This window comes from Pedobacter sp. GR22-10 (assembly GCF_026239715.1).
In the GTDB taxonomy this organism is placed as follows: domain Bacteria; phylum Bacteroidota; class Bacteroidia; order Sphingobacteriales; family Sphingobacteriaceae; genus Pedobacter.
This window is the reverse complement of sequence record NZ_JAPIVR010000003.1, coordinates 519,043-576,713: the sequence shown is the minus strand read 5'-3', so window position 1 is coordinate 576,713 and position 57,671 is coordinate 519,043. Positions and strand designations below refer to the sequence as shown.

Below are 57,671 nucleotides of genomic sequence, written 5' to 3'. Positions count from 1 at the left end.
CAAATAAACATAATTCGTATAAAAATCCCAGTTTTTATAACTTAATGTTCCAACAATTGGCCTTGGTGTATCATCTTGGCCATTGGAATGGTGCATAAAACCAGCGGTACCATATTTGTAATTAACTTCATCAGTATTTAACCGATAATATGCCGCAACACCAATCCGAAAATCCGGTGTGTAAACTGGACTTGATTTGATATTAAGCATTCTGATTGTAAAGTCTGGCACTATTGCGATGGCTAATCTTGATCCTTTTGTTCCTAACGCCATAAATGAAGTGGTTAACCTGGCTGTAAAAACATACTTATTTTTAGATCCTAACTCTCCTAGTGGCGCAAAATAAGATAATGGATGGTTTTGACGATAAAAGTCTATGAACCTAAGATTCAGATAGCGCGTGGAATCTTGTGCTTTAATTTGTATAAAACAAGATAGTGATAGAATAAGAAGCGTTATTTTTTTCATAACCGGATAAATAGTTTTCAATGGATTATTTCTGACTTTGTTCTCCAGCTACGGTTGGATTACCCTGGCCAAACAAGCTAAATCCAATGGCAAAACCTACCCATGGCTTTCCCTGGTATCCCCAGCTGACTGCAGTAGCAGATTTATCAATAAAGTCCACGCCTGTAAACAGCCCTATCTGGAACTTGTCATATTGATACATATATCCTGCGGAAAAAGACAGCGCAGAAGCAGAATTGTCTTTGTCAAGTTTAACACCACCTACTGATACGCCTCCTAGCAAATTGCTGGCAGAATATACCCTATTAACATGCTGCCATCTCATACCCGCAGATATTCCAAAATTTATCTTTTCTTCAAAAGTAAATGGTGCCTTCGAATTGCCAAATCTAGCCTTAATCGGTAATGTTAAAAAACCCCAGGTAAATCCTTTTTTATGCGGGTAGATAGATTCACATTTATCATTAAAGTCTTTAAGCGAAATAAAAAACTGCATGTTATTCCCCCAAGAATCAACATAGGCCAAATTTTTATATTTAAAATTATGTAAGGTCTTATTTTTTATTTGTGCCGTGTCAATTCCAATATCAGATTTGAATATTCTATAAGCCGAATCAACATTCTTGGAACCTCTTGTGTTATTTTTATTTCTATTAAACGATTTCGTCGCATTCCTGTCTTTTGATCTATTTTCAGTTAACTGATTATAGAATTTTACTTTGTTTGAATCAATACTATAATTCCACACTGATATTATATAACCATTTTCTACTATTTCGTATATATGAAATTTTGTGTCGTTTTTTAATAAAAAAGATAGGCTCGTATCAATTTTATTGTTTATCGGATCATAAACTTTTACTGAAATATTGGTTTTGGTTACAAAGGACTGTCCGATAATATCGGTGCTTTTGCCATTTGACTGGCCGAAAGACTGACCAATAAGCAGGCAATAAAACAATACGGTTAAGAGCTTTTTCATGATTTGCGTTTTTTAGATTGTTTGAGATTCAGTAAAAGTAATACCAAGCCATCCATCCCGCATATACCCGCTATCCGGTATATTCAAATATTCATAACCGATTTATATTTAAATGTTTAACACTTATATGAGGTTAGATATAAAATAAGGGAAACTTTATGCCTGATGAGCAAATGCATTTTTAATTTTATATTTTTACTAACAAACGCTCCAACGATGAATAAAAATTTATTCAATCTGATTTTACTTATTTTTCTTTCTCTACGCTTATGTTCTGCCCAAACAGGAAATCCAATTTTAATTGATACCGCCCTTAAGTACAGTATCAGCAAACATGGTTATTTTTATGAAGACAAGCATTTGAACCTGACCATTGATTCTATTGTGCGATACAAGAATGTCCGTAAGCTCACGCCACTTACTCCGGGAAAAGTTTTTAGCAAGGGCTATACCCAATCCTATTTCTGGATTGCTTTTGATGTCGAAAATACTTTAGATCAGGCCGTTCACCTGATGTTTAAAGAACACAGCTCAAGCGTCAACAGGTTACAACTTTATAAACAGGATGAAAGCGGGAAAATTCATCCTCTTGGCTTAACCGGAGATCATTTTCCGTTTAAAAAAAGACCTTACCAAAACCGCAGCTTCATTTATCCCATCATATTGACTGCACAAGAAAAAGCTACCTTTTTCTTGTGGGCAGATAAACGCGGGCAGAATATGTATATGCCCATGTCGATCGGCCGCGATATCAATATTATCCAGGCGGAAATCCCGCAACATACTTTATTTGGATTTTATACCGGGGTTTTCATTTTTGCTGTCATTTTTAACCTGTTATTATTTACCTCCGTCAGAGATCGCATTCATTTATATTATGCGCTATATATTTTTTGTACGTTGATTTTTATCCTGGAAGAAGAAGGACTGGCTTTTCAGTGGTTTTACCCCGATTTTCCTGGTCTGCAGGATTATATGCGCTTGATTATGGCTTCCCTGAGCTGTGGTTTATTAATCCAGGTGATGCAGCTTTTCATCAATCAGAACCAGTCCAACAGCCGCCTATTCAGGTTTACAAATCTCTATAAACGCTTCTGCTGGATGATGTCTGCCATCCCGGTGTTCATGCTGTTTAAATCGTTTATACTTCTTGAAAAAACGGTTTTTTACATCAACAACCTTTTGGCACTGCTCACCGTCATCATTATCGTCATCTGCGTAACAGAAAGAATTAAGGCCGGTTATACACTGGGCTGGTATTACCTCACTGCTACCATAATGCTTTTATTTGGGGTGTTTAACTATGTGTTTAACACTTTAGGCATTACCAATTTTAATCTTTTCAAGCCCAACGGACTTGTGGTGGGTTTAACGGCAGAGATTATTTTTTTATCCTTTGCCCTTACACAACGCTACAATTTTTTAAAAAAGGAAAAGGAGGTACTGCTGGAAGAAAAGAGCAAACACCAGATAGAACTTGCAGATGGTATTTTCAATGCGCAGGAGGATGAACGAAGCCGTTTGGCCAGAGATCTCCATGATGATCTGGGTGGCACGCTGTCCATCATCAAACTCAACATCACCGCTTTTCAGCGCAAAGCGCTTCAGCTCACTGAAGCAGAACGTTCCTTCTATGATCAAACTATTGGCATGATTGAAAAAGCCTGTATAGACCTCAGGGCCATTTCACATAACCTGATGCCTAAAAATTTTGAACATGCAGGCTTAATTGAAACCCTGAATGAACATTTCAAAAGTCTTAACCATTCTGGTAAAATAGTTTTTGATTTTATATTTCAGGTGGAGCATCCTATCCATAGTGCAATGGAAATTACCATTTACCGGATGGTAAATGAACTGATCAACAACATCATCAGGCATTCCTGTGCTTCCATGGCGACCATACAAATCTTATCATTTGATGACAGAATCAATATTATGGCAGAAGATAATGGCATCGGTTTTAATCCGGAAACCGATAAAAACGGCCTTGGTCTACAAAACATCCGCTCGCGGGTCAAATATCTGAATGGTAGAATACAGATTGACAGCAATCCAAACGGCACCACCACCAGCATTGATATTCCATTAAATTCCTAATAAGCATGGAAAAAGACCACATTACCATAATGATTGTCGATGATCATAAACTATTTGCCGAAGGATTATCGGCCATCCTTTCTACACAGGCTCAATTTAAAATCATCGGTACAGCTGCCAACGGCAAGGAAATGCTGCACCTGCTCAATCACCATTTGCCGGATATTTTAATCATCGATTTAAATATGCCGGTTATGGATGGCGAAACGGCTTCTGAAAAGATCAGGCAATTATTTCCAGCTGTTAAAATCATGGTACTCTCGATGTATCATACAACAAAACTGGCCACCAAGCTCGAAGAAATAGGCGTAAAGGCCTTTGTTCAGAAGGATACCGATGCCGAAACCTTATTCAAAATTCTTACGGGCATTCAGAATGGCGAAAAGCACTTTAATAAAGTAAAAACCATTGTACAATCCAACGCAGTTTATAACATTGATGATCAATTTCAAAAAAGGCATAACCTTACCTCCAGAGAAATGGAAATACTCCAGCTCATCCGTGAAGATTACACCTCCATGCAGATTGCCCAAAAATTATTTATCAGTTTAAATACTGTTGATACACACCGTAAAAATATGGCCCAGAAGTTAAATGTGACTGGTAAAAGCGGATTATTAAAGTTTGCACTCGAAAATAAGCAACGCTAAAAATTTATTTATTTTCCAAATTCGAATATAATTGATATTTTTATACTACATACCGTTTTAGTATGCGGTATTATAATTTATGAGCAAAGTAATAAATACAGTAATAACCGGTACGGGAAGTTATATTCCTGACCATATAATTTCTGGTAACGAATTCCTGAATTCGACTTTTTTTGAGAACGGAAATCGTATTGATAAAGATCCTGCAGAGATTATTCACAAGTTCTCTGAGATCACAGAAATCATAGAACGAAGATACGTTGGGGAAGAGCTGTTAAGCAATCATATTGGCGCAAAAGCTGCAGAAAAGGCCATTGAAAATGCAGGTATTGATAAGGAAACATTAGACTACATTATCTTTTGTCATAACTTCGGAGACATTCCATTAGGCAGCAACAGAACAGATATTTTGCCGTCACTCGCCGCAAAGGTAAAACAACAGCTGGGGATTTTAAATCCAGATTGTGTTGCTTATGACATCATCTTTGGCTGTCCGGGTTGGGTACAGGGTGCTATACAGGCCAATTATTTTATTAAAAGCGGAGATGCCAAAAAGGTAATGGTAATTGGTGCAGAAACGTTGAGCAGAATCATTGATCCACACGATCGTGATAGTATGATTTTTTCAGATGGTGCAGGTGCAGTCATTTTTGAAGGAAAAGAAGAAGAGACGCAAAAGAAAGGGATCATTGCACATAAAACAGAAACCCATGCTGTTAACTATGGTAATTTACTTACGATGGGCAAAGGCGCACATCCGGAAGAAACAAATGGCAATTACTATTTGAAGATGAATGGTCGTAAATTATATGAATTTGCTGTCGTTCAGGTTCCACAAGTCATCAAAAAGGCTATTGATAAGGCCGGATTAAGTGTAGAAGATGTAAACATTGTATTTGTTCACCAGGCAAATGGCAAAATGGATACCGCCATAATGAAACGTTTATTTAAACTTTATGGCAAAGATACCGTTCCTGAAAACCTGGTACCTATGACCATTTCGTGGTTAGGCAACAGTTCCGTTGCCACCGTGCCTACCTTGCTGGATCTGGTTTTAAAAGAGGAAGTTAAAGGATATAAAGTTAAAGCAGGAGACGTTGCCGTTTTCGCTTCAGTAGGTGCAGGAATGCACATTAATGCATTTGTATATCGGTTTTAATTAGCCAGCCTTTTTAAACCTGCTTTCGCCTGGCTTTCAATGCTGTTTTCATATTCGTGATTTTTCATGGCTATGGCCGTATTGAAAGCCTCTTTTGCTTTTACAGCATTCTTCTTTTTCTCATAAATTTTGCCCATTTGCACGGCAGAATTTGCCGCAAAATAATACTTTAAGCCTTTACCCTGGTTAATGGCGGATTGGTAATAAACCAATGCCTGATCATCTTTATTTAACCCATCATAAACCCTGCCTAATCGATAATTAAATTCAGCTTTGTCTTTTTCACTTGCATAATCTGCGGTTTGCCTGTCAGCCAGTACCTGCAGGGCTTTGGTTAAGTATCCTCCATCAAATAATAACCTGGTTTTCAGGAGATCGACAGGTGGCAAAGGTGCCGCTGCCTCATTTTTAGCTTGCTTATCTTTTTCCGTAAAGAGGTAACCGTTGTTTATAGCTTTAGCCACAAATGTATTATACCCGGCTTTATCACCTTTTAAAAGCGAAATCCATGCAAGATGAAGATTGGCATCTTTAATATAATTCACTCCCTTATTCGACTGTAAAAAGCGGTTAAAATAAATACCCGCATTAAGATCTAATTTATTGAGATGAGCGAGACCCTCCAGATAATCAAGATAAGGAAAGGGCTGATAAACCCCGCTTTCCGGCTTTTTAGCTAAAATTTGAATGGCTTCGTCGTTATGTGCATTTTTCAAACAAACATAACCTTGTAGATAGCTTTTTAAAAGACTGGTATCTGCGATGCGCTCCGTATATTTCATTGTTTTGGCATAAGCAGACGGACTATGGGCCACATCACTAAGTACGTAAGCATAATAAAAAACCACTTCATCATAAAATGGCTCATAGGTAGATTTAGGCAGGTTATCTGCAAGTTTTTCAAACATATTCAGCCCTGTTTCAAGGTTTCCTTTAATACCAAAAGCAGATAAGGCTGTCTTTAATGCACCATCAGGCAGATTTCCTAAAACGGCATTGATTAAACCGAGACCTTTAAAGTTGAGTTGAAAATCCGGGAATTTCCTGGCGTTTTCCTGAAGGTAGCTATTGGCTTTCTTCACTTCCATCGCCGCATTAAAAAACTCTCCAAAACGGCCCCGAATTAAAGCCCATTGTAAATTTATTTCAGCCTGTGCATAAAGATAATATGGTGATTTTTTGTCATCGTCACTAATTTGATCTAAACGTACGGATTTATTACCCTTAAGCCGATCAAAATCAGCTTTGCTTTCTGATGTAACCAGTGTAAAATAATCAACATAATTTTCCAGCAGTGGAATAATGGAATTATTGGGGTGCTGTTTTTTTTCGGTAGAGATGTAAGCCCTGGCATTACCCAGTTTTAGTTCAAAAATACTTTTATACGCCTTCAGACAATTGCTGTTAAAATCAAAGTTCGCAAATAGAGAGGTAGACGGAAATATTAACAGAGCAGAAAGAATAATGAAACGCTGTGTCTTAGTCATTTGATATGATATACGTTTGGATGAATTGATGTTTGGAGCGTGTAAACTTAAATAAGAACTAAACGTTGAAATGTTATTCTTGTTTTGCGTATAAAATAAAAAACGCCCCGATATTCTCGGGACGTTTTTATAATCTTTATTAAAGGTGCTGATTAGCCTTCTGCAACTTCATGTGTTAAAGCCTCATCAACCAATATACGGCCACAGTGCTCGCAAACGATAATTTTCTTACGTTGACGGATATCCAGCTGACGTTGAGGAGGAATCTGGTTAAAGCATCCTGAGCATGAATCACGATCGATGGTTACAACAGCCAAACCGTTAACTGCATTTTTGCGCAAACGTTTGTAAGCCACCAATAAACGCTCCTCAATTTGAGGCTCTGCCTTATCCGCTTTCTTTTGTAAATCTTGCTCTTCTTTTTCAGTTTCAGCAGTGATTACATCAAGTTCGCTCTTTTTAACCTCTAAATCTTTTTTCCTTCCTTCCAATTCTGCTTTTGCAGCTTCATAGATTTCTGTTTTAGAAGTAATTTCAAAACCGTGTTCCTTAATTTTTTTCTCAGAAACCTGAATATCTAAACCTTGAATCTCAATCTCTTTGGTTAAAGCATCGTATTCACGGTTGTTTTTAACTTCTTTTAATTGAGTATCGTATTTTTTGATGGCAGACTGGGCGTCTTTTATTGTGTTTTTACGCGTTACGATAGAATCTTCCAGGTCATCAAGTTCGGCCTTAATTTTTGAAATTCTGGTTTCTAATCCTAGAACATCATCTTCTAAGTCGGCAACTTCCATCGGTAACTCGCCACGTACCTGACGGATTTTATCAATTTTAGTGTGGATATTTTGTAATTCGTATAAAGCTTTTAGCTTTTGTTCTACGGTTTGTTCCATTAAAACAAGTAATTTATGGGGTTTGTATTTTGCTCCGTTAAACGGATTGCAAAGTTAGTAAATTTTTTCTGAATAATTTCAAGCAATAAATTGGATGTAAATTGTTCAGTTTCAAAGTGTCCGATGTCGGCAATGATGATTTTTTCTTCTGCATCAAAAAACTCATGATATTTAAAATCTGCAGTGATAAAAGCATCGGCCCCGGCAGCAATCGCCTCCTTTAAAAGGAAACTCCCCGAACCACCGCATACAGCCACTTTTTTAATTCTTTTTCCAATTACTTCCGTGTGCCTAACTACTTTAGCCTGCATACGATCCTTTACCAAATGCAAAAAATTATAGCCATCCATATCGTACTCCAGCCAGCCCATCATGCCAGAACCAACCAGTTGATGTTTGTTCTCAAGCTGGTAAATATCGTAAGCCACCTCTTCATAAGGGTGATTTTCAAATAACGCCACTAAAATTTTTCTTTCCGCTTGTGTGGGATAAACCATTTCAATCCGCACTTCCGGTTCGCGGTGACGAATACCTTTTTCTCCAACAAATGGATCGGCATCTTCATTTCCTTTGAATGTTCCGAAACCATCGGCATTAAAGCTGCACTCGCTATAGTTTCCAATGTTTCCCGCACCGGCATAAAACAATGCCGACCGCAATTGCTCTGCCTGTGCATGTGGACAATAAGTCACCAGTTTTTTTAATAAGCCTGTTTTAGGCGAAAGCACCTTCGTTCCCGTTAGGCCTAAACGTTCACAAATTCGGGCATTGACGCCGGTATGAATGCTGTCAAGATTGGTATGAATGGCATATAAGGCAATATTATTTTTGATGGCCTTAAGCACAACGCGTTCTACATAGTTTTTACCATTAAGTTTTTTCAGGCCTTTAAAAATGATGGGATGATGGGTAATGATCAGGTTACAGCCTGTAGAAATAGCTTCATCTACAATGGATTCGATGCAATCTAAAGCAACCAGGGCAGCACGAATCTCCATTTTAGGATCGCCAACAATTAATCCCGCATTATCATAGTCTTCCTGATAATTCAAAGGGGCAATGCTTTCCAGGTAATTCGTTATTTCTGATAATCTCATGGCATAAATATAGAAATTTTAGGGTTTCTGTTTGAAAGTAAAATATTTTAGAACCTGACAAAAAACGAAAAGTCCGCAAAACCGATTTTTCTTCGGATGCGGACTTTGAATTTCTGCCGGGATTTCTCGATGTTTATTGAAATCCGCCACCCATTCTTACCATTTGTAAACTTTCGAAAACCGCTTTCTGGTTGTATTCAAATGCCAGGCTTTTATGGTTAATTACATCAACAATGGTTCCAATCATACACAAACCACCAGTAAAGAAGTATAAAATACCCATTCCGATTTGTCCGATGACGAATCTGTGTATTCCGGCGAAGCCTACAAAACCAATTAAGGCCAGTAATAAAATTTCTGATGGTTGTTTTCTTCTGCTGCCGTAAATCATTAAAAAATTGCGGAGTTGTTGTTCATTTAAGCCTGTTGTGGCTTGTTGCAAATAGGCATATTCTTCTGGCGTTATACCTGGTAACGACATTAAAGGTGATTGAAATATATCCATGGTTTCTATGTATTTAAGGCTAAAGTTTTAAAGTTTCTCTTATTTCTGATTAATATATATATTCTATAAACTATAATTAAAAGTGCCGGAAATCCGAACCAGTGTTCAGCGAAACTTTCGGCAAAATTGCCATGAAAAATATGGCTGATTGACCTGCCCAATCCACATCCCGGACACCAGCCCTGGTAGCCTAAATTAGCCAACGGACAAAGTGTAAAGTGATGCTCATGACCATTTGCTGTTGCCAGTAACACTAAAGCCATCACCCAGAACATGAGTTCTAACGGGAAGTTTTTAATGTATTTCATGTTTTCAATTTATGTATTTTAGAGGATTTGAAACTTGCTTTGTTACACGGATGGGTGCCTATTCGACAAACTGCAGATATAATCCGACGAATCCGTACCTGCACCCGAACAAACTTGTACAAACTTAAAAAACCTTTAACAAAATTGCGGGTTAATATTAAAGATTAAGCTTATTTTTGTGCCTTGAACATTCGTGATTTAATAAACAGATATAAAACCGACGATCGGGTAACAGCGTTTACCAAAGCGTTAAATAGTACTAAAAGCCCGAAGATACAATTAAAGGGATTGGTAGGTTCTGCCGACGCCATTGTAGCACTTTCTTCTTACTTTTTACTTCATAAACCCATACTTTTTATTCTTCCGGATAGGGAGGAGGCAGCTTATTTTCAATCTGACCTGGAGAGCGTTTTGGATAAACAGGTTTTATTATTTCCTTCATCATACCGTAAATCTTTTGATTTTACCCAGGTAGATACCGCCAATGTATTGGCTCGTGCGGAAGTACTAAATGAACTTAACCACGATTCGGAGTATGGAAAAATTGTGGTTTCCTATCCAGAAGCCATCGCCGAAAAGGTAATTGATCGCTCTGCGTTAGAGAAAAACACATTGGAAATTAGCCTCGGTGCTAAACTGGGCATTGATTTTATTAATGAATTTTTAATCGATTATGATTTCGACAGGCGTGATTTTGTTTATGAGCCCGGGCAATTCTCTATCCGTGGTGGTATTGTAGATATCTTTTCTTTTTCTTCAGATTTACCTTTCCGGATTGAGTTTTTTGGCGATGAGGTAGAAAGTATCCGCAGCTTTGAAATTGAAAGTCAGCTTTCGGTAAATAGTGTTAAATCGCTTACCATTGTTCCAAATGTACAAGCTAAATTCTTAACCGAAAGTAACATCAGCATCCTCGATTATATCGATCGGGATACACAGCTTTGGCTTAAAGATGTAGAGTTTACCCTAGATATTGTAAAAGCCGGTTATAAAAAAGCCGTAGAACTTTGGAAGGCACTTCCACTGGCAGATAAAAATCAGAATCCCGAATGGATTGATCCAAAATTTGCTTTCAGTGATGAAAAACTTTTGGGCGATCATTTGCATGACTTTCCTTTAGTGGAATTTGGGAAGCAGTTTTTTTATAAAACAGACGATCGGTTTGAGTTTGAAACCAAACCGCAGCCATCATTTAATAAAGATTTTAACTTACTGATTCATAACCTCAAAGAAAATGAAAAAGAAGGGATTGTCAATTTTATTTTTACTGATTCTCCGAAACAAATTGAACGTTTATATGCCATTTTGGATGACATAGATAAATCAGCTAAATTCACACCGATTAACAGCATGTTGCGCGAAGGCTTTGTTGATCCTCAAATTCAAACGGCTTTTTATACCGATCATCAGATTTTTGACCGTTACTATAAATACAAGCTTAAAAAGGGTTATCAGAAAAGTCAGGCCATTACACTTAAAGATTTACGCGAGTTAAAATCTGGTGATTATGTTACCCATATTGATCATGGTATTGGAAAATATGCCGGATTAGAAAAGGTGGAAGTAAATGGCAAAACGCAGGAAATGATTCGTTTAATCTATGCCGATAATGATTTGCTTTATGTGAACATTAACTCACTCAACCGTATTGCCAAATACAGCGGAAAGGAGAGTGGTGTACCAAAAATGAATAAACTCGGTACTGACGCTTGGGACAAGCTCAAAAAAACCACAAAAAAAAAAGTTAAAGACATTGCCCGCGATCTGATTAAGCTTTATGCATTGCGAAAAACACAGGCCGGAACCGCTTTCTCTCCCGATGGTTATTTACAAACTGAACTAGAGGCTTCATTTATTTATGAAGATACGCCCGATCAGCTCAAAGCTACCCAGGATGTGAAAAAGGATATGGAAGCACCACATCCGATGGATCGTTTAGTTTGTGGTGATGTGGGTTTTGGAAAAACAGAAATTGCCGTGCGTGCAGCATTTAAAGCAGTTGCAGAAGGGAAACAGGCTGCTATTCTAGTTCCTACCACTATTTTAGCGTTGCAACATTTTAAAACTTTCTCTTCAAGGTTGAAGGATTTTCCGGTTACGGTAGATTATATTAACCGTTTTAAGACCAATAAACAGATCAAAGATACACTGGCAGAAGCCGCAGCCGGCAAGGTTGATATTCTGATTGGTACCCATCGTTTACTGAGTAAGGATGTGAAGTTCAAAGACCTGGGCATCATGATTATTGATGAAGAACAGAAATTTGGCGTAACTGCGAAAGAGCGTTTAAAAGCCGTTCGTGTAAATGTAGATACTTTAACGCTAACTGCTACACCAATTCCAAGAACACTACACTTTTCATTAATGGGCGCTAGGGATTTATCCATCATCAGCACGCCACCGCCAAACCGCCAACCGGTAAGTACCGAGCTTCATGTTTTTAATGATAAATTGATTCAGGAAGCTGTTCAGTTTGAATTAGACCGCGGCGGACAGGTTTTCTTCATTCACAATCGTGTAAATGATTTAATGCAACTGGGCGGAATGATTCAAAAACTTGTACCAAAAGCCAGAATTGGTATTGCCCATGGAAAATTAGATGGCGATGCGCTGGAAGATGTAATGCTTGATTTTATCAATGGTGAAAAAGATGTTTTGGTTGCAACCACAATTATTGAGGCAGGGTTGGACATTCCGAATGCCAATACCATCATCATCAATCATGCACACATGTTTGGCCTGAGCGATTTACACCAGATGCGTGGACGTGTAGGCAGGAGCAATAAAAAGGCTTTCTGCTACTTATTGTCACCACCGCTTTCTACCTTAACTTCTGAAGCCAGAAAACGCTTAAGCGCAATTGAAGAATTTTCTGACCTGGGGAGTGGATTTAATGTTGCCATGCGCGATTTGGATATTCGCGGTAGCGGAAACTTACTAGGGGCTGAACAAAGTGGTTTTATCGCCGAAATTGGTTTTGAAATGTACCATAAAATTTTAGATGAAGCTATTCAGGAACTGAAAGAAGCAGAATTTAAAGGTTTGTTTGAGAATGAGCCAGAACGGCCATTTGTAGGCTTTACGCAGGTAGATACAGATTTGGAGCTATATATCCCCGATGCCTATATCACCAATATTACCGAACGCTACAACCTGTATACAGAGCTTTCTAAATTAAGCAACGAAACGGAACTGGCCATTTTTGAAAAACATTTAGCCGATCGTTTTGGTCCGGTTCCGCCACAGGTAAAAACCATGTTAAGTGTGGTGCGTTTGCAATGGTTTGGAAAGAAACTTGGCTTTGAGAAAATTAGCTTTAAGAAAAATAGCCTGCGAGGGTATTTCTTAAGTGATAAACAATCGAAGTATTTTGACTCCAATACTTTTACCAGAATTTTAACTTTCGCTCAGAATCACCCAAGAATGTGCAACTTGAAAGAAGTTAAAAATACTTTGCGCATTGCATTTGATAACGTAAGTACGGTTGAAGAAGCCATTCAAACTTTAGAACTTATTGATTAAAAACGTTAATTCAGTCAGTCGGCTGACTGAATTAACGTTAATTAAGTCAGCCGACTGACTGAATTAACAAAATTTACCTATATTTGGATTATGCAAGGTCAAATTTCCAGATATTTAAAATCAACAATTCTCCATAAAATAGGAAAGAATAAAGTGATTTTACTTTTCGGAACAAGAAGGGTTGGCAAAACATGGCTGATTGAACAAATCACCGCTGAAGCAAATATTGAATATATTTTTTTAAACGGAGAGGATCAGGATATTCAAACCTTACTTGCTACCAGAACTACAGCTAACTATAAAAGAATTTTAGGAAATAGTAAATTATTGGTCATTGATGAAGCACAGGTGATTCCTGACATTGGCAAAATTTTAAAGTTGCTAATTGACAGCTTTAAAGATTTGACGATTATAGCGAGTGGTTCATCAGCATTTGACCTCTCTAATCAAACCGGTGAACCGCTTACAGGCAGAAGTATAACCTACTATTTGTATCCGATTGCGCAACTAGAATTAGCACCAGGTGAAAATGGCTTACAAACTGCTCAAAATCTGGAAGAGCGGTTGATTTTTGGTTCATATCCTGAAATATTTCAATTGGAAACGTTGGCAGAAAAATCTCAATACCTAACAGAATTAGTGAAATCATATTTGTTAAAGGATATTTTGATCTATGAAAACATTCAAAATAGTAGCAAACTATTTGATCTGTTAAAGCTTATTGCCCTGCAAATTGGTTCGGAGGTTTCAATAGATGAACTTTCCAGATCATTAGGAATCAGCAAAAATACTGTTGACCGTTATCTTGATTTGCTTTCGAAGGTATTTATTATTTATAAAATTGGCGGATATAGCAACAACCTCCGTAAAGAGGTTACCAAATCTTCGAAATGGTATTTTTATGATAACGGTATCCGGAATGCAATTATCAATGATTTTAGATTATTATCACTTCGGAATGATCAGGGTATTTTATGGGAAAACTATGGGTTTAGTGAACGGATTAAAAAAACCAACTACGAACAACAGGGTGCTCAGTATTATTTCTGGAGAACATATGACCAGCAGGAAATTGATTTAATTGAAACTAAAAATGGAGAGATGGTGGCAGTAGACTTTAAATGGAGTAATCAAAAAAAGAAAATACCTGGTTTTTTTGCTAAAAACTATCCACACGCCTCATTTTCTATCATTAACAAAGAAAACTATTTAGATTTTATACTTTAATGGATCCTACCTTATTACTCGATTTAGTCAAAATGCAAATGCCTTATGGCAAGTATAAAGGCTATCTAATCTGCAATATCCCCGAAAGCTACCTGCTCTGGTATAAAGACAAAGGCTTTCCTAAAGGCAAATTAGGCGATTTAATGGCTACCATGTTCGAAATACGGGTGAATGGCTTGGAATATCTGTTAACGCCTTTGAAAAATCAGCAGCGGTAAATTAAGCGTAATTACTTAATCAATCATCATCCTGAGCGTAATCTAATTTATTAATAGATGCTGAAGTAAATTCAACATGAAGAGGTTCATAATATTCCCGCAGATCAAAATGATTTACGCAGAAAAATCTACATTGATCAGTGTAATCTGCGGGAAACAAACCTATATTTCACATCCATTTTCATCGCAAATGGCATCATCATTTTTATTTAATGAAGTAAGCGTAGTTTTAGGCTGAGTGGCTTTCCATTCTGTAAAACTTTGGGTAAGTGCATCAGTAAAAGCTTCCACAGGTTGTGCTCCGGAAATCCCATATTTTCTATCCATCACAAAATAAGGAACACCACGAATGCCTAAATTCTGGCTTTCATAAATATCATAACGAACAGCTTCGCTAAATTGATCTCCTTTTAAAACCTCTTCTACCTCGGCCTTTTCTAAACCTATTTCCTCAGCAAGATCTATCAAAACTGATAAATCATCAATGTTCTGACTATTTATAAAATGAGCTTCAAACAATTTTTCTTCAGCCTGATCTTGCAAACCGTGTTTGGCGGCCAAATGAATTAGTCTGTGTGCATTAAAAGTATTAGCCGGAATATTTGCATCAAAATCGAGTTTTAAACCTGCATTTGCAGCCATATCAGCAACTTGTTTCGTCATTTGCTTTGCCTGTTCAATCGGCATTCCTTTACTTCTAGAAAGGTAATCGTACACCGTTTCATTGTTTGTATTGTGATATTCAGGATTTAGCTGATAACTTTTCCAATCTACCGTGATCTCATTTTTAAAAGGCAATTTTTCTATGGCCTGCTCAAAATGACGCTTACCAATATAGCAAAACGGACACATTACATCCGACCAGATTTCTACTTTCATGAAATAAAAATAACTACTTTATAAGAATGCTTAGTAAGCAGAAAGTAAAAAGGCCACAATATAAAGGATACCAATCTGCTCAATCAATTTTCTATTTATACAACTGATTAAAAATCAATTTAAAGGTTCCATGGGTTTGTGCCCTAAAGGCTATTTCCGGACCAAAAGCCAGTAACTTTCCTTTGCCAACATTAGCTTCGAAAGCTGTTACACCATCCTGCAAATAAGCCTGACCCCAGGCCCAACCGCTGCGCAAAGGTGCAGCAGATTTAAACCACATCAACGGTTTGATTTTTCCTGCGGTAATGGCATCTCCGGTTAATTTAAAAACCGGACTATTATCAAAATACACATCAGCATCATTTTCCATTCCCCAGTTAGCGGGTTGTTTGGTATCTAATTCAACTTGTAGAACACTTCCAGGTACATAATATTTCTCTGCCGGGAGTTTCTTTTCTTCGCCATTTACAATCTCCATTATGGCGTTGCGAACTGGTAAGTTTAAATGATAAGCCAGATTTGTACTGCTGCCAATGGTTACAATATTGCCCCCGTCTTCTAAAAATTGCTTTAATTGAGGTATAGATTTATCTGCGGTAATCCTACCTAAACGATTTCTGTATGCCAAAGGAATATCTTCTGCTTTAGGCCCGAAAGCTCTTGAGCCGAAGCCACCACCCTGTAGTGCCGGAATTGCGCCACCAACGAAAATAATTACATCATATTTAGATTTTAAACTTCCTGCATCAATATCCTGCGGATAAATAACGGTAGCATGGTAATGATACTGCTCCATAATAAAACGCATCCAACCGGATGCCATTGATCCACCATAATTATCCCATAAGGCAATTCTTGAAGCAGAAATTTTCGTTTTATCTTTTGGAATGGTCGCAGATTTTAATTTCACATTCGCCTTTTCCAAAACAGATTTTCCGGCAGAAGAAACATAAAAATCTCCGTTTTCCTTCGAACGGTAAACCTCTATTTTATTTTTCAATAGATCATTAACAGCGGTATAAGAATCATTTTGTGCAGCACTTAATATATAACTTTTTCCAGTGAGCTTATTTTCAGGAACCAGTAACTTACCATATGGATTTTTTTCAAATGGTCCGCTAAAATCATCCTGGATACGGTCGAATTTTACGTCCATTAAATAAGCCAATGTCCATCCGGCAGCATCATAGGGTGGTATAGGGGCACCACCTTCATATTTGAAATCATTCGGGTGATCTTGTGGCTCAAACATATCTAATACATGTGGCCTAAAAGCCTGGTCAGTTTTAACCACATAACTCCCGGTAGGATATTTTTTCCCGGCAACAGTAAATGGAGCAGTTGCTTTGTGCACAATAATTCCTGTTCTTATCAGCGCATTCAAAAATTTGATCGCCGTATTAAAATCAGCCTGATCAGCAGATAGGATATAACCTCTTGCATCTCTGTTTGCCGGTGCCTTCATCACGGTATCAAAATATTTTACACTCATCATTTGTCTGGAGCCGAAATCATAATCACCGCCATCTGCAGTATTCGATCCGCCTTTTTTTGCTGCCGCATTAATGGCTTCAATCTTTTTAGGTGAAAAAGACCAGGTATCCCTCTTACCTTTTTCAATTGAATTTCTGCCCATTTGATAAATATTAAAAAGCAATTCGTCTGCATGTCGCTGCGCATAATTTAATACAGCGTAATTTAGAGAAACAGAATAGTCAATGGAGTTTTTAAAAAACCATTTCCGGGGAGTAACCGGATTAGGTGAATCACTGTTTGGCAATAACCTGGAAGGTACTAATGGGATTTCTGATGGTGTCGGGCTACCAACAATCTCCGTCAGTAAACCAACCATATTATGAAAATAAGTGGTTGTCCTCAACCCACCATTATACCAGGTTGAAAACACTGAACCTCCACGTTGTGTATAACCAGGCTTTCCTTCTACATTTAATCTGGTATGCATGGCCGCCCCAACCGCATCTAAACTGGTTAAGAGTGTGGCATCGAAAACATAGTTGAAAGGATCGCGATAGGGTGGCCCAGCGACAACAGTTCCGGCAGGGCCTGCCTGATGATGATTATACATAATCTGAGGGATCCATTCCACAAAAAGTTGTCGCCCGATATTCTGACTTTCCTTTAAATTCAGCATAAAAAAATCCCGGTTATTATCGTGCCCGGCATATTTTTCATAAAGAACAGGTAAACCGGATAACACTCTCTTTGCAGGATCTTTTTCACGCATGTACCAGTTACTCACCAATTCCTGCCCATCAGGATTGGCATGGGTAAATAAAATAATTACATTTTCAAGAATTTTAATGGTTTCAGGATCCGTTTTAGAAGCAAATTCATAAGCAGTTTGAATCAACTGATGTGCACCAACGGTTTCAGTTGCATGTAAACCACCATCAATCCAAACCACTGCCTTTCCTTCCTGAGATAGTACTTTTGCCTGCTCAGTTGTAATTTCTGCATGGGCAAGCTGTTGCGAAATTTCTTTGTAACGATCCAGCTTTTGAAGATTTTCAGGTGAAGAAACAATCAGCATATACTGATTTCTTCCCTCTTCAGTTTTGCCAATATCAACCAGTTTCACACGCTTAGATGTTTCGGCTAATTTTTTAAAGTAAGCCTCGGTTTGCGTATAGGTAGCCAACTGGTAATTATCGCCGATATCAAAGCCAAAATGTGATTTTGGAGAAGGTACTTCCTGCGCAAAAGCACTGCCGTTTACGATTAGAAAAGCCAGGAATAGCTTTCTAAATTGCATTTTAATCATAGTTGAGGTTGGTTTGTTGGATGCTCAAATATAATAGCGAAAAGAATGTAAAAACAGAGTGCCGTAAATTTGTTACACGACATCTTTTACCAAAAAATAGCTAAGTTTTTTTGACTTTTATATTTTGAAAACAGAATAAAATTTGTTTCCTGTTACAATTACTGCGTGTTAATAAATACATTTGTATTGATGTAAGTTCTTAACTTTATTTTTCATCAACCGATATTGGTTTTACTTAGCTGTAGATTAAAAGGGAATCGTGTGCAAATCACGAGCTGTCGCGCAACTGTAAATTCTGTCTTTTAAAATAAAGACAACGGTTTTATCAATAATGCCACTGTTCTGTTTTTCGGGATGGGAAGGCGATAAAACCGGGAATAAGTCAGGAGACCTGCCAGATATCAAATTGACGGTGCTTTCGCGTAAAAAAGCAACAGGTCAGGTCTGATAGGTTCACAATAAAATTAACCATTTTATTAAAATTTGCTTTAAGCTTTTGGCTGATGAGTGGGTTTTATATGCCCCTGCCTTTCCTTTTCATTTTTTACAGAAATCATTATAGAATATTGCTTGAGGGCTTTTAAACGATTTATTTACTTAATCTTTAAAAGAAATGCTAACGCAAAATCTAGGCTATCCGCGAATTGGTAGCTACCGCGAATTAAAGAAAATCTGCGAAAATTACTGGGCAGGTAAAACGGGCTACAAAAATGTACTTCAGGTGGGAAAAAATATCCGCCACGAGAACTGGAAACTTCAGCAGGAAACCGGAATTAACCTCATTCCTTCGAATGATTTCTCTTTCTATGATCATGTGCTGGATCATTCGTTAACTTTTGGTGCCATTCCGAAAAGGTATAACGAACTGATTTTAAAAAAGGGAAACACTGAGCTGGATCTCTATTTCGCCATGGCCAGGGGCTATCAGAAAGATGGGCTGGATGTGGTTGCTATGGAAATGACCAAATGGTTCGACACCAACTACCATTATATTGTTCCTGAATTTCATAAAGAACAACCTTTCAAACTTTTCTCCACCAAAATAATTGATGAATTTTATGAGGCCAAGCAACTGGGGATCATCACAAAACCGGTTTTAATTGGCCCGGTTACTTACCTTTTGTTGGGTAAAGAAAAAGAAAGTGGTTTCGAAAAGATTGATTTAATTAAAAACCTGCTTCCTGTTTATCTGGAAATTTTAGCCCGTTTGGATGCTTTGGATGTTGAATATATTCAATTTGATGAACCTTTTCTGGCTTTAGATTTATCAGAAAAGGAACAGAAAGCATATGAATATGCCTATAAGGAAATTCGGAAAGCCTTTCCAAGAATCAAGCTGGTTCTTGCAACATACTTTGAAGGTCTTGGTAATAACCTGGCGTTAACCACATCACTTCCGGTAAATGTTTTACACATAGATTTGGTAAGGGCTGAAAATCAATTGGCTGATGTATTGCCTCAACTTAAAGAAAATACCATCCTTTCTTTAGGTGTTGTAGATGGTAGAAACATCTGGAAAAATGATTTCGAACATTCCATCGCTACGATTAATCAGGCTGTAGAAAAACTAGGTACAGAACGTGTTTGGATTGCACCATCTTGCTCTTTAATCCATTCGCCTGTTAACTTAGAAAACGAAACCAATGAAGAAAATCTGACTGCTGAGGTAAAACAATGGCTGGCTTTTGCTAAACAGAAAGTAACCGAAATTGTAACCCTGAAAAAGCTGATCTTGAACGAAGGCCCTGCATCTACCCTGCAAAAACTAGAGGAAAACAAAAAGGCTTTAAACAACAGAAAAACATCTACCTCTATCCACAATCCTATAGTAAAAGAACGCGTAGCCAATTTAAAGGCTGAAGATTCAGAACGTAAAAGTCATTTTTCTCTGAGAAAAATTAAGCAGCAACAACTTAATTTACCAAAGTATTCTACAACAACAATTGGTTCATTTCCGCAAACAGCAGAAGTAAGAAGCTGGAGGGCTAAGTTTAAAAATGGAACTTTTACGGAAGATGAATACAATACACTTATAGCCGAAGAAACTGCAAAGGCAGTAAAATGGCAGGAGGAAATAGACCTTGATGTTCTGGTACATGGTGAATTTGAACGCAATGATATGGTTGAATATTTTGGCGAGCAGCTGGAAGGTTTTGCCTTTTCGAAAAATGGCTGGGTACAAAGCTATGGCTCCCGTTGCGTAAAACCGCCCATCATATATGGTGATATTTCACGCCCGAAGCCTATGACAGTGAAATGGACATCGTATGCACAATCTTTAACATCCAAATACATGAAAGGGATGTTAACCGGACCAGTAACTATTTTACAATGGTCCTTTGTGCGTAATGATCAGCCACGGTCAGAAACCTGTACGCAAATTGCATTGGCCATCAGGGATGAGGTTGTCGACCTGGAAAATGCGGGAATTAAAATTATTCAGATTGACGAGCCCGCTATCAGGGAAGGTTTACCTTTAAGGAAGAAAGACTGGCAGACTTATTTGAACTGGGCTGTAAATGCCTTTAAAATTTCTGCAAGCGGTGTTAAGGATGAAACACAAATTCATACACACATGTGTTACTCTGAATTTAACGATATTATTCAAAACATAGCAGATATGGATGCTGATGTAATTACTATTGAAACTTCGAGATCCCAAATGGAGCTTTTAGATGCTTTTGCCACCTTTAAATATCCGAATGAAATTGGCCCAGGAGTTTATGATATTCACTCTCCACGCGTACCTAAAAGGGAAGAAATGGTTCATTTACTTAAAAAAGCGAAGGCTGTTATTCCTGGAGATCAGCTTTGGGTAAATCCAGATTGCGGATTAAAAACCCGTGGATGGGTTGAAACCAAAAAAGCCCTGATCGAAATGGTGGAAGCCGCTAAAGAAATGCGTAAAACTGAAGATGTTTTAAGCACAGCCGCACAAAACTAATTCATTTTTACCATGCCCGTGTGGTCGATCAGGCAAAGAAACACGATCGTTTTATCTAAAATAAAACCTTACTTTGACAACTTTTTAAGAAAGAAAGTTGTCAAAGCTTTCTACACCCTTTATATTTAACCCATGACCTTAGAAGAAAGAATCGAAAATTCAAAAACCAGTATTTTTAAAGCCGTTTTTCCAAATACAACAAACCATTATGATACCCTTTTTGGTGGTACCGCCATGCATTTAATGGACGAAGTGGCATTTATCACGGCTACAAGATTCAGCAGGCAAATAATGGTAACCGTAAGCAGCGACAGAATCGACTTTAAGAAACCAATTCCGGCAGGAACCATTATTGAATTGGTAGGAAAAGTAAATCATGTAGGCAATACCAGTTTAAAGGTGAATGTAGAAATTTACATTGAGCAAATGTATGCAGAAGGAAGAGAGTTGGCCGTACATGGCGATTTTACCTTTGTAGCGATTGATGAACACAAAAAACCAGTTCAGGTGATTAAATAAAGCTTTATTTTACCATATAAGTGCTATAGTAAAACCCATTAACCTTATATTTTTCTTATATGGTTTATACTATATAAAATCCAAATGGTTTAATACAAAATCAGGTACAAATAAGCATAAACCACTGGTGCGGCTAATAATAACCCATCAAAACGATCTAGCAAGCCGCCATGGCCGGGCAATAATCCACCACTATCTTTAGTATCTAGACTTCTCTTCAGCATAGATTCTACCAGGTCTCCGAGTGTGCCAAAGCTGGCTATTAATATGGCCATTCCAGCCCAAACCCATGATGGATTTTCGGTAAATAAAAATGACAAACCATACGCTACCAAAACGCTGGTAAACATTCCGCCAAAAAAACCTTCCCAACTCTTCTTTGGAGAATGACGTTCAAATAATTTGCGCTTACCATATTTTACACCAAAAAGATAGGCACCCGTATCATTAGCCCAAAGCATCAATAAAAAAGCCAGCGGAAAATGAAAATTGTATTCACTCCAGTTTTTTAAAAACCCTAAAGCGTGGAAAAAACAGAAAGGAATGGTTACATATACAAACCCTACAAATGTATAGGAGATATTGGCGAATGGAATTTTGTTCTTCTTGTAAAGTTCTGTGATAAAGACAGAAAAAACTAATGGAATACAAAGCAGAAGATATTTAACATCATATTTTAGATAATGCAAACCAGCAGCCATCAAAAATATCAATGCTCCGGCAATTAAACCAATATTACGGTGAGGCCGGATTCCTGAATTTTTAATTAGCTTATAAAACTCAAAAAGAGATAAAATACTTAATACTAAATAAAATATGGTGAAGGCATAACTTCCTAAAAAGATGGAGCCTAACATTACAATAGTAAAAAAGAAAGCGGTTATTGCCCTTGTTTTCATTTGTGATAGTGGGTAAAAGGTGTAGAACTTAAGGTCTTATTACTATTATTCAATTTCGTTTTCAACGATGTATTCAATGGCCTTGTTAAAATCGTCCTTACTCACCAACACATGGATTTCACCTAAATGGTAGGCAGATAATTGCTTATTTATCGTAACCGCCGGAATACCAGCCTCAGTTAATCCTTGTTTTAATACCTCTGCTGCAAATGCATCGGAAGTTGTATAAACTTTAATCCAGTTTTCGCTCACGTTCTGCTTTATTTTTAAAAAAGTTAAACAAAGCTATGGTAATTATTGCACTAATTAAGTAAGCATACCACGGAAATCCAATAGGTTCATCTGCTTTATCCAGTGGCATATTATGCTTTTGCATATAAAATGCAGTGCAAACAGCATATGCATTATTAATGAAATGCGCCAGCATAGCATACCAAAGGCTACCACTAAAATAGTATAAATAACCAAAGCCTGCGCCTAAAAGCATCCGTGGGATAAAGCCGTAAAACTGAACATGTATGGCACTGAAAATAATGGCTGATAACCAGATTGCAGTGTGCGGATTATTAAAAGCCCTGTTTAGTGATCTTTGCACACCTCCTCGAAACATCAGTTCTTCACCGATAGCAGGCAGAACTGCAATCATGATTAAATTAACTACAAAATCGAAATTGTTCCTTACGGTGAGAAGTTTAATTGTAATCCCCATCGCAGCATCTTCTTTCTCCTTCATCCATTGCTCAATTCCTTTTAAAAATTCAGGCAAGATCATCTTTTGGTTCCAGATTGCTGTCCATTCCATTAATGGCATACTGGCGATCATAATCAGGAAAACCAAAATAATCAGCGGAAATTTCGGTTTACCAAGTCCATAAAATTTAGCTACTTTTTGTTTCTCCGTGAGGGCCAGGGCTATTCCTGGCACAATAAAGGTTCCTATTGAGGAAAAAATTTGCATGACTTTCAACCCATTCAGATATGACGGTTCACCCGCTAAAAGTGCATCTACATTACTAATCAAGGTTGCACCATACATTAAGAAGGCAATCACTAATCCAATTAATGCAAAAACAAGTCCGCCAGCAATTCCGTAAAATAGAAGTAAAAGTAATTGTAAAAAGGGATTGATTTCTTCCTTATTAGGTGTTACAAAATTCATTATTTGTACTTTTGTATGTATTATTAATCGTTGAAGATAGAAAATGTCTGTTAAGATAGGAAATATAGATTTAGGTGAATTCCCATTATTGCTTGCCCCGATGGAGGATGTGAGCGATCCACCATTTCGTTATGTATGTAAAAAGAATGGTGCGGATTTAATGTACACTGAATTTATTTCTTCTGAAGGCTTAATTCGTGATGCGGCAAAAAGCAGGCAGAAATTAGACATTTTTGAGTATGAAAGGCCAATAGGTATCCAGATTTTTGGAGGTGACATTGACCACATGCGTGAAGCTTCGGAAATTGCGTCGGCTGCAGGACCAGATCTGGTCGATATTAACTATGGTTGCCCGGTTAAAAATGTGGTTTGCAAAGGCGCCGGATCGAGCTTGCTTCGGGATATTGATAAAATGGTTAAAATGACAGAAGCTGTTGTTAAGGCTTCACATTTACCAGTTACTGTGAAAACCCGCTTAGGTTGGGATGATGACAGTAAAAATGTTTATGAAGTGGCTGAGCGACTTCAGGACGTTGGTATTCAAGCTTTAACCATTCATGGAAGAACAAGAGCACAGCTTTACAAGGGCGAAGCAGACTGGTCATTAATCCGGGAAATTAAGCGTAATCCCAGAATTAAAATTCCGATTTTTGGTAATGGTGATGTGGATAGCCCTGAAAAGGCCGCTAACTGGCGTATGGAATATGAGGTAGATGGCATTATGATTGGCAGAGCTGCCATTGGTTATCCATGGATTTTCAGAGAGGTAAAGCACTTTTTTAAAACCGGAGAACATTTACCTGGCCCTACCATTGAGGAAAGAATTGAAGTATGCAGAACACATCTGGATAAATCTTTGGAATGGAAAGGTCCTAAAACCGGAATTTTTGAAATGCGCAGGCATTATGCTAATTATTTTAAAGGTTTGCCTGACTTTAAACCTTACCGCATGCGTTTAGTGGCAGAACCTGATATTCAAAACATTTATAGCATTTTGGAAGAAGTGGCAGAAAAATTTGCCAGTTATGATGCCACTAAAGTACTGGCCTGATTTTTGAAAAGTTTTTTATACATTCGTATATTACCATGGTTACAGCAATTACAGATGGAGTTAAAGTTTCAGTAGAAACGATTTACCAGCCAGAATATTCCAATCCGGCTAATGAACATTTTATGTTTGCTTATCGGGTAGAAATCGCCAATCTTTCTGATTATGCCGTTCAATTATTACGTCGACAATGGTTTATTTTTGATTCTAATAGTAGCCGAAGAGAAGTGGAAGGCGAGGGCGTTGTAGGTTTACAGCCTGTGATTCAGCCAGGGAATACCCACGTATATGTTTCAGGATGTAATTTAAAAACAGATATGGGTAGCATGAAGGGTGCCTATCTGATGAAACGAGATGTAGATGGTTCAGAGTTTGAAGTGAATATTCCTGAATTCCAGTTGGTTGCCCCTTACAAATTGAATTAATTCAATTTTCTACAGATAAAATATCATTATTTTTTATAGAAACGTTAAGGCTGTTCCCTTTGGTTCAGATCATTAAACAAAAACGGCCGGAATTGATTCCCGACCGTATGTACTTTTATAATCTGATATTTTAATCCCTGCTTCTTCCAAATAACATGGACGCATAATAAAGAAGGTTGGCTAAGGCACCAACTGCTGCCACTACATAAGTCATGGCTGCCCACCACAATGCATCTTTAGCCTGCCTGTTTTCTTCCTGCGTTTGCATAACACCCTGATTATTTTTTAACCAGGCCAATGCACGGTTACTGGCATCAAACTCTACCGGAAGGGTTATAATACTGAATACTGTAACCAAGGCCAGTCCTAAAACACCAATGGCCAAAACAATTGGTGTAACATTAACAACCAATAGCATAACACCAATTAATAAAACCCATTGCAACAGATTAGATGAAATGCTAACCAAAGGTACCATAGTACTTCTTAAGTTAAGCCAGGAGTAAGATTTGGCATGTTGTACCGCATGTCCGCATTCATGTGCGGCTACCGCGGCCGCGGCAACACTCCGGCTGTAATATACATCTGTACTAAGATTTACGGTTCTATCTGATGGATTATAATGATCGGTTAATTGTCCTTCGGTGCTCATCACTTTCACATCGTAAATTCCATTATCATGCAGCATTCTTTCTGCTACCTCCTTGCCCGATAAACCAGAGCTGATTTGCATTTCGGCATACTGAGAAAATTTATTTCTAAATCGCCATTGTACAAACATGCTCAGCAATAATACCGGGATGATTAATATTAAATAAACTCCCATTTTTTTGTATGTTTTTCATTTAACTGTATATCAAAAAGCGTTCCCCATTTATTTAATGCGATAAATACTAAATACATAGCTTATCAAGCATGCTTTTAATAACCCGAAAAATATTTCATTTTTAAATCAGATATGATTTTATTAAAGTCTTCCTGATGCGATTTGAAACAATGAATCTCAACCATTGATATTTTAGAAAATTGTAAATTTTATTCCATGCTAGTGACTAAAACATAGCTCTCCTGAATATAAAAGCACATTTATTCAATTAAAATAATTGAGAATATAGTTAATATACCCTTCAGGAAAATATTTTAAAAAAGCTTTTTCAATAAGCTAAACTACGAGAGAGATACAGTATGTTCATATTTACTTTTAAGTGATGATTATTCAGTGTTAACAGAATTAAGCCGTCGAAATTACCTGTATCAAAAATTGAACATCAAAAATCTATATCCTGCCCGATGTAAGCAAAGTTTAATCTACATAGCGCTATGATTAAATGAAGTTATTTGAAAACGACTGTTTTATTTCCGCTAACAAATACCCGGTTTTCAAAAATTAATTCTAATGCTTCAAGAAGTACCTTTTTTTCTATTTCTTTTCCTGCCCGAATCATTTCCTTTACACCAAAGTTATGGTCTACATGTGTAGTGTGCTGCGTAATAATGGGCCCTTCATCCAGATTATCCGTAACAAAATGAGCTGTTGCACCTATTATTTTCACACCACGTTCAAACGCTTGCCGATATGGATTTGCACCAATAAATGCAGGCAAAAATGAATGATGAATATTGATAATCTTACCCGCATGATCTTTTACAAAATCAGCAGAAAGAATACGCATAAATTTTGCAAGAACCAGATAATCAATATCAAATTGATTGATAATTTCCTTTATCTCTGATTCAAATTGTTTTTTATCTTTATTTTCATGCGATACATAGAAATAAGGAATACCCAGCTTTTCTGTAAAGTTTCGAAGTGTTTCATAATTACCAATCACGCATTGAACATTCGCACCCAATGTTTTAAATTGATTTTTAATCAGAATTTCAGATAAGCAATGATATTCTTTAGTGACTAAAACGGCTACCTGTTTTTCCTGCTCCGTAATTAAATTCACTTCAGCATCATTGGGCAGGTTTTCCAGTAGCTTTTCTTTTAATTTTACTGTCTCTTCAAAATTTCCTGTACACGCAATACGTGTAAAAAATGCTTTATTTGCCTCATCCACAAATTCACGCATGGCAACAATGTTAAGATGATGTGATGCCAATACACGGGTAATGTTGGTTACTAAACCTACCTGATCGGGACAAGAAATAAGTACTGTTAATTTGTTCATCTTAATAATTAATATTCAATATTAAGAAATTTGAAAGCAGATTCTTAATAAATATGTTTCTTAATCCTTTTTAACAGATGATAAGAGATCTTGTTTAGCAAATTATTTTGGTAAATAAATATAAAATATTCATTTTTACTAAAATTTTTATCATTATGGAATACGCTTCAATTGCCCTTCTACTCATTATCTTAATCGTAATGGTTGCCCTTTTCTTTAAAAACTCCAAATCATCTTTATCATTAATCTCTACTGATGATTATGAGAAAATAAAAGCGGAGAATGAGTCATTGAAAATTAGTCTGGCAAAAGCAGAGGAGCGGGTTTCCAATACCAGTTCCGAAAAGGAACACATCACAAATTTATTGAAAATGGAGCAACAGCGATTAATTGATGAATTGCAAAGTGAACGCGATCGCCTGGCTGATGCCAATAGAGAACTGGAAAGTACCCGGTCTTTTTACATTGCAGAAAAAGAAAAACTGGTAGAGCAAAAGGCAAGCTATGAACAATCTCAGCAGAAACTTAATAAGGATTTTGAACTCATTGCCAATAAAATTATGGAAGAGAAATCAACCCGGTTTGTAGAGCAAAATAAAATCAATTTAGATTTAATTCTTAATCCACTAAAAGAAAATATCAAGGCCTTTGAAGATAAAGTGGAAAAGGTGTATAAAGCGGAATCTGACGAAAGAAACATTCTGAAAGGTGTAATATCAGAATTGCAGATTCAAAGTAAAATGATTCAGGAAGATGCCAATAACTTAACCAAGGCCCTTAAAGGTGATAATAAAAAGCAAGGAAACTGGGGTGAAGTTATTTTGGAAAGGATATTGGAACGTTCGGGTTTAGTTCGTGATCAGGAATACCGTATTCAGGCTTCGCATACTTCTGCTGAAGGAGGCCGATACCAACCTGATGTGGTAATTGACCTTCCCGATAATAAACACCTTATTATTGATGCTAAGGTTAGCCTGATAGCTTATGAGCGTTCTGTATCTGCTGAGACGGATGAAGCGCGTGAAGGCTATGTAAAAGCACACCTGGGCTCTATTAAGAATCACATTCAGGAATTATCTTCTAAAAACTATCAGGATTTGTATCAAATTAATTCACCTGACTTTGTTTTGCTCTTTGTTCCGATTGAATCATCTTTTAGTATTGCCGTTCAAAAAGATGCCGAATTATTTAATTTTGCCTGGGATAGACGGGTGGTTATTGTAAGCCCTTCTACTTTACTGGCTACTTTACGCACCATTGCCAGTATCTGGAAGCAGGAAAGACAGAACCGAAATGTGATGGAAATTGCCCGTTTAAGCGGCGCCATGTATGATAAGTTTGTAGGCTTTATTGCTGACATGGAAAACATTGGTAAACACATTAAAAATGGGCAGGATGCTTACGAAAAGGCACTTAATAAACTTTCTGTGGGTTCAGGAAATCTGACAAACACTTCTGAAAAAATTAAGAAATTAGGTGCAAAGGCAACTAAGCAGATTGATATTAGGTACTTGGAGGAGGAATAAAAAATTACCTAATCGGGTAGCGTGATCGCAAACAAAGGCCAGAATTTTGTATTAAGGGGATGAAGCAATCTTTCATGTGAAAGACACTTTAAAAGATTGCTTCGTTATTCATCTTAAACAATGACAACCGTTTTTTCTACTTATTAAAAGCATTCCAGCCCTGCGCTTTCAGCTCGTGAACATTGTTCGATTTAGAAACCATTTTACATCCTGAATTTTTATCTGTTACGTGGCCAATTACAGTGATATCAACATCATGCTTTAATTTTTTATAATCTTCCTGACTAATCGTAAACAGCAATTCATAATCTTCACCGCCACTTAGCGCACAAACCGTTGGATCAATACCTAATTCGCGGGCTGTCTCATAAGTCATTGGATCTAGCGGAATTTTATCTTCATATATCGTAATTCCCTTATCACTTTCTGTAGCCAAATGCAAAATTTCAGAAGCTAAACCATCTGATATATCAATCATTGAAGTGGGTTTAATATTCATATCTTCCAAAAGTGCAACAATATCCATCCTGGCTTCAGGTTTCAGTTGTCTTTCAATGATATAATCTTTCCCTTCCAGATCAGGTTGAATTTGAGGATTCTCCAGGTAAATCAATTTTTCTCTTTCCAGTATTTGAAGTCCTACATAAGCTCCGCCTAAATCACCAGAAACACATAGCAAGTCATTTTCCTGCGCACCGTTTCTGTAAGTCACTTTATCCGCATCAGCATAGCCTATACTGGTAATGCTAATAACCAATCCTTGTTTACTTGAAGAAGTATCTCCACCAATTAAATCAATATTAAACTTATTGCAGGCCAGCTCAATTCCTTTATAAATTTCCTCTACGGCTTCCAATGGAAATTTGCTCGATAATCCCAGTGAAACTGTAATCTGACTGGCTTTACCATTCATGGCATAAATATCACTCAGGTTTACCTGAACAGCTTTATAACCTAAATGCATCAAAGGCACATAAGCTAAATCAAAATGAATTCCCTCTAAAAGTAAATCGGTAGAAACTAAAGTTTGTTTCCCTTTTGCATCTAATACAGCAGCATCATCACCAACACCTTTTACCGAATAATCATTTCTAATTTTAAAATTTGTAGTCAGGTGTTTAATTAAACCAAATTCACCTAATTCATTTATATCTGTGCGTTCTTTATTTTCAAACATATTTTTTTACCTAAAAATCTTTAATTTTAAAATGATGATTAACAGAGCCAAGCCCCGGGTTTTTATAAAATTCCTTCAACAAGCTCAGGATGACAATTGTTAAGTTATTTGCTTATGCTCCATCCAGTTCTTTCCTTCAGTAAACCGGGCAATTAACATAGCGGCAACATTATCTCCGGTAGCATTTAATAAAGTGGCCATAGGATCTACTAAAGTACCAATAATCATAGCAGGAGGAAGTGCTTCAGGTGGCAATTGATAAGCAGAAATCATTAATAGCTCACCAATATAGCCGCCATTTGGAATTCCACCTTCTACAATACTGACTAAAACAGTAATGCCCAATGCCATAATAATGGTATCAACATGAACCAGATCTTTACCAAAAATAGCAAAAACAACCGCTATTTTTATAATTGAACTGATACTGGAACCATCTTTATGTAAAGTTGATCCCAGTGGAATCGTCACATTGGCAATATAAGCCGGAACGCCCATTCCAAGTGAGCCTTTTAAATTTGCCGGGATGGTGGCAATGCTGCTGCAGGTACCAATTGAGGTTAATGAGGGTACAATATTATTTTTCCAGAATATTTTTATGGCTTTAAAACCCCCGGCTATAAAAGCATATAAAGTAAAAAATACAATGAAATAAAAAGTACCAACACCATAATATAAGCCCAAAGCTTTGGCATAAGTACCAAACAGCTGAGGTCCGAAGACACCAACCTGGTAAGCAAAATAAGCACCTAAACCAACCGGCCCTAATTTCATAATGAGGATGATCAGTTTTTTCATTACCTCATTACCTGATACTAAAAAAAATTTAAATCCATCACCTTCTTTACCAGAATAAAGGGTAGAAAATCCAACTAAAACTGAAAAAATAATCAGTGCCAGCATATTTTTCCGGCTTCCGATCTCGAAAAATTCGCCAACGGTTAGCAGCTGGGTCATTTGTTCACCAAAAGATTGAATTTTCTCCGTTTCTATTGGAATTGGGTTATTTCCAAAAGCCTGATTTATAGGAAAAATTCTGGTCGCTATCAGTGTCAACACCGCAGAAATTAAGATGGTAGATAAGAAAACCAACACCATAATAATGAGTAATTTTCCTAGTTTTTTACTTCGGTCGATATTTGCTATCGCTGATGATACGGCAAAAAATACCAGTGGAATTACCGCTGTAAACAACAGGTTCAGAAATATGTCACCTAAAGGTTTTATGCTTTCAACACCTTTCCCAAAAATTAAACCAACTATGCTTCCAACGGTAATCCCCGCCAAAAGCCATAATAAGTCAGAATAATTTTTAATAATGTTGTTTATTTTCATTGATACTCCTTTTAACAGCGGAAGCACAGAATGAATCAAATCAATTTCATCCGTGTTTCGGTAGCAATTTTTTTAAAGACCTAATTCTGCTGAAATATCCAACATTCTTTGAATCGGTTTACGCGCTTTTTCTATAATATGCGCTGGAACAGTTACTTCCGGAGAACCATTTTTTAAACATAAGTACAGTTTCTCTAAAGTATTTCTTTTCATGTATGGACAATCATTACAAGCACAGCTGTTATTTGGCGGTGCCGGAATGAATGTTTTGTCCGGACAAGCCTTTTCCATCTGGTGAATAATTCCACTCTCCGTAGCCACAATAAATTCTGTTGCCGGATTGGCAATGGCATATTTTAAAAGCCCTGTAGTAGATCCAATGTAATCAGCCATTCTTAAAACAGGCTCTTCACATTCAGGATGGGCAATAAATTTCGCATTTGGATGGCGCTCTTTTAATTTGGTAATTTTCTCCTGAGAAAAAATTTCATGAACCATACAGGCACCATTCCAGAGTACCAAATCCCTTCCAGTTTTCTTCGCTACATAGGCACCAAGATTACGATCGGGACCAAAAATGATTTTCTGATCTTTTGGTAAACTTTCTACAATCTGAACGGCGTTTGTAGAGGTACAAACAATATCACTTAGTGCCTTTAACTCTGCTGTGCAATTCACGTAGGTTATCACTAAATGATCTGGATATTTTTCCTTAAATTTTTTGAATAAATGGGGTGGGCAGCTGTCGGCCAGTGAGCAGCCTGCTTTAACATCAGGCAATAAAACTTTTTTTGATGGAGATAATATCTTGGCTGTTTCGGCCATAAAATGTACTCCGGCAAATACAATCACTTCTGCATCTGTTTTAGCAGCTTCCTGTGATAAACCTAAACTATCCCCAATATAATCCGCAATATCTTGTATATCAGGTTCTTGGTAATAATGCGCAAGGATAATGGCATTTTTTTCCTTCTTTAATTTTTCAATTTCAACAAAGAGATCTAGCGTTGGATCAATTTCTTCCTCTACAAAACCTTTTTTGTTGATTTCTTCTAAAACATCTATGCTCATCTTAAATTTTCCTTTTTTGTTGATTTCTTCTAAAACATCTATGCTCATCTTAAATTTTCCTTTTTTGAATTTTGACGTTGGTCAAAGATAAAGCTTTCCACGTCTCAATAATTAATAAGTTATTTTAAATAAATAAATCTTGTTTGTTTATTAGTGTGTTAGTATTGTTGGCAAGTTTAGAAAATTCATTCGTTTATCTAAGTTGTTAATCGTTTACTAACATTTAGATTACATATTTATAATATGATCAGATTGATTTTCAGCACTATCAAAAAACAACTTAAATCTTATCAATATTGGAATGTTAATTGTTTATAAGTGTGTGAAAAGTTAATTACTTGCTAAAAGATGCTCAAAAATTGGGTAAAAGATTGTGGCAAATTGCCTTTTTAGAGTAGCTTTAAACATTCAAATTTATTTGTTAGCATTATTTATACATAAAGCTAACAGTTGTTCTATAGTTATCAACACCGTTGATAAAGTAAATGTTTTTTAAATGAGAAAAGTAGATTTTCTGGTAATTGGTTCAGGCATAGCAGGTTTAAGTTTTGCACTTAAGGCTGCGAAATTTGGTAAGGTTTTAATTATTACCAAATCAAATGAGGATGAATCCAATACAAAATACGCTCAGGGTGGAGTAGCTGTAGTGGTAGATAAAGGTGATTCGTTTGATAAGCATATCCAGGATACACTCATTGCGGGTGATGGTTTATGTGATGAAAAAATTGTGGAAATCGTTGTAAAAGAGGGTCCTCAGCGAATTCAGGAGATCATCGACTATGGTATCAACTTTGATAAGGATAACTCCGGTTTTTATGATTTGGCTAAAGAGGGTGGGCACTCTGAACACCGTGTTTTGCACTATAAAGACATCACTGGTTATGAGATTGAGCGCGTGTTACTAAATGAAATACATGACAATTCCAACATAGAGATATTAACACATTACTTTGCATTGGAGTTAATTACCCAGCATCACTTAGGTGAGTTTGTGGATAAACGTACCGAAGATATTAACTGTTATGGTGTATATGCCTTTAACACAGAGCTTAACGATGTGGAAAAGATTGTGGCAAATGTAACTGTGATGGCATCCGGTGGTGCCGGTCATGTGTATTCGGCCACAACAAATCCAGTAATTGCAACTGGTGATGGTATGGCGATGGTTTACCGTGCAAAAGGAAAAGTGAGGAATATGGAGTTTATTCAATTCCATCCAACCGCTTTATACCATCCTGGGGAATATCCTTCATTTTTAATTTCTGAAGCTGTTCGGGGTTTTGGCGGTGTATTGCGACGTAAAAACGGTGAAGAATTTATGCATGAATATGATGAACGTAAATCACTGGCACCACGCGATATTGTGGCCAGAGCTGTAGATAATGAAATGAAAAAGTCTGGTGATGATTTTGTTTATCTGGACATTACCATGCGTAGCAAAGCTGATATTCTGAAGCATTTTCCAAATATATATGCCAAATGTTTATCTATTGGGATAGATATGACTAAAGATTATATTCCGGTTACACCAGCGTCGCATTATATGTGTGGTGGTATTCTGGTTGATGAATATGGAAGATCATCTATCAATAATCTTTATGCTTGTGGTGAATGTTCATCAACTGGTTTACATGGTGCCAACAGACTTGCTTCTAATTCTTTATTAGAAGCAACAGTATTTGCACACCGCATTTTCCAGGATGCCATAGAAAATTTTAAAAATAACGTTATCCCGGAGCATATTCCGGAATGGGATTCTAAAGGTGTGATTCAAATAGATGAAGATATTCTGGTAACACATAATTTAAGAGAGCTGCAAAAAATTATGGGTGATTACGTTGGTATTGTCCGTTCTGATTTTCGTTTGGAACGTGCACACCGTCGTTTATTCCTGATATATCAGGAAACAGAAGAATTTTATAAAAGAAATAAAGTTTCGGTTAAACTTTGCGAATTGAGAAATGTAATACAAACCGCTTATATCGTTATTAAGTCAGCTATGCAGCGCAAAGAGAGTAGGGGATTACATTTTACAACGGATTATCCAAACCATGCCACTGAATTAGTTGATACCGTTTTTTAAATAGTATCGTCATGCTGAACCAATTCAGCATCTGATATATTAAACAATGCTTAAATACCCTGAAATGAATTCAGGTGACTTAAAATCATGTTATGCCATTAATACTACCGGTAAAAGATAAATATCCGTTAATAGGAAAAGATAATTTCATTGCAGAAAATGCCACCATTGTTGGCGATGTAAGACTTGGGGATAATTGCTCTGTCTGGTTTAATGCGGTGATCAGGGGTGATGTAAATGCCATTACAATCGGAAATGAATCCAACATTCAGGATGGCGCGGTCATCCATGCCACTTATTTAAAAGCATCCACACATATTGGTAACAGGGTATCCGTAGGCCATAATGCCATTGTACATGGCTGTACCATTCAGGATCATGTTTTAATCGGAATGGGTGCTATTATAATGGATCATGCTGTGGTCGAATCGTATTGTATTATAGCAGCAGGTTCTGTTGTTTTAGAAAATACCATATGCGAAAGTGGTTACCTGTATGCAGGAACACCGGCTAAAAAAATAAAGCCTGTTACTGAAGAGCAAAAGGCTTTATTAAATAAATTACCAGATAATTATATCATGTATTCTAATTGGTTTGCCCATCCATAACTACTCTTTTGGAGGGGGTGGAATAGTTAAATTATCTACCCTTTCCCAATTTGCGCGGAGTGATTTTTCATCAGGAGAATACCAGATTTTTTCTGGTTGTGTACCTGCTTTTATATTTCCGGTATCCCAGATGCCATTTTTATTTTCATCATAAATTACCCGGATAAAGTATTTTCCGGCGGGATAATTGGCAAAATTGATGATACTGTTTTTAGACACCGTATATCCTTTAATCGGATTCTTTTTTTCATCAATAAATTCAACAATATAGCTTTTCGTAGTGTCAGGTACCGTGATATTTAAAGCTAGTGTGCCATAGCTGTCAATAGTCTCCAGCTTGAAGTTTTTATTGATTTCCTTATTTTTAGCATTAAATATGGCTGTAAAGGCGCCAGGTGCAAACTTAATATCATAGGTTCGCTTATTGCGCCAGCTATATTTGATATAATATTTTAAAAAGTCTACACTATCCTTAATGAGTTCAAAGTTGGTTCGTTTAACTGAATCTTCCAATAAGGTAATTTTAGAAGGGTCTGCACTATTAACAGGAAAGTTAAAGGTCAATGTGCATCGCTGATATGGATTAAGCTTTCCTGAGGTGATATTGTCAGTTATTGTTAGATCGCGTGTGTAGTTATCTTTCTTCCCGCGGTTAAAATTGACCGTTTGCAAAACCTTTCCCTGATCTTGAATGGCCAGTTTAACAGAATCGAAACTAAGATCAGTTAACCATACTTTTGCGGTATCATTCATTTTGCTAAAAAAGACTTTCTTTCCTACGTCAGCTGCCGGAGGTTCCATAACTGTTATTTTTGGAGCCTTTAATTGTTGATTAAAGATTAAAGATATACTTCCATCATTATTCAGTTTTCTATCCAATATTCTAAATTCAGGGGCCACTTCCTTAAATACCTGTAAATTTACATTTTCAATATTTTTATCAATAACCAGCGGTTCTTTAATATACCCAACTTCATCAGAAAGTTGCTGATATATTTTATCGCCTCCACTTTCACTTTCTTTTAAGGCATATACTTTATAAGTACCTTGACGTAAATTATTCAGTTTATAATTTCCGGAGCTGTCAGTTAGCGTATAAATAGGTGCACGTTTTTTTCCAAATAAGGTATCCCGTTCAATAGGTAAAATAAAAACAACGGCTTCTTTTTCTAATACACCTGTTAAGGCATTACCCACTTTTCCACTAATGGATAGTGAATCAATTTTAGAACCGGTTGAAAAAACATATGATAGATTTTTGATGATGTTATTTTCATTAATATCGGCCACTGATTTTCCAAAGTTCAATGTATAGGTTGTATTTTTCTCCAGTGAATCTTGTAACTCAATTTGAAGGATTCTCTTTCTCGCCTTTAAAATTGGCGGACGTTCCTGATCGGGAGAAATTGAAAATTCTTTAAACTCATTATTGAGTTTAATAAATTCATCAAATTCAATAACGATTTTTTTAGCATTGAAATTTCTGGTCAGATCTTTGGGCGTCATATTTAAAACCTTTGGAGGTTTTGTATCTTTAGGGCCACCCTGAGGAGTTTGAATACTTGCACAGCCAAATAATAGTAACATCCCTGCTACAAGTAATATATTTTTAACGTTCAAATATTGATCTTTTATATTTGGCATGTTTTAATCGATATAACGTATTTTCTATTGTTTTTGAATATTATCATTAAAAATATTTTTTATTGGCTTAAATCAATTAATATAAAGTCTGCTTTTTATTATTTAAAATATTGATTATCAACTACTTATTGATATAAACCATTAAAACAGATATATCCGACGGTGAAACACCTGAAATTCGGGATGCCTGACCTAAAGTACGTGGTTTAATCTTAAATAACTTTTCACGGGCTTCTTTTGAAATGGAAACTATTTTATTATAGTCGAAATCTGGTTTGATTTCTTTATCTTCCATCTTCAACATTTTAGCCACGATTTCATTTTCTTTTTCAAAATAGCTTTCATATTTAATTTTGATTTCAGCTTGTTCAATTGTTTCTTGATCTAAATCCTTTGTATTTTCTGCAAGTGGTTTACTAACCTTTATAATATCCTGTAAACCTACATGCGGTCTTCCAACCAAACTATGAATTTTTACATTTTGGTTAAGCAAACTAGATCCTAGTCTTTCAAGCATTGGATTAGCATCAATCATTTCTATACCCTGACTTTTCGTAAATTTGACCAATGCATCTGCAGCAGCAACTTTCTGATTAACTTTTTCTAAACGCTCATCTGAAATTAATCCCAACTGATGGCCAATAGGAGAGAGACGAATATCTGCATTATCTTGTCTTAATAGTAAACGATGTTCAGCTCTTGAAGTAAACATTCGATAAGGTTCTTCTGTTCCTTTAGTAACCAAGTCATCAATTAAAACACCAATATAACTATCTGATCTTTTCATGATCAATTCATGCTGATCGTTAATTTTCTGATGTGCATTAATCCCCGCCATGAAACCTTGGCAAGCTGCTTCCTCATAACCTGTAGTTCCATTAATCTGTCCGGCTAGAAATAAGTTATTAATCAATTTGGTTTCTAAGGTGAGTGATAATTGTGTAGGTGGAAAGAAATCATATTCTATCGCATAACCGGGTCTGAACATTTTAGCATTTTCAAATCCGGGAATTAATCTAAGTGCTCTTTGTTGAACATCTTCCGGAAGAGAGGTTGAAAAACCATTTACATAAATTTCACAAGTATTCCACCCTTCAGGTTCTACAAAAATCTGGTGTCTGTCACGTTCTGCAAAGCGGTTTATTTTATCTTCTATAGATGGACAATATCTTGGTCCTAAACCTTTGATTCTACCAGTAAACATAGGTGATTTTTCAAAACCTTCTTTTAAGGTTTCATGAACTTCACTATTGGTATAGGTAATCCAGCAACATCTTTGATCTTTTGAAACCTCCGTATCTGTGAAGGAAAATTTACCTGGATTTTCATCTCCCCATTGTTCTTCCATTTTGGTATAATCCAAACTTCTTCCATCAACACGGGGTGGAGTGCCGGTCTTCATTCTTCCGGATTCCATGCCCAGCTCTACCAATTGTTCTGTGATTCCGGTTGATGCTCTTTCTGCTGTTCTCCCTCCGCCAAATTTTTTCTCACCGATATGCATTACACCATTAAGAAATGTACCATTGGTTAATACAACTGCTTTGCTTTCTACTTCAATTCCTAAAGATGTTTTTATGCCATATACAGTATTATCTTTTACCAATAGACCAACTACATTGTCCTGCCACATATCAACATTTGGTGTGCTTTCTAATGCCAGACGCCATTCTTCAGCAAAGCGCATCCGATCTATCTGTGCTCTGGGGCTCCACATCGCCGGGCCTTTAGATTTATTTAGCATTCTGAATTGAATAGTAGATTTATCAGAGATTATACCTGAATATCCTCCTAATGCGTCTACCTCCCGAACAATCTGTCCTTTTGCTACACCGCCCATTGCAGGGTTACAACTCATTTGGGCAATAGTACCCATGTTCATTGTAATTAATAAAACTGATGATCCTAAGTTAGCAGCGGCAGCAGCAGCTTCACAACCCGCATGCCCTGCACCAACAACAATCAAATCATATTTTGAAAACATTTTAGTCTTTATTAAAATTGTTTCACGTGAAACAATTATGTTTTTAGTATTTATTTCAAATATGTTTCACGTGAAACATATTTGAAAATGACTTTTTACTCTGATAATTCTAACCAACGTAAGGTTAAATCATCTAATTTAATTTTTAAGGTTTCAATCTCTGAGGAAACTTCTTGAATTTTAACGTAATCGGATGAATCAATATTGTTGAGCATTTTGGTTAATTCAGTGATTTTATGTTCAGTTTCGTTCATTGCCTTTTCACTATCATCCAGTTCCTTTTGTTCTTTGAAACTTAATTTCTTTACAGCTTTGATTGGAGTAGATTCTGCTATCGGTACAATAACTTTTTTTGTTTCTCCTTTAACTTTTGGTTGATCTAAACTTAAACGATATTCAGAATAGTTGCCATTATATATTTTTACTACACCTTCGCCTTCCATAATAAATAACTGATCACTCATCTTATCGAGTAAGTACCTATCATGGGAAACAAGCATTAATATGCCCGGAAAGTTTTCTAAAAATTCTTCAAGTACATTTAAGGTGTCTATATCTAAATCATTTGTTGGCTCATCCAGAATTAAAAAATTAGGATTTTGCATCAACACTTTCATGAGGTTTAGTCGCTTTTTTTCACCACCACTTAATTTTTCTACCATGCCGTGTTGTTTCTTTGGCGGGAAGAGGAAAAGCGTCAATAGGGCAGAAGCTGTGATCACAGAACCATCTGCCATCTTAATATATTCGGCATCTGATTTAACGATATCAATTACCCGTTCTTTCGGATCGAAAGTTAAACCACCTTGTTTATAGTAACCGAAAACGGTAGTTTCACCAGTATCAACTTTTCCAGCATCAGGAGCTAATTGACTGGTAATAATATTTAAGAGGGTAGATTTTCCTGTACCATTTTTACCGGCTAAACCAATTCGATCTCCTTTTTTAAAGGTGTAACTAAAATCCTCTATAATTGAACGATCGTCGAAGGATTTTGCAATGTGTTCAACCTCAATAATCTTCCCACCCTGGCGAGACATCTTCATCTGAAGGTTAATACTCTGATTATCAGACTTTTTCTTAGATTTCTCTTCTAAATCATAAAAAGCATTGATTCTGGCATTGGATTTTGTTCCACGAGCCTGTGGCATGCGTCTCATCCACTCCAATTCTTTCTTTAATAGCTGCTGGTTCTTGTGTAATACAGTCGCATCTAAAGCTTCTCTTTCAGATTTTTTTTCTAAAAAGTACGCATAGTTTCCATTATAATTGAAAATCTTACCTCTGTCTAATTCGATGATGGTATTACAAACATTATCTAAAAAGTATCGATCGTGAGTAACTAATAAGATTGTTTTCTGACCAGTGGTCAATAGTTTCTCCAGCCATTCGATGGTGTCAATATCCAAATGGTTGGTTGGCTCATCTAAAACTAAAATCTCAGGATCTTCAATGAGTAACTTGGCTAAGGCCAATCGTTTCTTTTGTCCACCCGAAAGCGTAGCGATTTTTTGCTGCAAATGAGTAATGCCCATTCTATTTAAAATGGTTTTGATCTCATGCTCATACTCCCAGGCATTGTGCTCGCTGAGTTCTTCGTATAACCGATTCAGCGTTTTTTCGTCTGGATCCGGATTTTCAATTAATTCCTCATATTCTTTGATCAACTGTTGCTGCTTGTTTTCTAAAGAAAAAATATGATCGCTAATAGAATAACCTTCAGTAAACTGAGGCTCCTGATCTAAAAAGCCAATTTTAACAGCTTTGTTTTTTACAATTTTTCCTTCGAGCGGAGGGAATCTTTCTGCCAATAGTTTTAAAAGTGTACTCTTACCAGCGCCATTTATACCAACCAACGCTACACGCTGACCAGAGTTAATACCCAAGGTTAAATTTTTAAATAGCCATTCATCATGATAACCATGACCTAAGCCTTCTGCCGCAATTAGTGTGCTCAATTTTTTTGTATTTCGGATTTATAAAGGAAAATTAGTGCAAAAGTAAGGATAAAATAATTGGTAGGGTATATAGATGTTTCAAAGTAGCTATGTATCAGTTAAAAATGGCAAATTATTGATTGTTATTGGAATTAATTTGCCATAATGGTTCCAGTAATTTTTTCTAAAACGAAAACAGCGGCTGGACTCGCTCCGCCGCTGCTTCTATCATTAACTAAAACTAAACTATATTTTTATGATGATTGATTAGTATTTTCAAATCATCGGCATGTTTTCTATAAATAAGACTAACACATGCTTGAAAAGTTGCAGGCATGAACGTTCTATTATACAAGTGTATATTAATCATCGATGAACGCCGTCAAGTAATAGACGAACAGGTAAGAAAGAATAGATTGATTTAGCTGATAACTATAGTAGTTAACTATTGGATTTTAAAAAGAAAAAGTAGAAATTGATAGCTTCTAAAGCTAAATGATATGTCTGAATTTAAGCGACGTGATTTCCTGAAATTATCTACACTGTCTACATTGCCATTAATCGCATCATCAATACCTTTGAATGCATTCAGTAGAAAAAACGGTCAAGTCTCAAAAGACAGTGAGGCAGTATATTTCATTAATGATGGAATTTTTTATCGTCCTGAAGACTTTATTCAGAAACTTCAGGAAATCAATAGCTTAAATCCAATAGAGAGAGATAGTTATGGTGAAGGTGCTACTGTAGAAAAGCTATTAAATAAGTTTAAGGATATAACAGGGAAGGAGTCCGCCGTTTATCTTCCAAGCGGAACATTAGCGAATCAATTGGCTATAAGTGTTTTATGTGGAAATAATACGAAAGCTTTTGTTCAGGAAACAAGCCATGTGTACCGTGATGAGGCAGATGCAGCACAAACTTTATTTAATAAAAGATTAATTCCGCTTGCGACAGGCAAAACTTACTTTACTTTAGAAGAATTGAAGGAATCGGTTAGGTATCATAAAGAAAACGAAGCTTTTGTTGGTGCTATTGGAGCGGTTTCAATAGAAACACCAGTTAGAAGAACCTTTAATCAAGCTTTTCCCTTAAGTGAAATGAAGAGGATTTCAGCATGGTGTAAGGAGCAAGGCTATAAGATGCATTTAGATGGTGCCCGCTTGCATATGGCTACGGCTTTCACCCATTCCACAGTTAAAGAATACGCTTCTTATTTTGACACGGTTTACATGTGCTTATATAAATATCTGGGCGCTACAGGTGGCGCTGTTTTATGTGGCGATAAAGTGGTTATTGATCAAATGCACCATCTGATTAAAATACATGGAGGTGGGATTTTTACCAACTGGCCAAGTGCGGCAATGGCATTACATCATTTAAACAATATTGATGAAGTGATGAATAAGGTAATGACTAAAGCAAGTGATTTTATGTTACAAATGAAGCAACTGAAAGGGTTAACATTTATTCCGTTTGAAAATGGTACGAATCAGTTTAATGTTGCGGTAGACAAAACCATTGATGCTCAAAAACTTAATGGAAGGTTAAGAGCTGAACACAACATTATTTTTGGTCAGCCTCAAGAGGATGGTTTTGTGAAGGTAAAAATGAATCCCACATTGTTGCGAAGAGATAATAAGAAAATTTTCGATGCATTTAAAGAAGCCCTTGCATTTGCAAAAATTTAATTAGAGGATAATTCCGGATTTGCTTCTGTAACTAAGGTATTCATCTTCTTTTTGTGTCATTAAGGTTTTAGCAGCTTTACCTTTATCCTTATAGCCCAATAAATGCAATGTTCCGTGAATCATGATACGGCAAACCTCATCAAAATCGTTTGTTTTAAAGGTTTTGGCATTTTCTTTAACCCGTTCTATGCTGATAAAAATATCACTTATAATCAGTTTTTCTTCCTCTGAGTTATCAAAAGTGATAATATCTGTATAGGTATCATGATTGAGATATTGCTGATTAATACCCAGTAAGTATTCATCGCTACAAAAAATGAAATTGAGTTCCTGCAATTTAAAACCTTCTTTTTCAATAGTCTCTTTAACCCATTTTTTTACTTTAAGTTTTTGCGGTAAATTATAACGTATGGATTCTGTAAAGAATGAAATTGCAGGCATTTTGAATTATTTAAGACTGCAAATTTAAGAAAATATTGTAGGAGTGAGGGGACTAATATTAGCAGATTATTATCTGTTAAATTTCAATTTAGGATTTCGGGCCGTATGGAAAATGGCAAAGATTATGATTTCATCTTCCATTATTTCAAAAATGATAACATAAGGAAATTTATTGAGAACTAAATGCCGATATTCTTTTTCGATTTTTTGATAGTATTGAGGATTTTTTTCAATTTTCGTGTAACACCGACTTAATTCGGCAAGAAATAAATCTCCTAAACCTTTCTTTTGCTCTTCATACCAATCATATGCAGCCTTTGCCATTAAAATGGCCCTGGGTTTGATTTGAAGCCTAAGCATTATAATACTTTGATTCCCTTAATAATATCAAGGGCATCTTGTTTACTATAAGAATCTGTAACGCCATTTAAATGTAATTCTCTTTCTTTATCAAGTATTTCTAAATGGTCTTTTGTAAGCACAAAAGATTTTTCATTCTCAATCTCATTTTCAAGCAAAGTGTAAATAGCTTTTATCTTATTATCCTCTGCATCAGATAAATACGTAATTAATCTTTTTCTTATGGCTGTACTTGTCATTTAACAAATATAATAAAAAATAAGCTGCGAATTTGTGGCTAAATCTATTGTATCATATTTAAAGATTTTAAATATTCAGCGATTTTATTTCTATAGTAGTAGTTCAAGCTTGGTGGCAGTTTTTGCAACATATCGCTTCCGTTTTGTTGTTGCTTTTTATATTGATCGAACATTTTCTGGTAGGAAGGTGGAAACTCTTTTGCAGCTTTGCTTTCGCGTTTGGAATCCTCTTCTTGATCGCGTTCTGCTTTTTCTGCATTTAATAGCTTAGTTAACAGTTCTTTCTGCCTGTTCAGGGTTTCCTGTTGTAGACGTTTATTAACCAGATCGCTTTCCGTTTGTTTCATTTCCTTAATGGCTTCATTGAGATTACCCATTTTACCAGAACCATCCTTATTTTCTTCGCGATTAATCTTTTCCAGCGCTTGTCGAATCATCTGCTGTTGTTGGGCCATTTTTCCAAATTCCTGGCTCATCTGACCTTTACCAACTGTACCCTGGTTTCCGCCCGACTTTTGCATCTGTTCTCTGGCTTTCTGCATGCTTTTATTTAACTGTTCCTGCATCTGCGAAAGTTGTTTCATGCCTTGCTTTTGCTTTTTACCACTTCCACCTTTTGCGTTTTTCTGCATATTCTGTAACTGATTTAAAGCCTCGCTCAACATCAAACTTAAGTTATTGATGGAAGTCATGGTAAATTGTTGGTAGCGGTTGGCTTCTGGTGTACTTCGTTCACCCAGGCGATCTAAGCTTTTGTCCAGGTTAAAATTGATTTTATTCATTTCCTCATTCACTGTCGATTCAATTTGAGGAACACGTTTGCTTAGTGCATATAAACTATCTGCAATGGTCTTCAGGTTATCCTTAATATTTCGTTGTTTCTGAACATTGATTGTGTAAGCTGGATCCGCTGCAGTCATTTTCTTCAGTGTAAGCATCACTTTTTCCTGCTCGAAAGAAGTATGCAATAAATTTTCCAGTAAGCGGCGTAACTCTTTTGCATTCAGGTTATTTTCTTGTTCTTCTCCCTGCTGCTGCATGTCTTTCATTTTTTTAGAAAGTTTTTCCATCTGCTCACCGGCTTTTTGTTGCTTCTGACCGGCACTTTTTGAATCTTTCTTCTCTAAAGCATCCTTGCTGTCCTGCTGTTCTTTCTGAATCTCCTGTACATCTTTCTCCGGGTTTTCGAAAGGATTTGGCTTTTCTAAACTTTGATTTTTTTCTTCCAGTTTTTTCAAGTCATCCTTTAAATCCTTCATTTCCTTATTCAAGGCTTCCTGTTTTTGTTTAAGGGCTTCCTGGTCCTGTTTTTTATCTGCAGTTTGCTTCGCTAAATCTTTTTGCTCTTTAGCCAGTTCATTTAAACGGTCGATATCATTTTGAAGGTTTTGTTCAAATTCCAGTTGTTTATAGAGTTCCAGGATTCTGTCCAGTTCATTTTTAAGGGTTTTATTGTCCAGCTGCATTTTCGAAAGTTCGTTCTGCGTTTGGTCTTTATTTTTCTCATTCATCAGGTTTTGCAGTTTCTGCAAAAGTTCTTTGGTTTTATCATCAAGCACATTGTCAAACAGGTCTTTAATTTGTTTCTGCTTTTCCTGTAATTCTTCAGTTTGCTTTTGATCTTCCTGTTGCTGAATGTTTTGATCATTCTGGGCTTTAATCTCTTTTACAGCTTCATCCAGTTGTTTCTGTTTATCCAACAAAGCTTCAATTTGCTTTTTATCTTCAAAGGAAATCTGCTTTTTATCGATCAGGCTTTCCGCAACTTTTTTGCTTTCTTTTTCAATGGTGTTGGCTAAACGAATGGCCGATTGCATTTTTTGTTTCAGGGCCTGGTTGCTTGCATTAACCTGCTGTGCAGTTTCACCTTTTGTGGCTTGCCTAAAGGTTTTGATTTCAGAGCGGGTTATTTTTGAACCATTTACGCCGTCATTATCGGCAACTTCAAAATAATATTCAATTTGTTGTCCTGGCCTGGCAGCAACTGCTTTTAGATCCCAAAAATAGAAAAATGTATTTTCAGTGGTGTTCGCCTTTATCGCAATATCTTTGCTTTCGGTACTGATTATTTTATTGTTTTCTTTGATGTTGTATTTAAAACTTAAACGGCTAAATCCGTAATCATCAGTAACTTGTCCACTGAAATACAAAGCTTTATTACTAACCGAATCTTGTTTCTGTTCCACCTGAATAGCAGGTGATTGATCTTTCACCACGGTAACCTGATGGGAAAGGGAATCTCTTAAGGTAACAAATTCATTCTTCGGCGTAATGCTGTATCTGGCGTTATTTTTAAGGGTTGCCTGATAAGTGGACTGGTTATTTTCCACTTTTAAAACATGCTCTTGATCATTCAATTTAAATATTAGTGAATTGCTTTGTCCGGTTTTAAAGGTCCAGGTTACATGCGTGCCTTCGGGAAGAAGTAAATCACCAACATTGGAGGCCACCTCTGCTTTTTTGCCTAAATAGGATGGGAAATTTAAAGTGGCTGTTGCACCAAGGAGTTCAGGACGGGGTTTTACGGTAAGCGCAAATGTGGAGGAGCTAAAACCGCCACCTCTGAAAATTAGGCTTTTATCACTTTGTATATTTTTGATGCTGTATTTAAATCTGCTGATATTGTTTTTTTCCAGTTTATAAGTATTCTTGCCATCTTCCACATATACTTCAGCGGGTAACTCATCCCCATCCAATTTTAAATCCACGGTAATATCATCGCCCTGGGTAACGGTTAAATTGCGGTTTAGAATGGTAAAGGTGAAGGGCGCTTTTGGAGCAATATATTCATCATATTTAAAAAAACTATTCGTGCCTTCACGAAGAATTGCAGGTGCAAGAAGTCCAATCAGGAAGATGATAGACAGGGGTACAAAAAGATATTTTAAGTATTTCTTATTATCGTTTATGCGAACAGCTGTATAAAAGGGAACAGGTTTTAATTCCATTATTTTCTGATCAATACTGGCCAGAATCAATTGATTATTTTCCGGATGGCTGGCGGATAGCTGGTAAAGTTGAAGTGTATTTAAAAGTTTATCTTTAATATCGTGAAAATGATTTCCGATAACTACAGATGCCTCATCAAATGAAAGGTGCTTATTTAATTTAAGCATGGAAAGCAAAGGCCGGACGATTAGATAACCGATCAATATCATACCAATAAGCAAATAGCCAAAGAATGAAAAAGTTTTTAAGCCGACAGAGGGGTGGAAGTAATACAAACACAAAAATAACAGCAAATACAAGCCTAAGAGTATTGCAGCAGTATAGATGCTTCCCCTTAAAATCTTATTGAGATAAAACTTATGGATAAACTCTTCTATCTTTCTCAGTAAATCGCTGTAGTTATTGCTTACCATATCAACGTAAATGTAAAAAATTGTTCCCATCAATTTAATATAAACTTGCAAGGTTTTTAAGAATATTGAGGATTTTGATGCGGATAGTTAATATAAAATTTACATAAATTTTAAATGAGTGTACAGGTAAAAATCTACTTTTGGATTTTGTATATTAAGCCTGAATATGAAGCGAATCGTTATTTCAACAATTATGGTATTGGTATTTACCACCTCATTTGCACAAAAGTTTCATTGGAATAAAAACCAGGTCATTGCCCATCGTGGTGCCTGGAAAAAGAATAATTACCCTCAAAATTCAATAGCATCTTTAAATGAAGCGATTAAACTTGGCTGTTACGGTTCTGAGTTTGATGTATGGATGACAGCCGATAACATTTTAGTGATTAACCATGATCCTGAATTTCAAGGTTTAACCATCGAAAAAGTCAAATATGAAGACCTGCTGACTAAAACCATGAGCAATGGAGAAAAGATTCCAACGCTTGAAGATTATCTGAAAGTGGGGATGAAACAACGCAGAACCAAACTGATTCTCGAAATCAAACCTTCTTTAGTTAGCAAGGAACGCGGAATCGACGTAACCAGTCGATGTGTGGATATGGTGAAAAAAGTTGGTGCTGTAGCATGGACCGAGTACATCAGCTTCGATTATGATTATTGCAAACGTATTTTAGAACTGATGCCTGATGCAAAGGTGGCTTACCTGAAAGGTGATGTTAGTGCAGCACAAATGAAAACAGATCGTTTAACCGGTGTAGACTATTATTACAGCATTTACCAAAAAGAAGGCTGGATTGAAAATGCACACCAGCTAGGCCTGACTGTAAATGCCTGGACCGTAAATACTGTACCAGAAATTCAGTGGTTACTGGCCCATCAGGTCGATTATATCACCACTAACGAACCTGAATTAACTTTTGATGAACTGAAGAAAACACCATCTGCACTTGGATGGAAATTAAAATGGGCAGATGAGTTTTATGATACAGGCCTTCCGCTTAGCAAAAACTGGTCGTACGATGTAGGCGGAAAAGGCTGGGGTAATAATGAATTGCAATACTATACCGAAGCCGACTCAACAAATGCAAAGGTAAAAAAGGGAAACCTGAATATCACGGCTGTTAAAGCAGATAAAGATGGAAATCACTATACCTCTGCAAGGCTGGTGAGTAAAAATAAATTTGATTTTAAATACGGAAGGGTAGAAGTAAGGGCAATGTTACCCAAAGGCAGGGGCTTATGGCCGGCAATCTGGGCATTGCCTACCGACTGGAAATACGGTAACTGGCCTAAAAGCGGTGAAATTGATATCATGGAACATGTAGGCTATGAACCGGATAGTGTTTATGGAACCGTTCATACGGCAAAATTTAACCATACCATTCATACACAGGTAGGGAAAGGCGTTAAAATCAATCCTTATGATGCTTACCATGTTTATGCCATTGAATGGTACAAAGACAGAATTGATTTTTTTGTCGATGATCAAAAATACCTGACTTTTAAAAACACGGGTAAGGGTGCGCCTGAATGGCCGTTTGATCAGAATTTTCACCTCATCTTGAATATGGCTGTTGGCGGTAACTGGGGCGGTAAGAAGGGTGTTGATGATTCAATTTTCCCGGCAACGATGAAAGTGGATTATGTAAGGGTTTACCAGAAATAATGTTAAACCACAAATAGTGAACTGAATTTATGGATTCGAGGAGAGAATTTTTAAAAAAAGCAGCACTGTTAGCCGGCGCAACAGGTGCTGCTAATACCTTACCTGCCGCCGTTTTGAAGGCAATGGCTATTAATGCTGAACCTGGTACTACTTTTCAGGATGCGGAGCACATCGTATTCCTGATGCAGGAAAACCGTTCTTTCGACCATATGTTTGGCAAAATGAAGGGTGTTCGGGGCTTCAATGATCCACATCCGCATATTCAGCCAGATGGTAACAAAGTTTGGCTGCAAAAAGATGGGCAGGGTTATACTTATGCGCCTTTTCATGTTGATATAAACAAGACCAAAATTACCTGGCAGGGCGGATTGCCACATTCCTGGAACGACCAGGTTGCTGCCAGAAATGGAGGAAGATATGATAAATGGGTGCCCGTAAAATCAGCCATGTCATTAGCTTATTATGATCGGAATGATATTCCTTTCTATTATGCCTTGGCAGATGCCTTTACTGTTTGTGACCAGCATTTCTGCTCGTCATTAACCGGAACCACACCAAACAGGCTTTTCTTTTTCACCGGAACTGTGCGTGGTGAGAACAGCGCGAATGACATTGCGGTAGTTAATAATGACCAGGCAGAATCTCAAAACAATGTTTTCGTAGACTGGCCTACTTTTCAGGAAACTTTAGAAGATAACGGAATCGATTGGCGCATTTACCAGAATGAACTGTGGACATCAAAATTGCCTGAAGGCGAAATTGATGATTGGCTGGGAAATTATGGCGATAATCCGGTTGAATATGTTTCCCGGCATCAGGTTAAACTTTCAGCATATTTCAGAAAGAATGGTGATCATACTGTTAAACCGGCTTTAAGTGCAAAAGAAGTTCAGGAAAAGTATGATCGGTTATCCCAGCGGGAAAAAAATCTGATCAATAAGGCTTTTCAAACCAACATCAGTCAGAAAGATTATTTGGATCTCGCGCCTTTTACCTTTACTAATGATGAAGGAAAATCAGAAACCATCAATATCCCAAAAGGTGATATTTTCCATCAGTTCAGACAGGATGTAGACCAGGGGAAACTACCAACTGTTTCCTGGTTGGTGGCGCCGCAGCGATTTTCTGATCATACCAGTTCTCCACTTTACGGTACCTGGTATGTAAGCGAAGCTTTAAATATTCTGACGAAGAACCCTGATGTATGGAAGAAAACCATTTTCGTTTTAACTTATGATGAAAATGATGGTTATTTTGATCATCAGCCACCTTTTATCGTGCCAAATCCAAATGATACATCTTCAGGAAAAGTATCAGCAGGAATCGATTATGCTACAGATTTTGAAAGGAGAAAGGGAAGTCCGATTGGTTTAGGCTACCGTGTGCCTATGGTGATTGCATCGCCCTGGAGCAAAGGTGGTTTTGTAAATTCACAGGTATTTGATCATACATCTTCATTGATGTTTATGGAGAAATGGCTGAGCAAGAAAACAGGGAAGAAAGTTAAGAGCAATAACATCAGTGACTGGAGAAGAACGATCTGTGGCGACCTGACATCAGTATTCAGGCCTTATAACGGAGAAGACATAAAGTCGCCTTTACCTTTAAACAGGCAAACTGTTGTAACCAATATTGAAAACGCGAAAAACAAGCCTGCACAGGCTGGTCCGACGGCGTTAAATAAGGTTGAGGTTGATAAAATTAATAAGTTTGAAGCTTTCTCGCATCAAACATCTGTGCATGCCCCAAAACAGGAAAATGGGACCAAACCTGCCTGCGCATTACCTTATCACTTAATGGTTGATGCTTCTGTTATAAATAATGAAATACAGCTGCGTTTTCAATCTGCCAAAACACTGTTTGGAAGCGAAACCGAAACTGCCGGAGCACCTTTTATTATGAATACCATTGTCAAATTTAAAGGGGTGGTAGGGAAAACATGGGCTTATGCTGTAAAATCAGGTGATATTCTTACTGAAAAGATCAGCCTGGATGATTTCGATCAGGGTATTTACGACTTCAGTATTGCCGGACCAAATGGTTTTTTCAGGCATTTCACAGGAAGTAAAAATAATCCGCAAATTGTTATACAGGCAAAGCCGGAACAAAGTGGTTTGGTGAATAAAAAACTTACCGGCAATTTGATTTTTTCAATTGAAAACAAAGGTGTATCTGCGGTTAATATTCAAATTACAGATCAGAAATATGGTTCAGCAGCCCGAAACCTGCAAATCAAACCACACTCTTTTGTTACTGTCAATTTAGGTTTATCAAAATCCCAAAACTGGTATGATTTCAGCATTATCCAAACGGGGAATAGAATATTTAAACATCGTTATGCGGGGAAAATAGAAACAGGGGATGTAACAACTACTGATCCTTTTATGGGGAATGTGGTATAGAGAAATCGTAATTGCGGGAAGGTTATTTCAGCCGGCAAAGCTATCTCTGTAGCATTGCTTATTGCGTGAAAGATTGCTTCATGCCAAAATTTCACGACTTGGCTTTAGTTCGTCAGGAGAATCGGTGATTAATAGCACTTATTAAATAATCCGACTATCGGCACTTTCATCCGAAAGGGAAATCTTTGGGGAAGAGTTGTGAAAAATTGTTTTTTGTTTCTCCTGACAGTGCAGTTGCCTGCTAAATTAAAAAATTATAGGCAGTTCAACCTGCGTTTTATCCCAGGCTGCAAACAATGCAGCACCTTGCGGAAGTGGGTTAAACGTTAAGGAGAAATATTCGATTGGCTTGTTTAAGGTTTTAACAGGAACATCAACACGAACGATATCCATAGATTGATTATAGGTGAAAGCACCCCATTTATCAGTTTGTTTATTGATGATGATGGTCCATTTATCCTTATTTGGGATGGCAAATAAACTATAAGTACCAGCCTTAATTTTTTTACCACCAACAGTTACCTTCTTAAAGAAATGAATTTCTGTACTTTCATTCGCGCCGAAACGCCAAACTTTACCGTACTGTTCCAGCACGCCAAAAATATCCCGGCCTTTTTTCTGAGGACGCGAATAAATGATTTTAATAACCGGCTTTACGTTTTCAGCATCCTTTGCCTTTGGACTATTCAGGGGGAAATAAAGAATATCTGCAGGACTGGGATCCGCAATCGGAAACTTTATTTCTGCTGGTAAACTTTCCTGGGCTTTTACACTAAAGCACAACAAAGCGAAGGCGATAACAAAAATATTTCTCATCTGCTTTGAGTTCATTTTAATTCAAAAGGAAAGCAAAAGTTACCACTTAGTATTTTCTGCCTTTAACAATGGCATTCAAAAATAAGCCGGCAGTTAATAAACCCAGTACGCCACCCAGCAAAGCGAAAATATAATTTTGAGTGATAATTGCCCCGGTTAAAATCCCGAAGAATAATCCTAATGCATAATATAACCAGTTGAAATTATTGCTGCTGTTTTCTTGTAAGTTCATTTTTTAATTATTTGGTGGCAAAGTTAATATTTATTTTAAATTATAATTTGTGATCTGTACTCAATTTATTGCTAAATGTTAATTATGTAAAGCTTTTTAAAGCCCTTTAGTTTTTAATGATTGTAAAATTCGACAATGCAAATACAGATCAGTAGGGTTAAGCCTTATTTTGATCCTTTGTTTTATGTAAACATGCTGTCCTTTTTTATCCTTTTTGTCACAATTATCAGGCTAATGTAAAAGAACATTAGAAACATTTGGATATTAATCAAACGATTGATTAATTTTGTGCCATCAAAAAGAGATGAAGACAGAAAAAGTAGATAAAAAACAAGCCATTTTGGATGCAGCTGAAAAGTTGTTTTGCGAAACAGGTTATGAAGGTACTTCTACCCGGCAGATTTCGAAAGAATCGGGGGCCAATATGGCAATGATAAATTATTATTTTGGTTCAAAAGAAGGGGTTTTTATTGAGATTATGAACAACAGAATCGCTGGGTTTGCTTCTCAATTAAAAATCATTAATGAAGATAAAATTTCATCCCTCGAAAAATTGCACAAAGTAATTGAAGGTTATGCCAACAGGATATTTTCAAATATCGCCTTTCATAAAATGATGCATAGAGAGTTATCACTTACGCAAAGGCCGGAGATGTATGACAAAATTAAGAATGCCATGAGCCAAAACATGTTGCTTCTTGACAGGATAATTATTGATGGAATTGAAGACGGGAGTTTTAACAATGTTGATGTAAGGATGGTCATTTCAACCATTATGGGTACGCTAACAAATGTGGTTATTGCGCCGCACAAAATTGTTCAGGGTACTACAATCGATTTAAGTACGCCCAAGGACAACAAACTAATCAAGGAGCGAGCCATCGCTTATTTACAAAACCTAGTAACTGTTTATTTAACAACAAAAAAATGATACCCAAATCCATTAAATTATTGCTTATGGCATCATTAGTTCCTGCAGCTTTATTTGCACAAAGTACAAAGGAATTAAACATCAATCAGGCAATTGAACTTGGCATAGCCAATAGTAAAAACTTAAAATTATCACAAAATAAAATAGATCAGGCGGTAGCAAAGCTTGAAGTAGTTAAAGATAATGCGCTGCCATCGGCAAATGCAAACTTCATTTACAACCATGCTGAAATTCCGACAAGCACATTTACCTTACCTGGCGGCGGCTCTTCTCTGCAATTGCCAAAAAGAGCTGATGCTTTTGTAGGCACGGCAGCAGTGCAGGAATTGGTATATGGCGGAGGCAAGCTAAAATACGCAAAAGAGTCAACGAAATTATTGGCTGACGTGGCCCGGCTGGATGCTGATAAGAACAAAGAAGAAATTACCTATGCGGTGATTAACACTTATTATGCTTTGTACAAGGTGGCACAAAGTAAAAAAGTGGTTGATCAGAATCTGGAATCGATTGCTGCACAGATTAAACAAGCGCAACGTTTTTTTGAACAGGGTATCGTCACTAAAAATGATGTGTTGCGTTTCCAGTTACAACAGGCTAATGTAACCCTTAACCAAATGGATATTGAGAGCAACCGTAAAATCATTAACTATAATCTGGATATTCTGCTCGGTTTACCGGATGATACAGAGGTTAAGATTGCAGATCCGGACGCAAGCCCGAAATCTGTGGGTTCTCTAAATGAATATATAGCCCAGGCCATGACCAACCGCCAGGAGCTGAAACAACTTGATGTACAAAATAAAGTGGCTGATTACAATATCAAAACCATTAAAGCAAATACTTTGCCTACGGTAGCCGTTGGTGCCAATCTATATTACATTAACCCTAGTGGTAGTTTTATTCCGCCTGTAAATCAATATTTAATGCCGGTAACGGTTGGTGCAACTGTTTCATGGAATATTGGAAGTCTCTGGACAAACAGAAATAAAGTAAGTGAGGCTAAAATTGAACAAAGTGCCATCACTGTTCAAAAAGATATTTTAACTGATCAGGTTAAAACGGATATCAACAAAAACTTTCAGACCTATCAGGTAGCGGTAAACAAAATCCAGGTTCTGGAAACTTCCATTGCCCAAGCTACGGAAAATGATAAGTTACTGGCCTCGAAATACAAAAACAACGTAGCATCGGTTACCGATAGAATTGATGCCGAAACACTTTTATATCAGGCAAAGATCAATCTGGAAATCGCTAAAGCTGATGCAGGTTTGGCTTATTACACATTATTAAAATCAACAGGAAAAATAACGCAATAAATACAACAATGACAACTGAAAAGAAAAAAAAGAATATAGTAGTACCCATCATTTTAGGTGTTTTACTAGTAATAGGTATCGTTTTTGGTATCATAGAATGGAATTACTACAGCAAACACGTAGATACGGATGATGCGCAGATTGATGGGGATATCAGTCCTGTTGTAGCGAGGGTAGGTGGTTATGTGAAGGACATTAATTTTGAAGAAAACACACATGTAACCGAAGGACAGGTTTTAGTAAAACTTGATGATAATGATTATAAAGTAAAGTTGGAGCAGGCACAATCTGGTCAAAAAGGTGCGAGTGCAGGCGTTGGGGTTGCACAATCACAAATTGCAGCTACTCAGGCCAATACCAGTACGGCTAAAGCAAATGTAGCAGCAGCAAGAGTGAAGCTTAACCTGGCGAATAAGGATTATGCCCGTTATGCCAACCTGATCAAGGACGGTTCGATTACGCAGCAGGCATTTGATCAGGCAAAAGCATCGAAAGAATCAGCAGAAGCTGCTTTTCAAGCTGCTCAGGATCAGTATAATGCTGCCATTAAGCAAGTAGGTACAACCCAATCTCAACTGGCAGTAAGCAGTAACGTAATAAGCCAGCGCCAGAGCGATATCGATTTTGCCAAACTTCAGTTATCGTATACTGATATTAAGGCACCTGCAACAGGTATCGTCTCTAAAAAGAATGTTCAAAAAGGACAACTGGTTCAACCAGGTCAGTCGTTATTTTCTATAGTAAACGATGGTAGTATTTACGTAACAGCGAACTTTAAAGAAACGCAGTTAGAAAAAATTCAGTCAGGTTCTAAAGTAGAAATTGAAGTGGATGCCTATCCTGATGAAAAAATTCAGGGTGAAGTATATAACTTCTCACCGATAACTGGTGCCAAAGGTTCTTTATTACCTCCGGATAATGCTACAGGTAACTTTGTAAAGGTTGTTCAGCGTATTCCTGTCAAAATTAAAATTCATCCATCAAAAGAAATGTTGGCAAAGTTGCGCCCCGGAATGAGCGTTAAGGCCTCAGTTTCTACTAAATAAATTTAAAATGGCCGAAGTAGGTTTAAAAAAATGGATTATTACGTTTACGGTAATCACAGCTTCTTTACTGGAGTTGATTGATACCACTATTGTAAACGTGGCAATCCCTCAAATACAGGGAAACCTGGGCGCTACCCTTGAGGATATCGCCTGGTTATCTACTGGTTATGCCGTTGCGAACGTAATTATCCTGCCCATGTCAGGTTGGTTAGGCAGTCGTTTCGGGCGTAAAAATTATTTCTTAACTTCTATTATCGTTTTTACATTGGTTTCATTTTTATGTGGTAACGCCACATCTTTAAATGAACTGATTTTATTTAGGATCTTACAAGGTGTTGCCGGTGGCGGATTGATTTCTACAGCACAAGCCATTCTGATCGAAACCTGGCCTCGTGAGGATGTAGGTATTGCTACAGCTTTATTTGGTTTAGGTGCCGTTGTTGGCCCTACTGTTGGTCCTACCATTGGCGGTTATATTTTAGAAGTGGCAGATTGGCCATGGATTTTTTATGTAAATATTCCCGTCGGGATACTCGCGGCCTATTGTACCTACACCTTTATTCGAGAGACGCCAAAAGATGGAAAAGGGAAGCCTGTGGATTGGTGGGGTATTGCATTGCTGGCCGTAGCTGTAGGTAGTTTACAAACAGTTTTAGAAAAGGGAGAAAGCGAAGACTGGTTTTCAACACCATATATCACCGCATTAGCTGTGATATCTGTTTTTGGTTTACTGCTTTTCATCTGGAGGGAAACCGCTACTGAGTTTCCGATTGTAAACCTTCGGATTATGAAAAAAAGAAGCTTTTCTATCGGGATGTTTACCTCTTTTATTCTCGGATTCGGACTTTATGGTTCGGTGTTCGTTTTCCCGGTATTTGCACAGAATTTGTTAGGATTTACGCCTTTACAAACCGGAAAGCTATTTATTGCGGGAGGTATTTGTACCATAGCCATGATGCCATTTATTGGTATTATGCTTAAAAAGGGAGTTCCGGCACAGTTTATGGCTACCGGAGGAATGTTTTTATTCTTCGTTTTTTGTTGGATGCTGAGTAATTCAACATTGGCTTCCGGAACAGGTGACTTCTTTTGGCCGCTGGTGATTAGAGGTTTTGGTATGGCCTTATTGTTCGTGCCGTTAACTACGCTGGCGATGCAAGATTTATCTGGGGCAGAGATTGGCCAGGGTTCAGGATTAAATAACATGAGTCGGCAGTTAGGTGGGTCATTTGGAATTGCAGCATTAACCACTTTAATTCACGTTCGTGCGGGGTTCCATAGAAATAACCTGCTGACCAACATCAATGACTATAACCCGGCTTTTATGCAAAAGTTAAATGCGTTAACCAGCGGCTTTATGGCTAAAGGAACTTCTTTTATCGATGCAAAATTAATGGCGATGAAAGCAATTGAAGGCAGTGTTATTAAACAAACCATGTTGCTTACCTATAGCGATGCTTACTGGGTTGCAGGACTAATTATGTTATTTTCCATTCCGCTTTTATATCTGCAGAAATTTAAGAAAAATGCCAATATTGTTACAGATGCACATTAAAGGCCTTAACCTATAGGGTTTGTGGTTAGGCCTGGTTTGTATGCTCCCTCTGCAGAAGAGGGATTGATATGGTCATGCTTTTAAGCCGTATTGGTATAAATGATTCAACGGGTTACAACAGTTGAACAAAGCTATTAATTACGAAAATTCATATACGCTGCCTTAAGCACTCGATTTTGCGGAAGATTTAGGTGGGACTAAATAAAAACAGCCGGTGTATTTTGTACATCGGCTGTTTTAACCCAAAAAATTAACAATCAATGCAATGCCCTTAAACATTGCAAATATTCTTACTTCGCTAGCTAGTAGCCAAATAAGATTTTAAAATTAAAATTTATTCTACAATTATCCAAATTGTAAGCGCTAGAATTTTAATACCTTATGCATTTTTTGTAGTATTACCCTATACAAAACTATTGCTTAAGCTATGCCAAAACTCCGTTTGACTACACAGCGCGAATCTATCTTCAATAACGAAGTCATTTCCAAATTTGAGCTCTTCAACAGTCTTTTTTTAACCCTTCCATTCTATAAAATTAAAGATACCGGTACATTGCTGCCTTTATTTTTTAAAAGTTGCGAGGAAGGAATTTTAAATGGCCAGAAGCCGGCTCAGGTAATTGAAGAGTTTTTTGCAAAATATACACACTATACCGAACGCAAAGATATTATTGATTTATTGTTTCGTTTTATACAGTATATTGAGCGTCAGGTGGTACTTTTTGATGCAGTAGAAGATGCCTCTTTTACAAAGTTAAATACCACCGATGAGCAAAGCACACTTGCATTTATCCTGAAGAA

General features: G+C 36.9%; 47 protein-coding genes and 1 riboswitch (2 of these 48 only partly in view). Of the genes, 21 read left to right on the top strand and 26 right to left on the bottom strand.

The genetic code is table 11. The features are described 5' to 3' along the window. Both OQX64_RS15220 and OQX64_RS15215 read right to left on the bottom strand, forming a co-directional pair. Window positions 1–273, bottom strand: partial view of a hypothetical protein gene (locus tag OQX64_RS15220; RefSeq protein WP_265819390.1) — the 5' end (the start) only. The gene continues 528 nt to the left of window position 1, outside the view; only the first 273 of its 801 coding nucleotides appear in the window; its start codon is at window positions 271–273; the stop codon falls past the left edge of the window. A 220-nt stretch (window positions 274–493) separates the two neighbouring features. Further along, window positions 494–1,450 carry a hypothetical protein gene (locus tag OQX64_RS15215; protein ID WP_265819389.1) on the bottom strand — a complete coding sequence of 319 codons (957 nt, stop codon included), beginning with the start codon at window positions 1,448–1,450 and terminating at the stop codon, window positions 494–496. A gap of 216 nt (window positions 1,451–1,666) precedes the next feature. On the opposite strand from OQX64_RS15215, the gene OQX64_RS15210 reads away from it, so the two are divergent. The 3 genes from OQX64_RS15210 (at window position 1,667) to OQX64_RS15200 (ending at window position 5,359) form a co-directional block, all read left to right on the top strand. After that, window positions 1,667–3,550 (top strand): 7TM diverse intracellular signaling domain-containing protein, encoded by a 1,884-nt coding sequence (locus OQX64_RS15210; protein WP_265819388.1) that lies wholly within the window; start codon window positions 1,667–1,669, stop codon window positions 3,548–3,550. A gap of 5 nt (window positions 3,551–3,555) precedes the next feature. Further along, a complete protein-coding gene (locus OQX64_RS15205; RefSeq protein WP_265819387.1) occupies window positions 3,556–4,200 on the top strand; it encodes a response regulator transcription factor in 645 nt (214 codons plus the stop codon). Between the two features lie 79 nt (window positions 4,201–4,279). Next, window positions 4,280–5,359, top strand: coding sequence for a 3-oxoacyl-ACP synthase III family protein (locus OQX64_RS15200; protein WP_265819386.1), 1,080 nt, complete (start codon window positions 4,280–4,282; stop codon window positions 5,357–5,359). Here the strand turns inward: OQX64_RS15200 and OQX64_RS15195 are convergent. The 5 genes from OQX64_RS15195 to OQX64_RS15175 form a co-directional block, all read right to left on the bottom strand. After that, window positions 5,356–6,846 carry a tetratricopeptide repeat protein gene (locus OQX64_RS15195; protein ID WP_265819385.1) on the bottom strand — a complete coding sequence of 497 codons (1,491 nt, stop codon included), beginning with the start codon at window positions 6,844–6,846 and terminating at the stop codon, window positions 5,356–5,358. The genes OQX64_RS15200 and OQX64_RS15195 overlap by 4 nt on opposite strands. A gap of 152 nt (window positions 6,847–6,998) precedes the next feature. Next, on the bottom strand, window positions 6,999–7,742 hold the full coding sequence (locus tag OQX64_RS15190; RefSeq protein ID WP_088301263.1) for a zinc ribbon domain-containing protein: 744 nt from the start codon (window positions 7,740–7,742) through the stop codon (window positions 6,999–7,001). After that, a complete protein-coding gene (locus OQX64_RS15185; protein ID WP_265819384.1) occupies window positions 7,742–8,839 on the bottom strand; it encodes a Nif3-like dinuclear metal center hexameric protein in 1,098 nt (365 codons plus the stop codon). The genes OQX64_RS15190 and OQX64_RS15185 overlap by 1 nt, the downstream gene beginning before the upstream one ends. Before the next feature lie 133 nt (window positions 8,840–8,972). Beyond that, on the bottom strand, window positions 8,973–9,344 hold the full coding sequence (locus OQX64_RS15180) for a TM2 domain-containing protein (RefSeq protein WP_029281553.1): 372 nt from the start codon (window positions 9,342–9,344) through the stop codon (window positions 8,973–8,975). Window positions 9,345–9,349: 5 nt separating this feature from the next. Then, window positions 9,350–9,652, bottom strand: a complete 303-nt coding sequence (locus OQX64_RS15175; protein ID WP_265819383.1) for a DUF2752 domain-containing protein — start codon at window positions 9,650–9,652, stop codon at window positions 9,350–9,352. Window positions 9,653–9,835: 183 nt separating this feature from the next. Between OQX64_RS15175 and mfd the strand changes: the two genes are divergently transcribed. From mfd to OQX64_RS15160, 3 genes are all read left to right on the top strand, one after another. After that, a complete protein-coding gene (gene mfd / locus OQX64_RS15170) occupies window positions 9,836–13,174 on the top strand; it encodes a transcription-repair coupling factor (RefSeq protein WP_088301266.1) in 3,339 nt (1,112 codons plus the stop codon). A gap of 90 nt (window positions 13,175–13,264) precedes the next feature. Continuing rightward, the gene (locus tag OQX64_RS15165) at window positions 13,265–14,401 is read left to right on the top strand and encodes an ATP-binding protein (protein WP_265819382.1); all 1,137 of its coding nucleotides are present in this window, start codon (window positions 13,265–13,267) and stop codon (window positions 14,399–14,401) included. Then, complete coding sequence (locus tag OQX64_RS15160) at window positions 14,401–14,619, top strand: DUF3820 family protein (protein WP_131538210.1); 219 nt, start codon at window positions 14,401–14,403, stop codon at window positions 14,617–14,619. Before OQX64_RS15165 ends, OQX64_RS15160 begins: the two co-directional genes overlap by 1 nt. A gap of 162 nt (window positions 14,620–14,781) precedes the next feature. Here the strand turns inward: OQX64_RS15160 and OQX64_RS15155 are convergent, their stop codons facing one another. Both OQX64_RS15155 and OQX64_RS15150 read right to left on the bottom strand, forming a co-directional pair. Next, a complete protein-coding gene (locus OQX64_RS15155) occupies window positions 14,782–15,498 on the bottom strand; it encodes a DsbA family oxidoreductase (protein ID WP_088301268.1) in 717 nt (238 codons plus the stop codon). 91 nt (window positions 15,499–15,589) lie between these two features. Continuing rightward, window positions 15,590–18,271 (bottom strand): M14 metallopeptidase family protein, encoded by a 2,682-nt coding sequence (locus OQX64_RS15150; protein WP_265819381.1) that lies wholly within the window; start codon window positions 18,269–18,271, stop codon window positions 15,590–15,592. Between the two features lie 218 nt (window positions 18,272–18,489). Then, a riboswitch (cobalamin riboswitch) is annotated at window positions 18,490–18,694 on the top strand. Between the two features lie 199 nt (window positions 18,695–18,893). Between OQX64_RS15150 and metE the strand changes: the two genes are divergently transcribed. Continuing rightward, on the top strand, window positions 18,894–21,224 hold the full coding sequence (gene metE / locus OQX64_RS15145; protein WP_265819380.1) for a 5-methyltetrahydropteroyltriglutamate--homocysteine S-methyltransferase: 2,331 nt from the start codon (window positions 18,894–18,896) through the stop codon (window positions 21,222–21,224). A 132-nt stretch (window positions 21,225–21,356) separates the two neighbouring features. Continuing rightward, complete coding sequence (locus tag OQX64_RS15140) at window positions 21,357–21,743, top strand: acyl-CoA thioesterase (protein ID WP_265819379.1); 387 nt, start codon at window positions 21,357–21,359, stop codon at window positions 21,741–21,743. A gap of 89 nt (window positions 21,744–21,832) precedes the next feature. Here OQX64_RS15140 and OQX64_RS15135 read toward each other — a convergent pair whose 3' ends face one another. Genes OQX64_RS15135 through OQX64_RS15125 form a run of 3 tightly spaced genes read right to left on the bottom strand, consistent with a single transcriptional unit; the run spans window position 21,833 to window position 23,801 of the window. Then, a complete protein-coding gene (locus OQX64_RS15135) occupies window positions 21,833–22,642 on the bottom strand; it encodes a phosphatidate cytidylyltransferase (protein WP_088301271.1) in 810 nt (269 codons plus the stop codon). A gap of 45 nt (window positions 22,643–22,687) precedes the next feature. Further along, window positions 22,688–22,894, bottom strand: a complete 207-nt coding sequence (locus tag OQX64_RS15130) for a putative signal transducing protein (protein ID WP_088301272.1) — start codon at window positions 22,892–22,894, stop codon at window positions 22,688–22,690. Then, window positions 22,875–23,801: a CPBP family intramembrane glutamic endopeptidase gene (locus OQX64_RS15125; RefSeq protein ID WP_265819378.1), complete on the bottom strand. Its 927-nt coding sequence runs from the start codon at window positions 23,799–23,801 to the stop codon at window positions 22,875–22,877. The genes OQX64_RS15130 and OQX64_RS15125 overlap by 20 nt, the downstream gene beginning before the upstream one ends. A 43-nt stretch (window positions 23,802–23,844) precedes the next feature. Between OQX64_RS15125 and dusB the strand changes: the two genes are divergently transcribed. Together dusB and apaG are read left to right on the top strand one after the other, a co-directional pair. Further along, window positions 23,845–24,852 (top strand): tRNA dihydrouridine synthase DusB, encoded by a 1,008-nt coding sequence (dusB, locus tag OQX64_RS15120; RefSeq protein ID WP_088301274.1) that lies wholly within the window; start codon window positions 23,845–23,847, stop codon window positions 24,850–24,852. Between the two features lie 35 nt (window positions 24,853–24,887). Continuing rightward, a complete protein-coding gene (apaG, locus tag OQX64_RS15115; RefSeq protein WP_088301275.1) occupies window positions 24,888–25,274 on the top strand; it encodes a Co2+/Mg2+ efflux protein ApaG in 387 nt (128 codons plus the stop codon). Between the two features lie 130 nt (window positions 25,275–25,404). Here the strand turns inward: apaG and OQX64_RS15110 are convergent, their stop codons facing one another. Both OQX64_RS15110 and purU read right to left on the bottom strand, forming a co-directional pair. Beyond that, window positions 25,405–26,100: a zinc metallopeptidase gene (locus OQX64_RS15110; protein WP_265819377.1), complete on the bottom strand. Its 696-nt coding sequence runs from the start codon at window positions 26,098–26,100 to the stop codon at window positions 25,405–25,407. 508 nt (window positions 26,101–26,608) lie between these two features. After that, window positions 26,609–27,448, bottom strand: coding sequence for a formyltetrahydrofolate deformylase (gene purU / locus OQX64_RS15105; RefSeq protein ID WP_265819376.1), 840 nt, complete (start codon window positions 27,446–27,448; stop codon window positions 26,609–26,611). 155 nt (window positions 27,449–27,603) lie between these two features. Between purU and rmuC the strand changes: the two genes are divergently transcribed. Further along, a complete protein-coding gene (gene rmuC, locus OQX64_RS15100; protein WP_265819375.1) occupies window positions 27,604–28,974 on the top strand; it encodes a DNA recombination protein RmuC in 1,371 nt (456 codons plus the stop codon). Window positions 28,975–29,110: 136 nt separating this feature from the next. Here rmuC and thiL read toward each other — a convergent pair whose 3' ends face one another. From thiL to nadA, 3 genes are all read right to left on the bottom strand, one after another. Then, window positions 29,111–30,151, bottom strand: coding sequence for a thiamine-phosphate kinase (gene thiL / locus OQX64_RS15095; protein ID WP_088301278.1), 1,041 nt, complete (start codon window positions 30,149–30,151; stop codon window positions 29,111–29,113). A gap of 99 nt (window positions 30,152–30,250) precedes the next feature. Next, a complete protein-coding gene (locus OQX64_RS15090; protein ID WP_265819374.1) occupies window positions 30,251–31,486 on the bottom strand; it encodes a dicarboxylate/amino acid:cation symporter in 1,236 nt (411 codons plus the stop codon). Between the two features lie 72 nt (window positions 31,487–31,558). Further along, window positions 31,559–32,557 carry a quinolinate synthase NadA gene (gene nadA / locus OQX64_RS15085; RefSeq protein ID WP_265819630.1) on the bottom strand — a complete coding sequence of 333 codons (999 nt, stop codon included), beginning with the start codon at window positions 32,555–32,557 and terminating at the stop codon, window positions 31,559–31,561. 496 nt (window positions 32,558–33,053) lie between these two features. Here nadA and nadB point away from each other — a divergent pair, with 496 nt between their 5' ends. After that, on the top strand, window positions 33,054–34,640 hold the full coding sequence (gene nadB / locus OQX64_RS15080; RefSeq protein WP_265819373.1) for an L-aspartate oxidase: 1,587 nt from the start codon (window positions 33,054–33,056) through the stop codon (window positions 34,638–34,640). A gap of 92 nt (window positions 34,641–34,732) precedes the next feature. Continuing rightward, on the top strand, window positions 34,733–35,248 hold the full coding sequence (locus OQX64_RS15075; protein ID WP_265819372.1) for a gamma carbonic anhydrase family protein: 516 nt from the start codon (window positions 34,733–34,735) through the stop codon (window positions 35,246–35,248). On the opposite strand, the gene OQX64_RS15070 is transcribed toward OQX64_RS15075, so the two are convergent. The 3 genes from OQX64_RS15070 to OQX64_RS15060 all read right to left on the bottom strand — a co-directional run bounded on the left by OQX64_RS15070 (window position 35,249) and on the right by OQX64_RS15060 (window position 40,834). Continuing rightward, the gene (locus OQX64_RS15070) at window positions 35,249–36,892 is read right to left on the bottom strand and encodes an Ig-like domain-containing protein (protein ID WP_265819371.1); all 1,644 of its coding nucleotides are present in this window, start codon (window positions 36,890–36,892) and stop codon (window positions 35,249–35,251) included. Window positions 36,893–37,013: 121 nt separating this feature from the next. Then, window positions 37,014–38,876: a tRNA uridine-5-carboxymethylaminomethyl(34) synthesis enzyme MnmG gene (mnmG, locus tag OQX64_RS15065; RefSeq protein WP_265819370.1), complete on the bottom strand. Its 1,863-nt coding sequence runs from the start codon at window positions 38,874–38,876 to the stop codon at window positions 37,014–37,016. Between the two features lie 95 nt (window positions 38,877–38,971). Then, complete coding sequence (locus OQX64_RS15060; RefSeq protein ID WP_265819369.1) at window positions 38,972–40,834, bottom strand: ABC-F family ATP-binding cassette domain-containing protein; 1,863 nt, start codon at window positions 40,832–40,834, stop codon at window positions 38,972–38,974. A 479-nt stretch (window positions 40,835–41,313) separates the two neighbouring features. Here OQX64_RS15060 and OQX64_RS15055 point away from each other — a divergent pair, with 479 nt between their 5' ends. Then, the gene (locus OQX64_RS15055; RefSeq protein WP_265819368.1) at window positions 41,314–42,501 is read left to right on the top strand and encodes a threonine aldolase family protein; all 1,188 of its coding nucleotides are present in this window, start codon (window positions 41,314–41,316) and stop codon (window positions 42,499–42,501) included. Here OQX64_RS15055 and ybeY read toward each other — a convergent pair whose 3' ends face one another. The 4 genes from ybeY to OQX64_RS15035 form a co-directional block, all read right to left on the bottom strand. Then, window positions 42,502–42,942, bottom strand: coding sequence for an rRNA maturation RNase YbeY (ybeY, locus tag OQX64_RS15050; RefSeq protein ID WP_265819367.1), 441 nt, complete (start codon window positions 42,940–42,942; stop codon window positions 42,502–42,504). It abuts the gene before it with no gap. Window positions 42,943–43,011: 69 nt separating this feature from the next. Further along, complete coding sequence (locus tag OQX64_RS15045; protein ID WP_265819366.1) at window positions 43,012–43,302, bottom strand: type II toxin-antitoxin system RelE/ParE family toxin; 291 nt, start codon at window positions 43,300–43,302, stop codon at window positions 43,012–43,014. Beyond that, entirely contained in the window at window positions 43,302–43,541 is a 240-nt protein-coding gene (locus tag OQX64_RS15040) for a hypothetical protein (protein ID WP_088301289.1), read from the bottom strand. The genes OQX64_RS15045 and OQX64_RS15040 overlap by 1 nt, the downstream gene beginning before the upstream one ends. 44 nt (window positions 43,542–43,585) lie before the next feature. Continuing rightward, on the bottom strand, window positions 43,586–46,933 hold the full coding sequence (locus OQX64_RS15035; RefSeq protein WP_265819365.1) for a DUF4175 family protein: 3,348 nt from the start codon (window positions 46,931–46,933) through the stop codon (window positions 43,586–43,588). Window positions 46,934–47,069: 136 nt separating this feature from the next. Here OQX64_RS15035 and OQX64_RS15030 point away from each other — a divergent pair, with 136 nt between their 5' ends. Together OQX64_RS15030 and OQX64_RS15025 are read left to right on the top strand one after the other, a co-directional pair. Next, window positions 47,070–48,572, top strand: a complete 1,503-nt coding sequence (locus OQX64_RS15030; protein WP_265819364.1) for a glycerophosphodiester phosphodiesterase family protein — start codon at window positions 47,070–47,072, stop codon at window positions 48,570–48,572. 29 nt (window positions 48,573–48,601) lie between these two features. Next, window positions 48,602–50,974 (top strand): phosphocholine-specific phospholipase C, encoded by a 2,373-nt coding sequence (locus OQX64_RS15025; protein ID WP_265819363.1) that lies wholly within the window; start codon window positions 48,602–48,604, stop codon window positions 50,972–50,974. Between the two features lie 246 nt (window positions 50,975–51,220). Here the strand turns inward: OQX64_RS15025 and OQX64_RS15020 are convergent, their stop codons facing one another. Next, entirely contained in the window at window positions 51,221–51,790 is a 570-nt protein-coding gene (locus OQX64_RS15020) for a DUF2911 domain-containing protein (RefSeq protein ID WP_088301377.1), read from the bottom strand. Window positions 51,791–51,836: 46 nt separating this feature from the next. Continuing rightward, window positions 51,837–52,022: a hypothetical protein gene (locus OQX64_RS15015; RefSeq protein ID WP_088301292.1), complete on the bottom strand. Its 186-nt coding sequence runs from the start codon at window positions 52,020–52,022 to the stop codon at window positions 51,837–51,839. A gap of 304 nt (window positions 52,023–52,326) precedes the next feature. On the opposite strand from OQX64_RS15015, the gene OQX64_RS15010 reads away from it, so the two are divergent. The 5 genes from OQX64_RS15010 to OQX64_RS14990 all read left to right on the top strand — a co-directional run. Then, the gene (locus OQX64_RS15010; protein ID WP_088301293.1) at window positions 52,327–52,953 is read left to right on the top strand and encodes a TetR/AcrR family transcriptional regulator; all 627 of its coding nucleotides are present in this window, start codon (window positions 52,327–52,329) and stop codon (window positions 52,951–52,953) included. 26 nt (window positions 52,954–52,979) lie between these two features. Further along, window positions 52,980–54,269, top strand: a complete 1,290-nt coding sequence (locus tag OQX64_RS15005; protein ID WP_265819362.1) for a TolC family protein — start codon at window positions 52,980–52,982, stop codon at window positions 54,267–54,269. 8 nt (window positions 54,270–54,277) lie between these two features. Further along, a complete protein-coding gene (locus OQX64_RS15000; protein WP_088301295.1) occupies window positions 54,278–55,315 on the top strand; it encodes an HlyD family secretion protein in 1,038 nt (345 codons plus the stop codon). A 7-nt stretch (window positions 55,316–55,322) separates the two neighbouring features. After that, a complete protein-coding gene (locus tag OQX64_RS14995; RefSeq protein WP_265819361.1) occupies window positions 55,323–56,870 on the top strand; it encodes a DHA2 family efflux MFS transporter permease subunit in 1,548 nt (515 codons plus the stop codon). 427 nt (window positions 56,871–57,297) lie between these two features. Then, window positions 57,298–57,671, top strand: the 5' end (the start) of a protein-coding gene (locus OQX64_RS14990) for a phosphoenolpyruvate carboxylase (protein WP_265819360.1). Its footprint extends 2,212 nt past the window's final position; only the first 374 of its 2,586 coding nucleotides appear in the window; it begins with the start codon at window positions 57,298–57,300; its stop codon lies beyond the right edge, outside the window.

Excerpts from the sequence above, each read along its gene's own strand:
- OQX64_RS15205 (WP_265819387.1), top strand. The coding sequence starts at position 3,556 with ATGGAAAAAGACCACATTACCATAATGATTGTCGATGATCATAAACTA.
- nadA (WP_265819630.1), bottom strand. The coding sequence starts at position 32,557 with ATGAGCATAGATGTTTTAGAAGAAATCAACAAAAAAGGTTTTGTAGAG.
- OQX64_RS15040 (WP_088301289.1), bottom strand. The coding sequence starts at position 43,541 with ATGACAAGTACAGCCATAAGAAAAAGATTAATTACGTATTTATCTGAT.
- OQX64_RS15010 (WP_088301293.1), top strand. The coding sequence starts at position 52,327 with ATGAAGACAGAAAAAGTAGATAAAAAACAAGCCATTTTGGATGCAGCT.
- ybeY (WP_265819367.1), bottom strand. The coding sequence starts at position 42,942 with ATGCCTGCAATTTCATTCTTTACAGAATCCATACGTTATAATTTACCG.
- OQX64_RS15165 (WP_265819382.1), top strand. The coding sequence starts at position 13,265 with ATGCAAGGTCAAATTTCCAGATATTTAAAATCAACAATTCTCCATAAA.
- OQX64_RS15125 (WP_265819378.1), bottom strand. The coding sequence starts at position 23,801 with ATGAATTTTGTAACACCTAATAAGGAAGAAATCAATCCCTTTTTACAA.
- OQX64_RS15075 (WP_265819372.1), top strand. The coding sequence starts at position 34,733 with ATGCCATTAATACTACCGGTAAAAGATAAATATCCGTTAATAGGAAAA.
- OQX64_RS15035 (WP_265819365.1), bottom strand. The coding sequence starts at position 46,933 with ATGGGAACAATTTTTTACATTTACGTTGATATGGTAAGCAATAACTAC.
- nadB (WP_265819373.1), top strand. The coding sequence starts at position 33,054 with ATGAGAAAAGTAGATTTTCTGGTAATTGGTTCAGGCATAGCAGGTTTA.
- OQX64_RS15020 (WP_088301377.1), bottom strand. The coding sequence starts at position 51,790 with ATGAGAAATATTTTTGTTATCGCCTTCGCTTTGTTGTGCTTTAGTGTA.
- OQX64_RS15070 (WP_265819371.1), bottom strand. The coding sequence starts at position 36,892 with ATGCCAAATATAAAAGATCAATATTTGAACGTTAAAAATATATTACTT.
- metE (WP_265819380.1), top strand. The coding sequence starts at position 18,894 with ATGCTAACGCAAAATCTAGGCTATCCGCGAATTGGTAGCTACCGCGAA.
- OQX64_RS15135 (WP_088301271.1), bottom strand. The coding sequence starts at position 22,642 with ATGAAAACAAGGGCAATAACCGCTTTCTTTTTTACTATTGTAATGTTA.
- OQX64_RS15015 (WP_088301292.1), bottom strand. The coding sequence starts at position 52,022 with ATGAACTTACAAGAAAACAGCAGCAATAATTTCAACTGGTTATATTAT.
- thiL (WP_088301278.1), bottom strand. The coding sequence starts at position 30,151 with ATGTTTGAAAATAAAGAACGCACAGATATAAATGAATTAGGTGAATTT.
- OQX64_RS15000 (WP_088301295.1), top strand. The coding sequence starts at position 54,278 with ATGACAACTGAAAAGAAAAAAAAGAATATAGTAGTACCCATCATTTTA.
- OQX64_RS15185 (WP_265819384.1), bottom strand. The coding sequence starts at position 8,839 with ATGAGATTATCAGAAATAACGAATTACCTGGAAAGCATTGCCCCTTTG.
- apaG (WP_088301275.1), top strand. The coding sequence starts at position 24,888 with ATGGTTACAGCAATTACAGATGGAGTTAAAGTTTCAGTAGAAACGATT.
- OQX64_RS15025 (WP_265819363.1), top strand. The coding sequence starts at position 48,602 with ATGGATTCGAGGAGAGAATTTTTAAAAAAAGCAGCACTGTTAGCCGGC.
- OQX64_RS15045 (WP_265819366.1), bottom strand. The coding sequence starts at position 43,302 with ATGCTTAGGCTTCAAATCAAACCCAGGGCCATTTTAATGGCAAAGGCT.
- OQX64_RS15215 (WP_265819389.1), bottom strand. The coding sequence starts at position 1,450 with ATGAAAAAGCTCTTAACCGTATTGTTTTATTGCCTGCTTATTGGTCAG.
- OQX64_RS15005 (WP_265819362.1), top strand. The coding sequence starts at position 52,980 with ATGGCATCATTAGTTCCTGCAGCTTTATTTGCACAAAGTACAAAGGAA.
- OQX64_RS15200 (WP_265819386.1), top strand. The coding sequence starts at position 4,280 with ATGAGCAAAGTAATAAATACAGTAATAACCGGTACGGGAAGTTATATT.
- OQX64_RS15055 (WP_265819368.1), top strand. The coding sequence starts at position 41,314 with ATGTCTGAATTTAAGCGACGTGATTTCCTGAAATTATCTACACTGTCT.
- OQX64_RS15175 (WP_265819383.1), bottom strand. The coding sequence starts at position 9,652 with ATGAAATACATTAAAAACTTCCCGTTAGAACTCATGTTCTGGGTGATG.
- OQX64_RS15190 (WP_088301263.1), bottom strand. The coding sequence starts at position 7,742 with ATGGAACAAACCGTAGAACAAAAGCTAAAAGCTTTATACGAATTACAA.
- OQX64_RS15030 (WP_265819364.1), top strand. The coding sequence starts at position 47,070 with ATGAAGCGAATCGTTATTTCAACAATTATGGTATTGGTATTTACCACC.
- OQX64_RS15210 (WP_265819388.1), top strand. The coding sequence starts at position 1,667 with ATGAATAAAAATTTATTCAATCTGATTTTACTTATTTTTCTTTCTCTA.
- rmuC (WP_265819375.1), top strand. The coding sequence starts at position 27,604 with ATGGAATACGCTTCAATTGCCCTTCTACTCATTATCTTAATCGTAATG.
- OQX64_RS15195 (WP_265819385.1), bottom strand. The coding sequence starts at position 6,846 with ATGACTAAGACACAGCGTTTCATTATTCTTTCTGCTCTGTTAATATTT.
- OQX64_RS15150 (WP_265819381.1), bottom strand. The coding sequence starts at position 18,271 with ATGCAATTTAGAAAGCTATTCCTGGCTTTTCTAATCGTAAACGGCAGT.
- OQX64_RS15155 (WP_088301268.1), bottom strand. The coding sequence starts at position 15,498 with ATGAAAGTAGAAATCTGGTCGGATGTAATGTGTCCGTTTTGCTATATT.
- OQX64_RS15110 (WP_265819377.1), bottom strand. The coding sequence starts at position 26,100 with ATGGGAGTTTATTTAATATTAATCATCCCGGTATTATTGCTGAGCATG.
- OQX64_RS15160 (WP_131538210.1), top strand. The coding sequence starts at position 14,401 with ATGGATCCTACCTTATTACTCGATTTAGTCAAAATGCAAATGCCTTAT.
- OQX64_RS14995 (WP_265819361.1), top strand. The coding sequence starts at position 55,323 with ATGGCCGAAGTAGGTTTAAAAAAATGGATTATTACGTTTACGGTAATC.
- mnmG (WP_265819370.1), bottom strand. The coding sequence starts at position 38,876 with ATGTTTTCAAAATATGATTTGATTGTTGTTGGTGCAGGGCATGCGGGT.
- purU (WP_265819376.1), bottom strand. The coding sequence starts at position 27,448 with ATGAACAAATTAACAGTACTTATTTCTTGTCCCGATCAGGTAGGTTTA.
- OQX64_RS15090 (WP_265819374.1), bottom strand. The coding sequence starts at position 31,486 with ATGAAAATAAACAACATTATTAAAAATTATTCTGACTTATTATGGCTT.
- OQX64_RS15180 (WP_029281553.1), bottom strand. The coding sequence starts at position 9,344 with ATGGATATATTTCAATCACCTTTAATGTCGTTACCAGGTATAACGCCA.
- OQX64_RS15140 (WP_265819379.1), top strand. The coding sequence starts at position 21,357 with ATGACCTTAGAAGAAAGAATCGAAAATTCAAAAACCAGTATTTTTAAA.
- dusB (WP_088301274.1), top strand. The coding sequence starts at position 23,845 with ATGTCTGTTAAGATAGGAAATATAGATTTAGGTGAATTCCCATTATTG.